Genomic DNA, 42,572 nt, shown 5'->3' with positions numbered 1-42,572 from the left:
TCAGCACGAATCGTTCCATCCGAAGCTTGAATCATGATCAAGCCCGATGTGGAATCCTGAATATCAACAGGTCTTAGAGCGTTTCAGCGTTTCACGGAAACGCCGGACTGCACCGGAGCGGTTTCACGCCTTTCCGGCACCGGCGCGGCCGCCGCGTGGTCGCGGCAGTCTGCCGCGAGCAGGCGATGCGCGGCATCGAGTATGGCCTCGACCGGCGTGTCGGCGACATTGGCCGAACGGCCTCGCCTTGGCGCCGTGACGACTTCGACCCTGCTCGAAAGCGGTCGCCAGCGCTCCATATTGGCGCCGTTGTTGACGATCACCGCCGGCGTCATGACCGTGGCCAGAAGATGCGCCAGTCCGCCCTCCATGCCGATATAGGCGACGGCCATCTCACCCAGCGCCAGCAGGAGATCGTCGAAGCCTGCGACGTCCGGCGCGAGTTCCGGGCCGGCCACCTGGAGGCGACTTTCCCTGGCGACGAGAGCCTGCGGCGTCGGTCCGCTGCCGGGCGTGGCCAGATACAGCACCCGGTAGCCGGCATCGATGAGATTGCCGGCGACGGCCACCACTTGATCTTCGTTCATGCACTTCCTGGCCTGGGCATTGCCGCCAAGCAGGACGAGCGGACGGTCGCAACCGTCCCGCAACCGGCGCGCCCGCGCGCGGGCGGCGTCCGGAACATCGAGCCTGTGATCAAAAGGCAGATGCCGGCCCGCCAGGCGCTCGATGAGCCGGTGATAGCGCCAGGCATTGTGTTCCGGCCGCAGCGTCAATCGCGTGCCCCAGCGCAGCGACAGAAGATGGCCGGCAAAATTCGCTTCGTGGCGGATGCCCCGGCCCGCGAGTTGCAGAGCCGTGAGCATCAGGCCCGGCACGCCGGTCCGCAGATCGACGACGATGGCCTTGCGGCCGCGCGGCGCGAATTCGGCGAGGATGGCGGAAAGCGGCGTCTTCGTCCTGAAGTCATCGACGAGATGCGCGACATGCTTGCGCAACGCCTGCGAGAGCGATGAACCGCGCATGGCGCCGTAGACGATATGGCTTTGGGGAAAGGCCGTTCTTGCCGCACGCAGGGCCGGAATCCGCAGCAGGCCGTCGCCAAGCGCGTCGTTGCGGGCATAGAAGATCAGCACGGGCGCGGACGAATCCATCGTGACGGCGAATTCCATTGATGTGTGATGCCGCAGAAGCTGGATCGCAAGAATTCTTGCAAGAAAAATCAGCACCCCCGGCTGAAATCTCGCAAGAACATGCCTGGTTTCTTGTATAAGGAAAGGCTTGGCTTTGTCATCCCGCCGGCGGGGACCGGGTTGGCGATGTCAGGCTCGACATGGCCCGGGGGGCCGGCTTCGAACAAGGCTATTTCGGCCAATGAGCCGGGGGCGGCTGGGGCAAGTCGTTCCACGCGATGGGGGTGGATATGCCAAAACTCGGGGCGGCCGTCGGTTTTCTGATGGCCCGGTCAAGCAGGGAGGTTGATCGCCTTGTTACGGCCGTCAAAATTCGCTGGCGGTCGAGGCCGAATGCGTGGGCCGCGCGGGCCAACAAGATATTCATAGCCGGGTGCGCGCAGCGGAACGACCCTGACGCAACGCATCATGAAAAGCTTCGAGGATACTTTCGTCTGGCCGCCCGAGGCGCGGCACACGAAATTCTATCTGCTGGACCGCCGGGAAAACAATCTGGTCGTCAAGCGCGATTCCCGGGCCTTCGCCCACCTGGCAAAATTGCCTGCCGACATCGGTCTCGTCTATTGCGTTCGACATCCTTTGGATGTGCTCACCAGCGTGCATCCGCAGACCATGGAGGAACGCCGATTTCACACCACGGCGGACCGCTGGGTGCTGGAATACGATGCGCTGCTGAGCCTGAGAAAGGCGCAGCCGGCGCGCGATATTCTCTACGCGCGCTACGAAGACACGATCGCCGACCCAGACGCCGTGCAACAACGGATCGCAGATCGATTCGGGCTCCGCCCGAGAGTGCCGGTGACCGGGGACGGGCAGGGCCCTATCCACGCACGCTCGCTGCGTAAGTGGGAGCGCAACGAAGACTATCGCGCCTATCTTCAAGGCCAGCTGTCACAGGCCGTTCTTGGACCCATGCATGCCTTCTGTCGCGAATTCGGCTACGACATGCCTGCCTGGACCGGCGCTACCGGGTAAAGCATTTCAGCGCTGCTGCAGCGCCAGGCGTATGCCGAGCGCGCAATAGATGCCGCCGACCGCCTTGCCCTGCCATTTCAGCACTGTCGGATTGCGGCGCAGGCCCAGGCATTGGCTTCCGTTTTAACGCACGCCGTTGTATCGAAACGACAAGGCCGAACGATGCCGGACCGGCCATCGCCAAGGCGCCTGCCGCGCGCGGCGGCGGCAGGATCAATCCTTGAAGGGGGCTGGCTTGGAAGAGCAAGCGACACGGGAGAGCCGGCGAAACCGGGCTGGAACGTGCAGGCTCCGCAACAGGCTGGCTGGTCGTCGGAATGGAACCGGCGACCGGAAGCAGCCCGCCGCATGATCGCGCAACCCGTTCTCACCGCAAGGCGGCATGGGCTTATCGTGACGCCGGGCATGTTGCCCGGCGGCGATGGGATGAACATCAACGGACCGTCGCTGATCGGCATGCCCGACTGGGCGCCGGGGCGGCTCGGCGCCTATTATCTCTATTTCGCCGACCACAATGGCTCCTATATCCGCCTCGCTCACGCGGATTCGATCGAGGGTCCGTGGCGCATCCATCCCGGCGGGGTGCTGTCGCTCGATCAATGCCCCTTCATCGAAGGCCACATCGCGTCTCCCGACGTTCACGTCGATCGGCGCCAGCGTCGCTTCATCATGTATTTTCATGGACCGGCAAAAGGCAGGGAAGGCCAGATGAGCTTTGCCGCGACATCCGGTGACGGCCTTCATTTCAATCCGCTTTCCGAGCCGCTCGGGCCTTCCTATGCCCGGTTCTTCCACCACGACCAATGGTGGTACGGTCTTCTCGGGACAGGGGCCGTCACCGTCTTCCGCTCCAGGACCGGCATCTCCGATTTCGAACGGGGCCCGGCCGTTCTTCACGGCATGAAGCATCTTCCCGTCCCACGGCATCTGGCGCTGCAGAAATCCGGTCGCTGGCTGCGGGTCTACTACACGCGCAGGGGCGACGCGCCGGAACGGATCCTTCACGGCACGATCGATCTCGCCGAGGACTGGCGAAACTGGACGGTGCGGGGCGAGACCGAACTGCTGCGGCCGAAGATGGATTTCGAAGGGGCGGGCTTGCCGGTCCGTCGCAGCCGGGAAGGCCCGGCCAAGCGCAAGGAGAACGCGTTGCGCGACCCCGCCATTTTCGAAGAGGACGGGCGAACCTGGCTGCTCTACGCCGTCGCCGGAGAGAGCGGCATCGCCTTGGCCGAGATCTCGTCGAGGGACGTCCCTGCCAAAGCAGTCCGGACGCCGGCGACCACTCTGCGGCGTGGCGCAAGACGGCTGTTCTGGCGCTTGCGCAAGGCTGCGCCCTGGCTGCCCTTGGCAATGACGTCTCGCAAAAGAATCTTCATTGCCGGCTGCGCCCGCAGCGGAACCACGCTCAGCCGTCGCTTGATGGGGTGCTTCGACGATATCTATGTCCATGCGGTCGAAGCGCCTTACCGCGCGCTGCTCGAACTGGATCGGCCCGAATTCAATCTGGTCGTCAAACGCACCTATGAGAGCCATAAGGACATCGAGCATCTGCCGGACTCGATCGGGTTGATCTATTGCGTGCGGCATCCTTTCGACGTGCTCACCAGCTCTCATCCGGAGACTGTGAACGAGCGGCGCTTTCATGTAACGACCGAGCGCTGGGAGGCGGAGTATGACGGATTGATGCGCCTTAGAAAGGCTCAGCCCGAAAGAGCCGTTTTCCATCTGCGCTATGAGGACTTGATCGCTGAACCCGATATTGTCCAGGGCAGGATCGCTCGGTCGTTCGGTCTTTCACCGGTCACGCTGTACAGCCGGGATGCGGACAATCCGATACGACCGACGTCGCTGAAAAAATGGGAGCGCAATGAAGAATTCCGGACCTATCTGCATGGACTGCCGGCGACGTTCCTCGCCCGCGTGGAAAGCTTCTGCCGCGAATTCGGCTACGACATGCCGGCCGACGCCTTGAACGCGGGAACGGCGCGGTGATGCCAGCACAGGCAGCGGGCCTGCGGGCCGAGGACCACAAGCGGCGCGTCCTGACGGATGTGTTCGGCTTCGACGATTTTCGCCCGGGGCAGGCGAGCGTGATCGAGGCGTTGCTCTCCGGACGGCATGTGCTGGCGGTCATGCCGACGGGCGCCGGCAAGTCGCTCTGCTATCAGGTTCCGGCGCTGGTCAAGGGCGGGCTCACCATCGTGGTGTCGCCGCTGGTGGCGCTGATGCAGGACCAGGTCGCCGCCTTGCGCCTTGCCGGGGTGGCCGCCGACACAATCAATTCCTCGCTCGACCGCGACGCCAATGTCGCCGCCTGGCGCCGTGTCGCGTCCGGGCAGACGCGGCTGCTCTATATGGCGCCGGAGCGGCTGATGACGGAGCGGATGCTCGAAGCCCTGTCCCGGCTCGATATCGGCCTGATCGCCATCGACGAGGCGCATTGCATCTCGCAGTGGGGCCCGGCCTTCCGGCGCGAATATGAGGACCTGTCGCGGCTGCGCGGGCTGTTTCCGCAAGTGCCCATCATCGCGCTGACGGCGACGGCGGACGAGGCTACCCGCGCCGACATCGAAGCGCGGCTGTTTGCCGGGCGGGCCGAGACCCTGGTGCTGGGCTTCGACCGGCCCAACGTCAGGCTGGCGATAGAGCCCAAGCAGGACAGCAAGCGCCAGCTGCTGCGCTTCATCGAGCGCCACCAGGGCAAGAGCGGCATCATCTATTGCCTGTCGCGCCGCAAGACGGAGGAAATGGCGGCCTTCCTGGACAAGAACGGCGTGCGCGCGCTCGTCTATCATGCCGGCATGAGCAAGGACGCGCGGGAGGCGAACCAGAACGCGTTCATGAGCCTCTCCGGCGTCGTCATGGTGGCGACCATCGCTTTCGGCATGGGCATCGACAAGCCCGATGTCGCCTATGTCTTCCACACCGACCTGCCCGGCAGCCTGGAGGCGTATTACCAGGAGATCGGCCGTGCCGGACGCGACGGCCGGTCGGCGGAAGCGCACATGCTCTACGGTGCCGGCGACATCCGCACGCGGCGGATGTTCATCGACGACGAGGATACCTCGCCCGAGCACAAAAGACGGGCGCATCGCCGGCTCGACACGCTGATCGGCTATTGCGAGACGGCGCAGTGCCGGCGCCAGGTGCTGCTCGGCTATTTCGGCGAGGAGGCGCAGGCCTGCGGCAATTGCGACAACTGCCTCGACCAGGCGCCGCGCGCCGATGGCGGGACGGAGGCGCGGATCATCCTCGCGGCTGTCGCGCAGAGCGGCGAGCGCTTCGGCGCCGCCCATGTCATCGACATCCTGCTCGGCCATGAGACCGAAAAGGTGTTGGCCAGGGGCCATCAGAAGCTCGCCAGCTTCAAGACCGGCATCGTGCACAGGAAGCCGGTCTGGCTGTCGCTCATCCGGCAACTCGTCGCCGGCGGCTTCCTGGTGCCGGATCCCGACGGCCATGGCGGCCTCGCCATCTCGGAAGCTGGCCGCGCGCTCGGACGTGGCGAGGTTGCGTTCGAGTATCGTGTCGAGGGCCGGGACCGTCTCGCGCGCGGCAGGAAGCGGGCCGCGCAGGGTTCCGCCATGGGCGGCGAGGGCGTGGACACTTCCTTGCTGGCCGCGCTCAAGACGTTGCGGCTGCGGCTCGCCAAGGAACGCCAGGTGCCGGCCTATGTGGTGTTTTCCGACCGCACCCTGATCGACATGGCCGAGCGCCGTCCGCGCGACATCGACGATTTCGCCGAGGTGAATGGCGTCGGTGCGGCCAAGCTCAAGGAGTTCGGGGAGGCGTTCTTGAGTGCGATCGCGGCGCACCCGTCAGAAAGCTGACAAGACGTATATCTCAGCCTACTGCCGCCGGAGTTTGCCGCTCAACCCACGCCTTGGACGGCCTGAACCATGGCATTTGCGGCTTCAACGGACTGGAGGCCAGCTTCGCGCACCAGCGTGCGCCAGGTGAAGAAGCTCAGCGCCACGCGCAGCATCGCTCGCTGGCTGCCGCCAAGGCCTTCGCCGAGCACTCCCTGGCAGGTCGCGAAATACGGGCCGATGCTCGTCTCGACAGCCTCCCGGGTTGGCGGGTGATGTTCGGCGTCGCGCAACACGCTGGCCAACACGCTTTCATTGCGCCCGTACCATTCGTAGATCGCCAGCAGCGCGATCCTCACCCTTTCGCCTGGTTCGGCCACAACTCGCCACGGCTCCGGGCTCGGCAGCGGATGCGTCTCCATGTGCGTGCTCGAGCAGGCCTGCAGCAGGCTGCGCTCGTCGGGGAAGTGGGCGTAGAGCGTGTGTCGCTGAACGCCGGCGCGCTCGGCGACCAAGCTGAAGGTCGTTGCTGCGGGACCAACGCTACCGTGCAGGTCGATCGCAGCTTCGACGATGCGCCGCCGGGTTTCCGCCTGCTGCTCGGCACGGCGTTTTAGGGTGTATTTGCGGGTCATGTATTTAAATGCACACGTATGTGCACCCATTGTTGACAGGGCTCTAATATTTCGCTACACACATATGTACTTCGATTTTGATCGAAGTCCAGCCCGGGATCAACCGGGAGAGGGAACGCAACCATTGTTTTGCAGGAGGTTCCATGGAAACGAAAATCGACGAAATCGCCGAGGGCATCTACCGCCTATCGACCTATGTATCGGACATCGCTCCGCCCGTCGGCTTCACCTTCAACCAGTTCCTGGTCATGGGCGATGAGCCGCTCATGTTCCACACCGGTCTGCGGAAGATGTTCGCGCTCAACCGCGACGCGCTTGCCCGCATCATCCCCCCGGAGCGTCTTCGCTGGATTGGATTTGGCCATTTCGAATCCGACGAATGCGGCGCCATGAACGAATGGCTCTCCGTTGCGCCGCAAGCAACGGCCGCGCACGGACAGACAGGCGTCTACGTGTCGCTCGACGATTTCGCGGATCGTGCGCCGCGGGTGCTGAAGGATGGCGAGGTGATCGACATCGGCGGCGGCAAGCGCGTGCGCTTCATCGATACACCGCACACGCCGCATGGTTGGGACGCCGGCGTCATGTACGAGGAATCGACCGGCACCCTGCTCTGCGGCGATCTGTTCACCCAACTCGGCAACGACCGCGCGCTGACCGACGGCGATGTTGTCGGCCCGGCGATCGCCGCCGAGGATCTGTTCAAATATTCGGCACTCAATCCCGGCATGGGCACGACCATCCGCGAGCTTGCCAAGCTCGCGCCACGCACTCTGGCGCTCATGCACGGCCCGTCATTTTCCGGCGACGGGGCTGCGGCCCTGCGGGCGCTTGCCGAGGACTACGACCGCCGTGTCTCGGCTCAGATGGCCGAAGCCATGCAGAGGCTGGCAGCATGAGCGCGCCCGTAGAGGGCACAAAGACGGACTGCCGGATCATCGGCGTTTGCGGCCGTCAGGGGCGCACCTGCCCGAACGCCGGCTCCCTATGCCGCATCCTGCTTCGGGCACAGGATGTCAGTCCTGCGAAGGGCGCCGCGCGAATGCGTAGCCTGAAATGAATGAGCGGCCTCCTTCGCCAAGGCTTCGGAGGCCATCTTCGCGAAGGATCGCCAATCAGCTGGCGAGGCAGCATTTCTTGAATTTCTTGCCGCTTCCACAAGGGCACGGATCGTTGCGCCCGACGTCACGCCAGGGGTTGGTGGCCGGTGTGACGCTGGTGAAGGCCAGGTCCAGCCGTGAGGCTTGCCCATCCTCGTCCTCGTCAAGATCGAATTCGTCGTCGCCGAACTCGAAATCGTCGTCGCCAAACTCTAAGCCGTCGTCATCGTCAAGGCCGCGGGTCCAATCCAGCGCCACAAGGACATCCTCGATATAACTCAGACTGGCGCGATCGAACCGGCCAATGTCGCCGGGTTGCTGCTCGGTTTCCCGCAGGTCGTTTTCGAAATCACTGCGTTCAAGCGCATCTTCCGGGATACGGCCCTCGTCCCAAGCGCTGTAGACAAGCGGAACAAGGTCTCGCAGGTCAAGCATCGCGATGGCTTGCAGCCAGCCGACCCACGCGTAATCCCAGTCGTCGGCAAGCCTCTCCCTGTAGAACCGTTCCACGAAATCCCTTGTCCGGTCGCGCTCGATGCGACCTTCCCAGGTCAAAAAGGTCACCGCGCCAAACGCCGCGTCGCGAATGAATTCGTCGGCGGAGCCGTCGGCAATGATGCCGAACAGCGCTTCGGCGTCGCCGTCGAATACGCCTACGATGATGCGCGACAAGGTTTCGGTTATGGCGTCGCCAAGCAGCCGGTCGGCTTCCTTCCCGGGGCGGCGCAGCAGACGCAGCAAAGGTTGGCATGCCTGGGTGTCACGGGCGCCGCCGAGGATATACACGCCCCTGAAGAGCAGCATCTCTTCATCGTCCGACAAAGGCTGTCCGTTGGCGGCGCGTTCAAGGACGGCGCGCAGCGCAGGCGCTGATTCTTCTATCCTGATCGTGCAGACCGCGATTGCGAGATTCGGCACCTCGCGTTCGGTCGCCACGGCATGGAGATAGCGGTCTATCGGATACAGCTCGAAGTCGCTGCTGTCGTCGGAAAGCAGCTTTTCCAAATCTTCTTTTTTCATCGCGTCCAGTCGCGTCGATGGAGCCCTGGCTAGGCGGCGTGCTATCGATTCCCCAGCCACACACTTGTGTCAATCATGAGAGCGACGATGAGCGAATACCAATACTACGAATTCCAGGCGGTCGATCGTTCCTTTAGCAATATGGATCGCCAGGGGCGTTTCCTCGAACGTTTGACGTTGCTGGGATAGATGGCGCTTCCCTGAGAAAGACGAACGGTCATCAACGCTCTGGGATCCGCAGGACGCACGCCTGCACCGTCGGATTCAGGCTGGGTCACTGGAGGGTGTCCTCCCGGACAGCTGCACAGGCGCGAGCGGGCTACCGGCGACGCCCCGAGGCGGGATAGCCTTCGGAAGCGTCGTCCGTTCCGATGCCGTCGATATCATCAACAGGCGATTGTGCCGCTCCATGCCCAGAGACGCCAGTCGCCCCCCCGATGGCCGGCAGTCTCACGACAAAACGCGGCTGAGGCAATGCGGATCGCTCGGCGGGCGATCGATGGCTGTGGCCGCCGAGCTGCCGTTCCGACGTCTCTGGCGAATAGCCCGGTGCCCGCGGGCCGCTGCTCAGCCCTCGCCGAGCTTGTTGGCGAGCTCCGCCTGGATCTTGCGCAACACGGCGGAGGCGGTCTCGAGCTCTTCGTCGCCGATCAGCGAGACCAGCTCGTGCCTGAGCTCGGCAAGCACCGCGTTGATGGTTTTCATCCGCGCCTCGCCTTCCTTGGTCAGCGACACGATCTTGGCCCGGCGGTCGCTTGGATCCTCCCGTCTCGCGACAAGGCCTTCCGCCACCAGAAGGTCGATAAGACGGACCAGCGAAGGACCTTCGAGGCCGGCCTGTTCGGCAACCGCGCCCTGGCGGGCTTCGCCGCCCAATTGCCACAGCGCCAGAAGGGGCATGGCCATGGCGTGGGACAGGCCGCAGCGATCCAGCCGCTCGTTGGCGGTGCGGCGCCAGAGGCGCGCCATGTTGGTTATGATCTGGCCGATCGTTTCACGGCTTCTGGACCGTTCATTTTCCATTGCTAATCGTTCGCATACAATCTATTAGGATGCAATCTATATCGGCGAGACAACACGATCGATCCGTTGTATCCGGACAGATCCGTTCTCACCAAGTCTCCGTTCTCAACACGGGGGACCGGCCTCGGCCCGTTCCCCCAAAGGTGTTTTCGATGTCCGTTGCCTTCGACGCAGTGCCAGCAGCTTCCCCCGCCAATCCCCGCTCCAGGGTGATCCTGGCGAGCCTCATAGGCACCACGATCGAGTTCTACGATTTCTATGTCTATGCCACGGCGGCGGTGCTCGTGTTCCCGCATCTGTTCTTCCCCGCCGGCAACGACACGACGGCGCTGCTCGCTTCCTTCGCGGTGTTCGGCGCGGCCATGATCGCGCGGCCGCTGGGCGCGATCTTCTTCGGCCATCTCGGCGACCGGCGCGGCCGCAAGATCACGCTGGTCGGCGCGCTGCTCACCGTGGGCCTGGCGACATTCCTGATCGGCCTGCTTCCGACCTATGCGAGCACTGGATGGCTGGCGCCGGCCCTTCTGGTGGTGCTGCGCCTCGCTCAGGGTTTTGCCCTCGGCGGAGAGTGGAGCGGCGCGGCGCTGGTCGCGACCGAGAACGCGCCGAAGGGCAAGCGCGCCGTCTACGGCACTTTTCCGCAATTGGGCGCGCCGATCGGCTTCATCATCGCCAACGGCCTGTTCCTGATCATCGCCGCCATGTTGCCCTCGGACGACCCCTCGCGGCCGTCCATGGCCTTCCTGTCCTGGGGCTGGCGCATCCCGTTCCTGTTTTCGCTGATTATGGTGGCCATCGGCCTCTGGGTGCGGCTGAATCTCGTCGAAAGCGCCGCCTTCGACAACACCGTGCGCGCCGGCAAGGTCAGGAAGATGCCGTTGGCCTCGGTCGTCAACACGCATTGGAAAGAGCTCGTCCTCGGCACGTTCTACATGCTCGCCACCTATGTGCTGTTCTACCTGATGACGACGTTTTCGCTGAGCTACGGCCGCTCCGCGCCCTCGGCCGCCGTGCCCGGCCTCGGCTATGGCTACACGACCTTCGTGCTGATGATGATCATCGGCGTGGTCTTCTTCGGCGTCTTCACCATGGTCTCGGGGCCCTGGGCCGATCGCTGGGGCCGGCGCCGCACGCTGATCTGGATCACCATCGCCATCGCGATCTTCGGGCTGTCATGGGTGCCGATGCTGCATGCCGGCACGGTCGGCGTCATGGCTTGGCTCATCATCGGCTTCAGCCTGATGGGCATGACCTTCGGCCCGATGGGAGCGCTGTTGCCTGAACTTTTCCCGGCCAATGTGCGCTACACCGGCTCGGGCATTTCCTACAACGTGTCGTCCATCCTCGGCGCCGCGGTCGCGCCTTTCATCGCCGTGGCGCTGTGGAGCACGGGCGGCGGGCCTCTCTGGGTCGGCGTCTATCTCTCGGCCATGGCGGTGCTCACGCTGGTCGCCCTGCTGATCGGGCGCGAGACCAAGGATGTTGACATCAACCGCTAGCCAACCGTGGCGCCCGCCAGTGAGGAGGCGGGTGCCAAGAGCCAAACCCATGACGCTTCCCTCCTGGCAGGACTGGCTGTTTTCGATCAAGGCGTTCCTCGCCTCGATGCTGGCGCTCTATATAGCGCTTTCGTTCGACCTGCCGCGGCCATACTGGGCTATGGCCGCCGTCTATGTGGTGGCCAATCCGCTTGCCGGCGCGACCTCGTCCAAAGGGCTCTACCGCGCGCTCGGCACGCTGATCGGCGCGGCCGGGGCCGTCCTGCTGTTGCCGACCTTCGTCAATTCGCCGCTCTTGATGAGCATAGCCGTGGCGCTGTGGACAGGGGTTCTGCTCTACATCTCGATGCTCGACCGCACGCCGCGCAGCTATGTCTTCATGCTCGCCGGCTATTCGCTGCCGCTGATCGCCCTGCCGGCCGTCGATGCGCCGCAGACGATCTTCGACATCGCCTCGGCGCGCAGCCAGGAGATCATCCTCGGCATCGTCTGCGCCAGCTTGGTGGCGCAGCTGGTATTCCCGATCGGGCTGTCTTCATTGATGTCGTCGCGTATCTCCACTTGGCTGGGCGACGCCGCCCAGTGGGCCGGTGAAATCCTGCGCGGCGAGGGCGCTGCGCGGCCGGCGCCTCCGGTCCGGCAGAAGCTGGCATCCGACATTTCCGGCTTCGACATCCTCATCAGCCAGCTTGGATACGATCACCAGACGCACGGGCTTACGCGGCAGGCGCGGCAATTGCGCGGGCGTCTCATGCTGCTGCTTCCGTTGCTCTCGTCGCTCGATGACCGGCTTCATGAACTGAGATCGCAGGACCGGGTGCTGCGCGACGATCTCATCGCCCTGCTCGACGACGTCGGGTCCTGGCTCCAGACTGTGGCCGATCCTGACCGCGCCGTCGCGTTGCGTTCGCGCATCGCCGATCTGCGCCCGCCCGCCTATGCCGTCGACTGGAGGAGCCTGATCCTAGACAGCGCGCTCGCCCGGCTGCGCGAGATCGTCGATGCCTGGCACGATTGCCTCGTCCTGAAGAAGCAGATCGCGACCGGCGAATCCAGCGGTGAAAAGCTTGCTTTCCGCCGGCGCCGGACCTTCTCGCGCACCCGCCATCACGATTATGGAATGCTGTTCTTCTATGCCGCTTCGGTGATCGTCGCCGTCCTGATTGCCTTCGCCCTGTGGATCTACTCGGGCTGGGCTGAAGGCTCTGGATTCGTTCTCATGGTCGCGGTCGCCTGCTCGTTCTTCGCGGCGACCGACCGGCCCGCGCCGCTTCTCCTGTCGATGTTCATCTGGTGCACGGCGAGCCTTGTGGTCACCGCGGCCTATCAGTTCGCCATCCTGCCCTCGATCCAAAGCTTTCCGTTGCTGGTTCTCGTGCTGGCGCCGCCGTTCCTTGTGCTCGGCACTATCATTCCAAGGCCTCAGCTCAACATGCTGGCGATGCTGCTCACCGTGAACACGGCGTCGTTCATCGCGCTCAGCGACAGGTTTTCCGCCGATTTCACCTCCTTCGCGGGCGGCGGGCTCGCCGCGCTCGCCGGCGTCGGTTTCGCGCTTGTGTGGACGCTGCTGGTCCGGCCTTTCGGCGGCGGGATCGCCGCCCGACGACTGGTGCCTGCCGGCTGGTCCGACCTTGCCCAGCTTGCCGCGGGCGAGCGCGCCGAGGACCAGCGCAGGCTGGCCGGGCGCATGCTCGATCGCCTCGGGCAACTCGTTCCCCGGCTCGCATCCATGGAAAACAAGGAGCTGTCGACGATCGACGGCTATGCCGAAATCAGGCTGGGGCTGAACATCGTGGAGCTGCAGCGGCTGCGCAACCGGCTCACCTCGGACGAAAGGACAGCGGTCGGCGAGGTTCTGTCCGCCATTGCCGTGCTGTTCAAGGAGCGGCTCCGGCTCGGCGAGCCTGTTGCGGCGTCACCGGGGCTGCGCGAGCGCATCGACGCCGCGCTCGCCCTCGTCGCGGGCCGTCAGGCCACGCCGGCGCGGCGATCCGTCGACGCGCTGGTCGGGCTGCGGCGCGCGCTGTTCCGAAACGCCGCGCCACCCGTTCATTCGACAGTGCCGGAGCCGATGCTCCTGGTAGCGGAGTAGGTTACATGCAGAACGATATCAGCATTGGCGGTGTCTACCTGCCGGGGCTTCTGGTCACGATGCTGGCGGCCTTCGTCGTGGCGCGGGTCGTCTGGCAGATCCTGTCATGGACAGGCCTCTATTCGCTCGTCTGGCACCGGGCGCTTTTCAACCTCGCGCTGTACATCCTCATCCTCGGGGCAATGTCCTCGCTCTCAAATCGGCTGTTCTCATGAAATACCGTCTTCTTCGACTGACCGGCAGGGTCCTCGTCACGGCCGCCGTCGTCGCCGTCGCCTGCGTCGCCGCCTGGAAGCTGTGGGACGACAACATGAATGCCCCATGGACGCGCGACGCGCATGTGCGCGCCGATGTCGTCGGCGTCACGCCCGATGTTTCAGGTCTCGTGGCCGAGGTGCTGGTCAAGGACAACCAGGCGGTCAGGAAGGGCGACGTGCTGTTCCAGGTCGACCGCCAGCGCTTTGCCGTCGCCCTTGCGCAGGCGCAGGCGGTGGTCGAGGGCCGACAGGCGACGCTCGACCAGGCGAGGAGAAACCTGGAACGTCTGAAACGCCTGACAGCCTCGGCGGTCAGCGTCCAGCAGATCGAGGAGGCGCAATCGAGCGTGGCCGAGGCGGAGTCGGAAAGCCTGCAGGCAAGTGCTGCGCGCGATCTGGCGCAGCTCAACCTCGACCGCGCGGAAGTCAGGGCGCCGGTCAACGGCATCATCACCAATCTCAGCCTTCGCCCTGGCGACTATGTCACGACGGGCGCGGCCACGATGGCGCTGGTCGACACCGACACGGTCCGCATCGACGGCTATTTCGAGGAGACGAAACTGCCGCGCATCGAGGTCGGCGCCAGTGCGTCGATCAGGCCGATGGGATGGAAGTCGTCGCTTTCGGGCCACGTCGGAAGCATAGCCGCCGGCATCGAGGACCGCGAGCGCACCTCAGGGACGCTGCTGGCGGACATCAACCCGACCTTCACCTGGGTGCGGCTGGCGCAGCGCGTTCCGGTGCATATCGTGCTCGACGGCGACGCCGCCACCAAGGCGAGGCTGGTCGTCGGAACCTCCGCGACAGTGACCATCGACCGGGCGGCCGCCGACTGAAAACCCGACGATCGGGTCACTCACCAAGCTGTGGCTGCGACCAGCTTACCGCCAATCGATCTGCTTGAGCCGGCTAACGCCAAAGGCACACCCGGACGTCATTTCCAACGTAGCAGGCGCCTTCGCGGTGAAGCTCTCCCCAATCTTTTCCGTCGCCGTGCGTGTCGCGAATATCCCCGTTCGCATAGCCCGCCCAAAGATCGCCGTCCTTGTAGACAACGGCCCAGTAATCCTTGGACATTTCACCGGCCCCGCTATGCGTGTCGGGATAGTCGATACCCGCAAAGACCTGATGAGGTCCCTGGATGTTGAAATCGCCGCCCTGCTCGATCTGATAGGAGCATCTTCCGGAGATGCGGGTCTGACCATGAACGACAAGCAGGCAGCGGCCCCATTTATAGCCACTTGGTAGACGATGCTGCGGTTGCGCATGCGACGGTGAGAGGGAAAACGCAATTGCAAGGGCAACCGCGATTGTTCGCGCGATCATCTTGTCCCCTGTTGTGAAACCGCGATCGGACATTCTTAGATTTCGCCCCGAGCGCATGTCGAATGGTCCTGTGCGCAATGACCCCCGAGATCATATTACTATCGATCAAGGTCGGATTTTTGTCACGTGAAGGCTGCGAAATTTCATTCGCGAGGCCGATGTAGCGCGGAGAGGAAATGTAGGCAGCTCCCGGGCCGCCCTCCTTCGCTAAAGCTTCTGAGGGCATCCTGCTTCGCGCGGAAGACTGCGCTGATCCCGCGAAGCTCGGAGAGCGATGCCCTTCCCGAGAGATGGGTGACAGTTCATTCCGGATAGATGGGTTACACTTTCGGCCCTTTGCGAGGAGAGCAAGGTGCCTTGGAAGGAGTGTAACGTCATGGAAGAGCGGCTGAAGTTCGTCGCCCGGCTGCTGGACGGCGAGAAGATGGCCGTGCTTTGCCGTGAGTTCGATATTTCGCGCAAGACCGGCTACAAGATCCTCACGCGCTACAACGACAGCGGCCTTGAAGGGCTGACGGATCGGTCGCGTCGGCCCTACCGCCATGCCAATCAGCTTCCGTTTCAAATCGAGAAGCTGATTGTGCGTCTGAAGCAGGACAAGCCGACATGGGGTGCGCCGAAGATACGCGAGCGGTTGGCCAGGCTGTACCCGGATGTGCACCGGCCCGCGATCTCGACGGTGCATGCGGTTCTGGACCGGCACGGCATGGTCGAGCATCGCAAGCGAAGGCGCAACAGGGCGACGGGGACACCGCTTTCAAACGGCTATCGCCCCAACGATCTTTGGTGTGCCGACTACAAGGGCGAGTTCATGCTCGCCGATCGGCGCTATTGCTATCCGCTGACGATCACCGACTTCGCCAGCCGGTATCTCATCGCCTGCGAGGCGCTGTCGACCACCAAGGAGGCCTATGCCTTCACCGTGTTCGAAAGCGTTTTCAAGGAGTTCGGCCTGCCCAGTGCGATCAGGACCGACAATGGCGTTCCCTTTGCCAGCCCCAATGCGCTGTTCAACCTCAGCAAGCTGTCGGTCTGGTGGCTACGCCTGGGCATCGACATCGAGCGCATCAAACCGGGCTGCCCGCAGCAGAACGGGCGCCATGAGCGGATGCACCTCACCCTGAAGAAGGAAACCACCAAACCGGCTGGCGCCAACTTTCTTCAGCAGCAGGCCAGATTCGATGACTTCATCGATGAGTTCAATTCAGAACGCCCGCATCAGGCGCTCGACATGGACTGTCCAGCCGAGCGCTATCAACCTTCAACGCGGCCCTATGCCGGCCTGCCAGATCTCGACTATCCGTTTCACGACAAGGCCGTCACCGTCACCACCTGCGGCCGCATCTGTTACAATCACAGGAAGATCAACCTCAGCCTCGTCTTTGCCGGCCAGACCGTCGGCATCAAACAGGTCGAGGACCATATCTGGCTGACCAGCTTCATGGACTATGATTTGGGATACTTCGATGATGAGACATGCAGGCTCGAACCACTCCAAAACCCCTTCGGGCCAAAAGTGTTACCCATGTCTCCGGTATAAACCGTAACCCATGTGTCCGGAACGGACCCGAAGCAGGATGGCGGAGAGGGAGGGATTCGAACCCCCGATACCCTTGCGAGTATGCCGCATTTCGAGTGCGGTGCATTCGACCACTCTGCCACCTCTCCGCGAGGTCATGGTCGGCCGTTGCCGGCGCGGCGCACTAGATAACGGCTGACTGCTGGAGTTACAAGGCCCTATTCGAGCGAATTCCAGCTTCCGCGAAAAGCGACGGCGGCGGGGCGGACCGATATTTGCCGGCAACGCCGCTCACGGCCTTCTCGGAACAAGGCCGCTTGCCTTGACTCTGGCGCAACCTTCGGTTAGGGACAGCCCGCATTCGGCGTGGAGGCTCTTCCGCGCCGCTTGTTTTTTGAACCCGCAGACTGACAAAAAGACGGCCGAACTGCCTGACGCGGTTCATCGAGGCCGACCGAACAGCGAAAGGCAAAAAATGTTCGCAGTCATCAAAACGGGCGGCAAGCAGTATCGCGTCGCCGCCAACGATCTCCTGAAGATCGAGAAACTCGAAGCCAAGGTCGGCGATATCGTCGAGATCGGCAATGTGCTCGCGCATGGCGAGGGCGAGAATGTCACGTTCGGCGCGCCGTTCGTCGATGGCGCTCTGGTCACGGCGGAAGTCGTCGAGCAGGGCAAGAACCGCACCGTCATTGCTTTCAAGAAGCGCCGCCGCCAGAATTCCCGCCGCAAGATCGGCCACCGCCAGCTTCTGACCACCGTCAGGATCGCCGAGATCCTGCTCGGCGGCGCCAAGCCGTCGAAGAAGGCCGCCGCCAAGGCAGAGGCAAAGGCCCCCGAAGCCAAGGCGGAAGTCGCCGCCGAGGCGAAGGCCGAAGCCGCTCCGAAGGAGCCGAAGGCCAAGAAGGAACCCAAGGCAGAGGCCGCTCCGAAGGAAGAGGCTAAGGCCGAGACCGCCGCCGCGCCGCTGTTCAAGGCGCCGAAGGGCGAGCCGGACGACCTCACCGTGATCAAGGGCATCGGCCCGGTCGCGGCGAAGGACCTCGCCGAGCAGGGCATCGTCACCTTCGCGCAGCTCGCCAAGCTCTCCGACAAGGATGTCGCCAAGATCGACGAGCACATGCCGTTCAGCGCCGACCAGATCAAGGACTGGCGCGAGCAGGCCAAGGAACTGGCGAAGAAGTAATTCTTCCGGCGACGATCGTCGCCGGTACGGGACTTGAAACGGAACGCGAACGCGTTCATAAGACCATTCAAGCGCCTCAGGGGCGCATCGGAGTTAGTCAAATGGCACACAAGAAAGCTGGCGGTTCGTCGCGCAATGGTCGCGATTCGCACTCCAAGCGTCTCGGCGTGAAGAAGTTCGGCGGCGAAGCCGTCGTCGCCGGCAACATCATCATCCGCCAACGCGGCACGACCTGGCATCCGGGCACCAATGTTGGCATGGGCACGGACCACACCCTTTTTGCGCTCGACGCCGGCGCAGTCACCTTCAACAAAAAAGCCAACGGCCGAACCTACGTATCGGTGAACCCGATTACCAAAGCAGCGGAGTAGCCGGTTCCGCACCATAACACCGGCGCCCATCTCGGGAACCGGTGTCTGGCCAGGCCAGGAAAAGGATCAGGAGAGATGGGCTTGCCCTCTCTCCTTTTTCATTTTTCTTTGCCCTGGAGGACTAAATGGTTGCCGAAGCGGAAGATACCGAAGACGAAAGTTACGCGATCGATTGCCCGGTGCTGGCCACCGAGCGGCTGGTCATGCGCGCCCCGCGCGAGAGCGATCTCGAGCAACTCGTCACGCTTGCCGACAACCGGCATGTCGCCGAAATGCTGGCCCGCATGCCGCATCCCTACGGCGAAGCCGAGGGCCGCACCTTCCTTGCCATGGCGGCGTCGCGCCGCGCCGGCATCGTCTATGCGCTCACCCTTGCCGGCACCGGCACCTTCGTCGGCTGCGCGGGCTTGAACACCACCGATCGCGGACTGGAGCTCGGCTACTGGATTGGCGAACCCTACTGGAAGCGCGGTTATGCGACGGAGGCCGCGCATGCGCTGGTCGACCTCGCGTTCCAGAACACTTCGATCCAGGTGCTGCATGCCTCGACCCGGGTGATCAATCCGGCCTCGCGCCGGGTCATCCACAAATGCGGCTTCCAGTATGCCGGCCAGGGCATGCTGAACTCGATCGTCGCCGGCCAGGTGCCGGTCGAGCGCTACCGGCTCGACAGGAAGACGTGGACCAGTCTGCGCAACTGGGTCCACTTCTAGGCATATTGAAATTCAGGTGAGGCCGGCCTGCAAATGCCGGCTTCCTGCGCTTCCGGTGCTCACGTACTTTAAGTACGCTCCGCTCCGGTTCTCGGTAGCCATCATTTTCGGCTCGGCCTGACCTGAATAGCAACACGCCTAGGCGTCGGCGCTCGAAGGCGACTCAGCCCAGTTCGGCCCAGAGCGGCAAATGATCGGAGCCGACGGCTTCCCGGACGGACCACAGGCGCTGCAGCGACTTGGCCAACGAGGCGCTGGTGAAGACATAGTCGATGCATTTGTGGCGGCTTTTGTCGCCAGGGCGGTCGGGGTCGACCCAGGTGACGAGGTCGGCGACGGCCAGGCGCTGGGCGACGTCGACGGCGAGATCGGCGGTCAGCGGCATGCCGAACTCATGGTCCGGCCGGCCGGCGAGTTCGATATATTCCGGCGAGCCCGGCAGCATGTTGAAGTCGCCCATGACGATGAAGGCTTCCGGATAGGGCAGGTCCGGCAGGCCGATCTCGGGAATGCCCGACAGGCCGCCGCCTTCCAGCGCATAGTTCAAGAGGCGCTGGCGCAGGAAACGGATCTGGCCCTGGCGCTCGACCGGGCTGCGGTGGTCGAGATGGGTGGAATAGAAACGGATGAAGCCGAGCGGCGTCTCGATCAGCGCCTCGAGCGCGCCGCGCTGGAAGTTCATGGTCTCGAGGCTGCGGCTGCGCGGCAAAAGGAGATTGCGCGACAGATGGATGGGCGTCTTCGACAGCACCATGTTGCCGAGCTGGAAGGACGTCGAGACGGCGCGGCCGTTCTCCAGGCGCGAGCCGATATTGACCTCGAAATTGCTGCCATAGGCGGCAAAATAATCGGGCAGCGCCTCGCCGATCTCGGCCACCATGTCGCGATCGCCGTTGCGCGGATTGTTGCGGGTCACCTCCTGCAGCGCGATCACGTCGGCACCGCGTACCGCATCGGCGATGCGGCCAAGGTCGTATTTGCCGTCGAGGCCGATGCCGAACTGGATGTTGTAGGTGACGACCTTCATTCGAGCATTTCCCCAACCCTGGCTCGCGAACAGTGCTACTGCGTCCTTTGCAAAAGAGCATCAGGCGCTTTAGTCGCAAAACAGCCTCGCCCTTCGTCCCGCCTTGGTTTAGAGCAATCCCGCAAGGCCACCAGCAGAAACTTGAAACGCAGATGAAATTCCTCGACCAGGCAAAGGTTTACATCCGCTCCGGCGATGGCGGCGCCGGATCGGTGTCGTTCCGGCGTGAAAAATTCATCGAGTTCGGCGGACCGGACGGTGGCGACGGCGGCCGCGGCGGCGATGTCTGGATGGAAGCGGTCGACGGGCTGAACACGCTGATCGACTATCGCTACCAGCAGCATTTCAAGGCCAAGACCGGCATGCACGGCATGGGCCGCAATATGACGGGCGCCAAGGGCGCCGACGTGACGCTGAAAGTGCCGGCGGGCACGCAGGTCTTTGCGGAGGACAATGAAACGCTGATCTGCGACCTGACGATCGTCGGCCAGCGCTTCCTGCTCGCCAAGGGCGGCAATGGCGGCTTCGGCAACCAGCATTTCAAGACCTCGACCAATCAGGCGCCACGGCGCGCCAATCCCGGCTTGCCCGGAGAGGAGCTGAGCATCTGGCTGCGGCTCAAGCTGATTGCCGACGCCGGCCTGGTGGGCATGCCCAATGCCGGCAAATCGACCTTCCTTGCCGCCGTCACCGCCGCCAAGCCGAAGATCGCCGACTATCCATTCACCACGCTCTATCCCGGCCTCGGCGTCGCCCGCATCGACGGCCGCGAATTCGTGCTGGCGGATATTCCCGGGTTGATCGAGGGCGCGCATGAAGGGGTCGGCATCGGCGACCGTTTCCTCGGCCATGTCGAGCGCACGCGCGTATTGCTTCACCTGGTCTCGGCGCAGGAGGAAAATCCCGGCAAGGCCTACAAGACCGTGCGTGCGGAGCTCGATGCCTATGGCCATGGGCTGACCGACAAGGTCGAGATCGTCGCGCTCAGCCAGATCGATATCCTCGACGCGGATCAGCGCAAGAAGAAGGCCGCCTCGCTGAAGCGCGCCGCCGGCCGCGCGCCGCTGCTTGTCTCGGCCGTCACCGGCGAAGGCGTCGAGGCGGTGCTGCGCGCGCTGATGGCGGTGGTCGCGGAAGCGCGCGATGCCGTTCCGGCTCCTGTCGACACGCGCTGGCGATAAGACCCATGAAATCGCTGAAATCATACCGGCGCATCACCGTGAAAATCGGGTCGGCGCTGCTCGTCGACCGCGCGACCGGCCTGAAGCGCGACTGGCTGACCTCGCTTGCCGACGACATTGCGGCGCTTGCCAATACCGGCGCGGAAGTGCTTGTCGTATCCTCAGGAGCCATTGCGCTTGGCCGCACCATTCTCGGCCTCGGCAAACGCGCGTTGAAGCTCGAGGAGAGTCAGGCCGCCGCCGCGGTCGGCCAGATCGCGCTTGCCGGCGCCTGGTCGGACGCGCTCGGCAAGGACGGGCTGAAGTCGGGCCAGATCCTCTTGACGCTTGGCGACACTGAAGAACGCCGCCGCTACCTCAACGCGCGCGCGACGATCTCGACCCTGCTCAAGATGAAGGCGGTGCCGGTCATCAACGAGAACGACACGGTGGCGACGTCGGAAATCCGCTACGGCGACAACGACCGGCTGGCGGCCCGAGTGGCGACGATGATGGGCGCCGATCTCTTGGTGCTGCTTTCCGATATCGACGGGCTCTACACGGCGCCGCCGGCTAAGGATCCGCAAGCAAAATTCATCCCCGTGGTCGACCGCATCACGCCGGACATCGAGGCGATGGCGGGCGTGGCCGCATCCGAGCTATCGCGCGGCGGCATGCGCACGAAACTCGACGCCGGCAAGATCGCCAACGCCGCCGGCACCGCCATGATCATCACTTCGGGCACCAGGCTGTCGCCGCTGATGGCGATCGAGCGCGGCGAGCGCGCGACCTTCTTCAAGCCGAGCGCCAATCCGGTGAAGGGTTACAAGACCTGGATCGCCGGGCAGCTCGAGCCGGCAGGCCGGCTCACGGTCGATGCGGGCGCCATCGGCGCGCTCAAATCGGGTAAGTCGCTGCTGCCGGCGGGCGTTAAACTGGTCAGCGGCAATTTCTCGCGCGGCGACACGGTGGCGATCCTGTCGCCCGAGGGCCGCGAGATCGCGCGCGGCCTTGTTGCCTATGATGCCGCCGATGCCGTAAGGATCGCGGGCTTGAAGACGGCCGAGATCGAAAACGTGCTCGGCTACGAGGCGCGCTCGGCGATGATCCATCGCGACGATCTTGTGGTAAGCCTTGCCGGCGACCAAGTATTGGCCGACGACTAGAGCATCGGCCGACGACCAAGCGGAGGGATGAACCATGCTGAAGCTGCATGAAAAATCCGGCGAAGACACCGTGGCGCTGATGGCCGATATCGGCCGCCGCGCCCGCGCCGCCGTGCGACCGTTGGCCATCGCTTCCACCAAGGCCAAGAATGCCGCGCTCGTCGCCATGGCCGATGCCATCCTGCGCAACGAGCAGGTGATCCTCGACGCCAACGCCATCGACATGTCGAATGGCGAGCAGGCCGGGCTGTCGGGCTCCTTCATGGACCGCCTGAAGCTCACCCCCTCGCGCATCGAGGCGATGGCCGACGGCATAAGCGAGATCGCCGCGCTCAAGGATCCGGTCGGCGACATCATCGCCGAATGGGATCGGCCGAATGGCCTTCACATCGAGCGCGTGCGCACGCCGCTCGGCGTCATCGGCGTCATTTACGAAAGCCGCCCCAACGTGACGGCGGACGCCGGCGCGCTTTGCCTCAAGGCGGGCAATCCGGTGATCCTGCGCGGCGGCTCGGATTCGAACAATTCGTCGTCGGCGATCCATGCCTGCATGGTCGAAGGGCTGAAGGCCGCCGGCCTGCCGCAGGATGCCATCCAGTTGGTGCCGACCACCGACCGCGCCGCCGTCGGCGAGATGCTCAAAGGCTTGAGCGGCAATCTCGACGTCATCATCCCACGCGGCGGCAAAAGCCTGGTCGGACGCGTGCAGAACGAGGCGCGGGTGCCGGTCTTCGCGCATCTGGAAGGCATCTGCCATCTTTATATCGACCGCTCGGCCAAGCTCGACATGGCGGTGAAGATCGCCGTCAACGCCAAGATGCGGCGCACCGGCGTCTGCGGCGCCGCCGAGACCTTGCTGGTCGACCGCGCGGTGGCCTCCACGCATCTGGTGCCGATCCTCGAAGCGCTGCGCGCCGCCGGCTGCGAAATCCACGCCGATGCCGAGGTAATGAAAGCCTTTGCCGACGCCAGCCCGGCGACCGATGCGGACTGGGTGACGGAATATCTCGACGCCATCATCGCGGTGAAGCTGGTCGACGATGTCGCCGGCGGGATCGAGCATATCGAGACCTTCTCGTCGCACCACACCGAGGCGATCGTCGCCGAGGATGCGCAGGCGGTCGAGAAATTCTTCAACGAGATCGACTCGGCGATCCTTCTGCACAACGCCTCGACGCAGTTCGCCGATGGTGGCGAGTTCGGCATGGGCGCCGAGATCGGCATCGCCACCGGCAAGATGCACGCGCGCGGGCCGGTCGGCGTCGAGCAGCTCACCTCATTCAAATACCGCGTGCGCGGGTCTGGACAGGTGAGGCCTTGACGCTTGCCGCTAGAGCTTGAGCCTTTGCGCCAAGGCCCCCCCCTCTGGCCTGCCGGCCATCTCCCCCTCAAGTGGGGAGATTGGCAGCTTCGGCGCCGGCACTCGGCTTGCAACGCCGGCGATTGGCGAAAGCATAGGCAACATCTGATCTCCCCCCTTGAGGGGGAGATGGCCGGCAGGCCAGAGAGGGGGGCCTAGCACCATGCTTTCGTCCCTTCAGCCCATCGTCCCCGCCCGCTACCTCCGCATGCCGCACGCCGCCAAGGGGCTGACCGTCGGTCTGTTCGGCGGTTCGTTCAACCCGCCGCATGCCGGTCACGCGCTGGTCGCCGAGATCGCGCTGAGAAGGCTCGCGCTCGACCAGCTGTGGTGGATGGTGACGCCCGGCAATCCGCTGAAGAGCGCGCGGGAACTGGCGCCGCTCGCCGAGCGCATCGAGCTGTCCGAAAAGATCGCCAGGAACCCGAGGATCAAGGTCACCGCCTTCGAGGCGGCGCAGCACGTGCGCTACACCGCCGACACGCTTGCGCTGGTCAAGGCGCGCAACCCGGGCGTCGATTTCGTCTGGATCATGGGCGCGGATAGCTTGCGCGACTTCCACCGCTGGCAGCGCTGGCGCGAGATCGTGCTGACTTTCCCGATCGCGGTCATCGATCGCCCGGGCGCCACGCTCTCCTTCCTGTCGTCGGTGGTCGCCAAGACCTTCGACTATGCCCGCGTCGACGAGGGCGACGCGCCGCTGCTTGCCCGCATGCCGGCGCCGGCCTGGACTTTCATCCACGGCCCGCGCTCCTTGCTGTCCTCCACCGCGATCCGCAAGGCGGCAAGGGGGTAAGCGCCCTCCTTCTCGCGCAGGGGGAGAAGGTAAGTCCGGCCATGTCGCTTTTGCGGCGGCTTTTTGCCTGTTCGTAGGCCAAGCTTGCGTGGACATGCTGAAGCAGAATCAATCCGCGAACGATCCCAGCCGCGCCGCGCGATCGGCGCCACTGATCGCCATTGCCAGCGTCATCGTGTCGATGGCGCTGATCGCGATCGGCAACGGGCTGATGTTCGCCTATATCCCGGTGCGGCTCGGCGCCGACGCTTTCGACCCGACCTGGGCAGGGCTGATCGTCACCGGGCTTTCGGCCGGCGGGCTTGCCGGCTGCATCCTGACCGGGCCGCTCGTCAAGCGAGTGGGCCACGCCCGCGCCTTCATGGTGCTTTCGGCGCTGATCGCGCTTTCCAATGCCGCGATCGGCGCCGGGCCGATCCCGTTGCTCTGGATCGCGGCCCGGGCGCTCTACGGCTTCGCCATTTGCGGGCTGTTCATCGTCGCCCAGAGCTGGCTGAACGACGCCTTGCCGAATTCGATCCGCGGCCGGATCATGGCGGTGTTCTACGTCGCCTATATTGGCGGATTGGGCGTTGGCTATGCGACGCTCGCCGCGATCGACATCCATACAGCCGCCGCCGCGCTGATCGGCATCACCTTCACCGCGCTTTCCATCCTGCCGGTCGGCATGACGCGGCTTGCCCAGCCGCCGGCGCCGCAGGCCGCGTCGGTGGCGCTTCGCCGCGCCTGGCGGATCTCGCCGGTCGGCGTCGCCGGCATGCTGGCGGTCGGCGGCCTGTCGATGATCGTTTCCGGTTTTGCGCCGATCCATGCCACCGCCAAGGGCTACAGCCAGGCCGACGTGGCGCTGCTGTTGTCGGCGATGCCGGTCGGCACGCTGATCCTGCAGATCCCGCTCGGCTGGATTTCCGACCGCACCGACCGTCGCTACGTGCTGGCGGGCGCGGCGGCGCTCGCGACCGTCGCCAGCGTGCTCGCCATTGTCTTCGACGGCGGCGCGCTGATGGCGCTGGTGGTGATCTATCTCATCTGGGATGGGGCGTCGGAATCGATCTACGCGCTCTCCAGCGCGCATGCCGCCGATCGCGCCGGCAAAGACGAGCTTCTGGCGCTGTCGAGCTCGATGCTGTTTGCCTGGTCGCTGGCCGGCTTCATCGTGCCGGGCATCGTGACGGCGCTTTCCGCCGTCTTCGGCACCGCGACCTTCATCTATGTCGGCATCGTCATCGCATCGGCCTTCTGCCTGTTCGTGCTGTGGCGCGTGATGGCCGGCCGGCCGACGCCCGCGGCCACAAGCGGCAGTTTCGCGCCGATGTCGGCGCAGACGCCCTTGCCGGTGGAGCTTGCCTTCGCGCCGGACGAACAGCAGCGACACGTCAAAGATTGACAAGCTGCGCATCTTCGCGACTTTTTGGCCCAAATTCGAGCAAGATCAGAGATGTCGAAGAGCTATAATCCCGCAGCGGTGTGGAAGCCTTTTGGCGCGTTCTCCATGGTGAAAATCCATGAGGGCGGGCAACTCGTTCACCTAAAAGGCCAAGTTTCGCTTGACCGTGAAGGGCAGATTGTCGGGAAGGGCGATATGCGGGCTCAGGTCCGGCAAACCCTCGAAAACATCAAGGCCGTGCTCGCGGCCATCGGTGGGGAGATGGCCGATATCGTATCGCTGGCCCAGTATACGACCGATATAGAGCGGTTCATGGCGTCGGGAGACATCCGCAAGGAGTTCTTTTCAGAGTCCTATCCCGTAACGACAACCGTCGAGATCGTGCGACTTTATCATCCGGACTTGCAGATCGAAATCACGGCAATAGCCGAGATACCTCGAAATCGGTTCAGAATGCCGGCAGATTGAAAATCGCTGTTGCGAGGCTACTGCTTGCGCGCCTCCGGCGCTGGCATTTCCGGCGGCGGCAGCGGGATCGAGATGCCTTCGCTGTCGAAAGCCTGCTTGGCGCGCTTGGTCATGTCGGTCTGGGTCGAGAAATAGTCGGCGGCCGACGTCCAGTAGCGCAAGGTGAGCGAAACGGTGGTGTCGCCGAGATTTGCCACGAAGGCGATCGGCGCCGGTTCGCGCCGGATGCGCTTTTCGGCGCCGGCGATGGCAAGCAGCGTCTTTTGCGCGCGGTCGATGTCGTTCCAGGAGCCGATGCTCAAGCTCACGTCGGTGCGGCGCACCCCGTTGCGGGTGAAATTGCGCACCGGCTGGTTCCACAGCGTCGAGTTGGGCGCCAGCACATAGACGCCGTCGACGGAGCGCAGCTTGGTGGCGAAGAGGCCGATCTCCTCGATGGTGCCGGCAATCGAGCCGACCTCGACATATTCGCCGATGCGGAAGGGCCGGAGCGCCAGAAGCATGATGCCGGCGGCGATGTTCTGCAGCGTGCCTTGCAGAGCCAGCCCGATGGCCAGGCCGATTGCGCCTATTGCCGCGATGATGGAGGCGGTCTGCACCCCGAACTGGCCGAGCACCATGATGGTGACCAGGATCAGGATGGCGTAGCGGACGATCTTGGAGAAGAAATGACGCAAGGTCGCGTCGAAGCCGTGGATATGGCCGAGGCCGGCGGAGATCGAGCGCTCGGCGACACCAGCGACGAAATAGCCGACAACGAGCAGGATTATGGCGCCGATGGCCGAGAAGGAATAGGAAACGATCAGCGTGCTCAGCTGCGCAAGCCCGGCCTGGATGGTGATGAGGGCGCTTTGCGGGTCGGTTGGCATGGATGAAGTCCCCATTGGTCAGTGAGCCGATAACCTGTGCAAAGCGCAAAGGGTTCCGTTTTTTCGGGACGACGGAGCCTGCCAAGCAGAGCCGCGTTGGCGCGGGCAGGGCGCGCCCGTCTTGAAACTGCAATGGAACTCTGCCTATCTATGTGGTGTCACCTTTTGCATGGTGATTTGGTTGTTCTTGTTGGGAAAGGAAACACACTGAGAACAGCACTGCGGAAGAAGGCTGACATCATGCCTTCGCCGGCAGGGATCAGCGGAAACGACGCCGCGTCCCTCGCCATCGACACAGTCCTTGCCAGTCTGGAAGACTCCAAGGCCGAAAACATCGTCTCAATCGACATCCAGGGAAAATCGAGCCTCGGCGACTACATGGTCATCGCCTCGGGCCGATCGCACCGTCATGTCTCGGCTGTCGCCGATCACCTCCTCAAGGCGCTGAAGGATGCCGGCCTTGGCACGGCGCGCGTCGAGGGGCTGGCCGGCGCCGACTGGGTCCTGATCGATTCGGGCGACATCATCGTCCATGTCTTCCGCCCCGAAGTCCGCGAATTCTACAATCTGGAAAAGATGTGGCAGGCGCCGGATCTCGAGGAAGAGACCTTGCACTGAGCCTTGATCCGTGTGCCGTGAACCGTCACGGTACGCGTTAGGACAAGCTCGCCGGGGCGAGGATGAAGATCACCGTTCATGCCGTGGGCCGGATGAAGACCGGCCCCGAGAGAGAACTCGCCGACCGCTATTTCGAGCGCTTTTCAAAGAGCGGGCCCGCGGTCGGGCTGGAATTTGCCGGCATTGTCGAGGTTCCCGAGAGCCGCGGACAGAGCGCCGACGAGCGCCGCCGCGAGGAAGCCCAGAGGCTGCAGGCCCAGTTGCAGCCGGGCACTGTTCTCATCCTGCTCGACGAACGCGGCAAGTCGCTCTCCTCGGAGGACCTGGCCGCCCGCATCGGCCAGTTGCGCGACGGCGGCCGCAAGGCGCTCGTCGTGGCCATCGGCGGCGCCGACGGCCATGACAGATCCTTGCGCGAGCAGGCGGACCTGGTGCTGTCGTTCGGCGCGCTGACCTGGCCGCACCAGCTGGTGCGCGTGATGCTGGGCGAGCAGCTCTACCGGATCGCCACGATCCTTTCCGGTCATCCGTATCATCGATCGTGAATAATGGCATCGGCCGAAAAGCTGGGGATTGCCGGCCTGCGCCGCGATTTCCGCCTCAATCGCGCGGCAACCGGGTTATTGGGCGCTTCCAACATGGTTGATGGTTCGTTAACGAAGCGGCGGATACAGTCGAGGCCTGATGTCTGAAGGCTGGAATTCCAGAACGCGCGCTTGGCGCAGCCGCTGCGGTTTGACCCTTGTCGCCGCCGTGGTCACGTTCGGGCCGGTCCGGGCGGCCGAAAATTCGATCGACCTTGCGCCCGATCCGGATCAGAGCCGGGCCGAATACGAGCAGGTTTCCAAGGAGATCACCTTGTCGTCGGAGCGGCTGGGCAAGCTCGCCGCCGACATCGCCTCGGTGCGGAAGGACTATGCCTCGATCACCGCGGCGCTCATCCAGTCGGCGATGACGGAGCAGAAGCTCGGCCAGGATATCGAGGATATCGGCGCCAAGCTCGAAGGGCTGAAGGCCGAGCAAGGAAAACTGCGCGCCTCGCTCATGGCGCGGCGCGACGTGCTGGCCGAGGTGTTGGGCGCCCTTCAGCGCATGGGGCTCAATCCGCCGCCGGCGATCCTGGTCAAGCCCGAAGATGCGCTGTCGTCGGTACGCAGCGCCATCCTGCTCGGCGCCGTGGTGCCGGAATTGCGCCAGCAGACCGACAGGCTGATGGCCGACCTCAAGGAGCAGACCCGCGTCACGGCCTCGATCGAGGCAGAACGGGCGAGACTCACCACCGCCGTCACCGACCAGACGGCCGAGAAGAAGCGGCTCACCATGCTGCTCGAAGCCAAGAAGAAGCTGCAGGCCGATACCCAAACGGCGATGGCGGCCGAACAGCAGCATTCGCAGCAGCTGGCGGCGAAGGCGAGCAGCCTCAAGGACCTGATCGCCTCGCTCGAAGCCGACAAGGCGCGCAAGGGGCAGGACCAGGTCAAGGCGGGCGAGCGGAAATCGACGGACAATGACACCACGGCCTCGACCACCGAGCTCGCCGCGCTGCCGGTACCGGAGGCCAATCGCCTCACCGGATCGGCGCCGTTCTCGGCATTGCAAGGCCAGATCGCGCTGCCTGTCATCGGCAAGATCAAACTGCGTTTCGGCGCCGACGACGGCAATGGCGAGGCGATGCAGGGCGACATGGTTGCGACACAATCGGGAGCCATCGTCACCGCGCCGGCGGATGGAAACGTGCTTTATGCGGGGCCGTTTCGCTCCTATGGTCAACTCTTGATCCTCAATGCGGGCGACGGTTATCATGTCGTCCTGGCGGGGATGAGCAGAATCAGCGTCGCGACCGGACAGTCGGTGCTCGCAGGAGAGCCGATCGGCGCGATGGGAGAGGCCCGGGTGGCAAGCACCTCGGCCTCGCGAAATGGAAATGCGGCGCTGGAACTCTATGTCGAGTTCCGCAAGGATGGAAAACCCGTCGATCCGGCCCCATGGTGGGCGGACCGATTTTCTGGAAGGACGTGAAATGATGCGGAAACTGTCGCTTCTGTTTGCCGGCGCGCTGATGGGCGCATCGGCAATGAGCCTGGTCTACGGCGCACCGGGTTCGGCGGCGAACGCTGCGGGTTCGGAAACCTACAAGCAGCTGGCCATCTTCGGCGACATCTTCGAGCGCGTGCGCGCCAATTACGTGACGCCGCCGGACGACAAGTCGCTCGTCGAGAACGCCATCAACGGCATGCTGGCCTCGCTCGACCCGCACTCCTCCTACATGAACGCCGAGCAGGCGCAGGACATGCGCGTGCAGACCAAGGGTGAGTTCGGCGGCCTCGGCATCGAGGTCACCATGGAGAACGACCTCGTCAAGGTCATCACGCCGATCGACGACACGCCGGCCGCCAAGGCGGGTGTGCTGTCGGGCGACTACATCGCCAAGATCGACGGCGAAGAGGTGCGCGGCCTCACGCTCAACGACGCGGTCGAGAAGATGCGCGGACCGGTCAACACGCCGATCAAGCTCACCATCCTGCGCCAGGGCGCCGACAAGCCGATCGAAATCACGGTGGTGCGCGACGTCATCAAGGTCAAGGCGGTGAAGTACCGGGTCGAGAACGACATCGGCTACATGAAGATCACCTCCTTCACCGAGAAGACCTATGACGATCTCGAGAACGCCATCGAGAACATCAAGAAGCAGGTGCCGAACGACAAGCTGAAGGGCTATGTGCTCGACCTGCGCCTCAATCCGGGCGGTCTGCTCGACCAGGCGGTCAGCGTGTCGGATGCCTTCCTCAAGCGCGGCGAGATCGTGTCGACCCGCGGCCGCGATCCGAAGGACGTCACCCGCTTCGACGCCAAGCCGAAGCAGGTCGACGACATCAACGGCAAGCCGATGATCGTGCTGGTCAATGGCGGCTCGGCGAGCGCCTCGGAAATCGTCGCCGGCGCGCTGCAGGACCTGCGCCGCGTCACGGTGGTCGGCACCCAGTCCTTCGGCAAGGGCTCGGTGCAGACCATCATCCCGCTCGGCGAGAATGGCGCGCTGCGGCTCACCACGGCGCTCTATTACACGCCGTCGGGCAAGTCGATCCAGGGCAAGGGCATCACGCCCGACATCAAGGTCGACCAGCCGCTGCCGCCGGATCTGCAGGGCCGCGACCTGACCCGCGGCGAATCCGATCTCAAGGGCCACATCAAGGGCGCCGACGAGAGCTCCACCGGTTCGGGCTCGGCTGCCTATGTGCCGCCGGATCCGAAGGACGACCTGCAGCTGATCTATGCCGAGCAGCTTCTGCGCGGCGAAAAGACCGATCCGTCGTTCCCACCGAACCCGGACAAGGCCGTGCTGAACCAGTAATGCGGTCCGGCTCTGGCCGGTTACGCGAAGCAATGCAATGCTGCCGGGGCCGCGAGGTTCCGGCAGTTTGATTCGGGGACCGCGGTTGGGGCGCCACGCGTCTGGGGTATCGCGCCAGCGATTGCGAAGTTTACGCGAGATGTCACGAAAAAGTGACCCTGGCGGGCTTCCGGGGAAATACGACTTGGCTGAGATCGGCAAGGACATCGAACGCCCGCTCGGACAGACGCTCCGGCCTCAGCGCAAGGCCTCGCGCGGCATCGGCTCCGGCACGCTCGTCGCTGTGCTGGCCGTGCTTGGCGTGATCGGCGTTTCCGGCGCTATAGCGCTGCGTGAAAAGCCGTTCCGCAAGCCGGAAGAAGTGGCTGTTTCGACGCCGAAGGTCACCGCTGCGCCTGCCCCTGCGGCGGCAGCGGCGCCCGCGCCGGCTCCGGTAGCCGCGACGACGCCACAAGCCAGCACGCCGATGAAGAGCGGCGGCCCGCAGATCATCCATGTCCAGACCGAGGAGGGCGACGGGCCGCCGAAGGCGGCGATCGTGATTCGCGATCCGTCGACGCTCGGCCAGAACCTCAAGGTCGCCCATATCCCGGACAGGGCGCTGATCGAGGCCAGCGACACCGGTCCGCTGCCGATGCGCTCCGCCGACGGCAGGCGGCCTTTCGACGTCTATGCGCGGCCTTGGTCGGGCGCGCGCGGGGCACGGGTGGCGATCGTCATCGGCGGACTCGCCGTCTCGCAGACCGGCACGCAAGCCGCGATCGCCAAGCTGCCGGCAGAAGTGACGCTGGCTTTCGCGCCGCAAGGCAACAGCATCGGCCGCTGGATGCAGGCGGCAAAGCAGAGCGGGCATGAGATCGTCATGCAGGTGCCGCTCGAGCCGTTCGACTATCCGAACGTCAATCCCGGCCGCAACACGCTGACGGTGTCGGCCAGCCCGGACGAGAACCTGAAGAGCCTGCACTGGGCGCTGTCGCGCACGACCAACTATACCGGGGTCATGAACTATATGGGCGCGCGCTTCTCGACCGACGCCTCGGCGATGGAACCGTTCATGGCCGAGCTCGGCAAGCGGGGGCTCGCCTATATCGACGACGGATCGTCCGCCCGCAGCGTTGCGCCTGACCTTGCGCTCAAGGACGGCGTGCCGTTCGTCGCCGGCGACATGGCGATCGATGCCGTGCAGGACCGCGGCGAAATCCTCAAGAAGCTGGACAGCCTGGAAGCCACGGCGCGGGCCAAGGGCTCCGCCGTCGGCATCGGTTCGGCCTTCGATATCACCGTCGACACGGTGACGTCCTGGATTGCCGAAGCGAAGAAGCGCGGCATCGAGATCGTGCCGATCTCGGCGGTGGCGATCGATCCGCAAAAAGGCTAACCCTACCCGCCTCGCCGAAGTCAATTCTCAAAGACGGCTGGAACGCTGACCCATGGCCAAGAAGATCGATCCTGAAACGCTGCCTTACCGTCCGTGCGTCGGACTGATGATCCTCAACGGAGCAGGCCTGGTCTGGGTCGGGCACCGCATCGCCGAACCGGACAGCGAGTTCGCCGGCACGACGCAACTCTGGCAGATGCCGCAAGGCGGCATCGACAAGGGCGAAGAGCCGATCGAGGCCGCGGGCCGCGAGCTCTATGAGGAAACCGGCATGCGCAGCGTGTCGCTGCTGGCCGAGGCGCCGCGCTGGATCAATTACGACCTGCCGGAGCATCTGGTCGGCGTCGCCTTCAAGGGCCGCTATCGCGGCCAGACGCAGAAATGGTTCGCCTATCGCTTCGAGGGCGACGAAAGCGAGATCGAGATCAATCCGCCGCCCGGCGGCCACACCGCCGAATTCGACGAATGGGCCTGGCGGCCGATGCGGGATCTGCCGGAGCTGATCGTGCCGTTCAAGCGCAAGGTCTACGAGCAGGTCGTCGCAGCATTCCAGCATCTCGTCCGCTGAGCGGTCATCCGCCCCGGTTGTCGCGCCGGCGCTGCGGCCGTATTGATTGCCGATGCAATGAGCGGGGGTCGCCATGAACGACGACACCGGACGCGGGTTTCCGGCACATGATGCAAGCAGCGGTTCGACGGTGAGCGAGGCGGCCGCCGGCGCGATCCTGACGATCGACCTCGGGGCCATCCGGGAAAACTACCGCCGGCTAAAGGTGCGACTCGACGGCGTTCGCTGCGCCGGCGTGCTCAAGGCCGACGGCTACGGGCTTGGCGCCGCGCAAGTGGCATCGGCGCTGGCGAAGGAGGGCTGCGACATCTTTTTCGTCGCGCTGCTCGGCGAGGGTATCGCGCTGCGCAAGGCGATCGGGCCCGGGCCCGACATCTTCGTGCTGAACGGGCTGCCTCCGGGTTCTGCACCGGAAGCCGCGGCGGCTCGGCTTTGGCCGGTCATCAACAGCGCCATGCAACTGAAGGCCTGGCGCGAGATCGCGCGAGGCATGGGCCAAAGCCTTGCCGCCGCGATCCAGGTCGACAGCGGCATGGCCCGGCTCGGCATGGCGCCGGCGGAAATCGAGGCGGTCGTGGGCGAGGCCGGCGCTTTCGACGGCGTCGACATCCGTTTCGTGATGAGCCATCTCGCCCGCGCCGACGAGCCGCAACAGGCGGCGAACGAGAAGCAGCGACGCGAATTCGAATTGCTGCGCAAGATGCTGCCCGCGGCGCCCGCCTCCCTGGCCAACTCGTCCGGCATCTTTCTCGGACCGGCCTACCACTACGACCTTGCCCGTCCGGGAGCCGCGCTCTACGGCGTCAACCCCACACCCAACGCACCCAACCCGATGCTGCCGGTGATAGGGCTGCAAGCCAAGGTGGCGCAGACGCGGCAGGTCGGCGCGGGCGCGGGCATCGGCTATGGCCACACCCATCAAGCCGAGGGGCCGCTCAGGCTGGCGACCATTTCGCTGGGCTATGGCGACGGCTGGCACCGGCGCGCCGCTTCGGCCGCCTGGTTCGAGGGCGTGCGGTTGCCGTTCATCGGGCGCGTGTCGATGGACTCGATCGTCCTCGACATTTCGGCGCTTCCGGCCGGCCGGCTCAGGGAAGGTGAGCTCGTCGAGCTCATCGGTCCCTCGCAAAGCGTCGACGACGCGGCCGGCCACGCCGGCACCATCGGCTACGAGATATTGACCAGCCTGGGTGCACGCTTTTACCGCCGTTACATTGGTTCCTGAAGCGGGGGCTTGCTTGACAAGCCGGGACTTCTCGGCAAGGTTCTGCGCATGAGCAATCTCGCTTATACCAAAACCTGCTTCAGGGTTTGCCCCATCGCGGGAGCGTAGCCCCGGCGTGGCCGCCAATGCCGGCGGCCGCGTGAACAGGGGCGTTTGAATTCCAGACAATTTCATCGAGCCGGTGGCCTTTGCGGTCCGGCTTTGTTCGCCGCCCTCGACGTGGCGGCTTGCGCGCATTCGCTTCGCCGATGCGCCAGCATATGAGGTATGCCATGCCCACAGCAACGCAATCGCGTTCCACCATCCTTGTCAGCGCGGCGGATCACGAGCGGCTGAGCAGTCTCGCCAGGGCCTTTCTCAACCGTACGCCCGATATGGCCGAGGACCTGCTTGCCGAGATGGACCGCGCCCGGGTCGCCACCGAGGCGGCAATGCCCGCCGACGTGGTGCGGATGGGCTCGACGGTGACACTTCAGGATCCGGAAGGAAGCCTTCAGACGGTGACGCTGGTCTATCCGGCGGAGGCCGACATCGCCGAAAGACGCATATCGGTGCTGACGCCGCTTGGAACGGCGCTGATCGGCGCGCGCGCCGGCCGCAGGGTCTCCTGGCGCAGCCGCGACAGTCGGGTACTATCGGCTACGATCGACGCCGTCGAACAGACGCGGAGGACGGCATGACCAGGACCGTCTACCGCCTGACGGCCAAGGACTTCGCGGTGATCGAGGCGATGCTGATGCGCCGCCGCGCGTCTGCCGATCCGATCGCGCCGATGCTCGAACGCAAGCTCGCCGAAAGCCGCGTCATTGCGACGGGAACCGTCGAGCCCGACCTTGCCACGCTCAACAGCCGGGTGACTTTCCGTGTCGGCGGCGGTCCATCGCAAACGCGGACGCTGGTGCAGGCCGAAGCATCAGCTCCCGTCGGCTCCAGCCTGCCGGTCGCCACGTGGCGCGGCCTTTGCCTGCTTGGCATGAAAGCGGGCCAATCGGCGCTGGCCGAGCGGCCCGACGGCCCTGCCGAGGAGGTCCTTCTCGAGGATGTGGCCTATCAGCCGGAGGCCGCGCGGCGAGCGGCGCGGGATCGCGCCGCCGAGCGACCTCACCACGGCCTCAGGCTGGTCCACAGCGCATCCGCCGGTGACTGGCCCCTTGGCGGGCGCGGCAAAATCCGGCAGACAGAAGGGGACGATCCGGGCCCTTCCGCGGCATGATCGGCTTTGAGGGAGCATAGAATGAAAGTCATCGTGCTGGGCGGCGGCGTGATCGGGGTCACCACTGCCTTCTTCCTCGCCGAGGCCGGTCATGAAGTGACCGTCTACGATCGCCAGCCGGGGCCGGCGCTCGAAACCAGCTTCGCCAATGCCGGCGAAGTATCGCCGGGCTATGCCTCGCCCTGGGCCGGGCCCGGCATCCCGGTCAAAGCCGTCAAATGGCTGTTGATGAAATACGGACCGCTTGTCGTGCGGCCGGCCTTCGACCCGAATATGTGGACGTGGCTCCTCAAGATGCTGCGCAACTGCACGGCCGAGCGCTACGCGCTCAACAAGTCGCGCATGGTGCCGCTTGCCGAATACAGCCGCGACACGCTGAAGGCGCTGCGCGAGGCGACGGGCATCACTTACGACGAACGGAGCAAAGGCACGCTGCAGCTCTTCCGCAAGCAGAAGCAGCTCGACGGCACCGGCGGCGACGTCGAGGTGCTCAAGAAATATGATGTGCCTTACGAGATCCTCGACCGCGACGGCTGTGTCGCGGCCGAGCCGGCCCTTGCGGCGGTGCGCGAGAAGTTCGTCGGGGGCCTCAGGCTTCCGGGCGACGAGACCGGCGACTGCAAGATGTTCACCGACAAGCTCGCGGAACTCTGCGTAGCGCGCGGCGTGACCTTCGAATACGGCTCGACCATCCGGCGCATCGTCAGGAACCGCAATCGCCTCACCAATGTGCTGACCGATCGCGGATGGAGATCCGCGGACGCCTTCGTGATGGCGATGGGCAGCTATTCGGCGCAGTTCATGCGCTCGCTGGGGCGCCCAATTCCGGTCTATCCGGTCAAGGGCTATTCGATCACCGTGCCGATCAGCAATGCCGAGGCAGCACCGGTGTCGACCGTCATGGACGAGACCTACAAGGTGGCGATCACCAGGCTCGGCGACCGCATCCGCGTCGGCGGCACGGCGGAGATTTCGGGCTATGATCTTCGCCTGCAGGAATCGCGCCGCCGCACGCTCGAACACTCGGTCGGCGATCTCTTTCCCGGCGGTGGCGACCTCAAGGCGGCGAGCTTCTGGTGCGGCTTGCGACCGATGACGCCGGACGGACCGCCCTTGATCGGGCAAAGCGAGGTCGCCAACCTCTATCTCAACACCGGGCACGGCACGCTCGGCTGGACCATGGCCTGCGGCTCGGCCAAGGTGCTTGCCGACATCATGTCGAACCGGGTGCCTGAGATCAACGCGCGCGACCTCAGCCCGGAGCGGTATCTGAAGCCCATCTAAGGCGCGCCGATATTCAGATGATGCCGGCCCTGTCGAGTGGTGGTGTTCAAAACGCTTCCCTGACCCAGGTGTCGCTGAACAGCAGCCGGTAGGCCCAGCCGATGGTGACATTGGTGGCGACCGGGCGCGAATGGGCGAGGTAGTCTTCATAGACCGGCTTCATGCGGCGGTAGAAAGCCGGATCGAGCACGACCATGCCGTTTTCCGAGTCATGGAAGAAGCTGCGGTTGTTGAGGTTGACCGAGGAGATGGCGACCAGCCTTTCGTCGATCATCATGATCTTGGAATGCAGCACGACATCCGACGCCTTGAACTCGCGGATGTCGATGCGGTCGCCATATTTCTCGACGAACAGCTTGTTGAGCGCGGTGAGGAATCGCCCGCCGATGTCGCCCTTGAGGTCGATACGGCCGACGACGTCGATCTTCACGCCCCTGGCCAGCGCCCGGTCGAAGGCCCGGGCGATATCCGGCGTCAGGTTGAGATAGGGATTGACGATCTCGATGCGATGCTCGGCGGTGTCGATTAGTTCGACGAAATAGGCCTCCAGCGCGTGCCCGTCCTCGTAGGGAACGGAAATGAAATGCCGCGCCACGCCGCGCGGGCTTCCACCGGGAACCGGAATGGAAAACGGCCGCGACAGGTTGGTGTCGGCGTCGCGCAGCCAGATTGTCGACAGATGCGCGGCCAGCGTCTCGACGGTCGCCGGGTCGGCGATCTCGATGTCGAAGTCGCTCCAGTTGGAATAGTAATTCAGCGAGAAGCCGTCGGTCTTGCCGTATTGCTCCAGGTCCGGATAGCGGGTCAGGTCGACGGGCTTGTGGAACAGGAAGCCGTCATGGATGTTGCGCCCGCCGATGATGACGCGCGAGCGACCGGGCTCTTCGGCCAGCGTCGCCAGCATCTTGATATGGTGAACCTTGTGCAGCTGCGAGATCTGCTCGTCGAACGGCGCGCCGTGGTCCGCCTGCCAGCGATATTCCTGTAATTGGACGTTGGGGAACTCAGCCGCCAGCCGGTGCAGCAGCGCGTCGTCCTTCTCACGCTCCAGCACGTCGGTCACCAGGATGCGCACCTTGGTTCCAAGTGCTGCGTGATGGCGGATCAGCCGCTCCATGATGCGGCCGGAGAAATCCGCCTTGAACTCCAGCGACGACAGATAGATCAGCCGGAGTTTCGGCGCGCTTGAGAAATCGAGCGGCAGTTCGGGGTCGGCCTTGTCGATGGCGCTGTCGGGCAGCGTCCGGCCGAGCAGGGCCTCGACCTTGGCGTTGAAGCCGTCGCGCGATTTGCGCAGCAGCATCGGCGACCCCAGCGCCAGCGCGCAGGTCTGCGACAGCCAGCGGCTGGCATAAAAGACGCGGTCGAGTTCCTCCATCCCCGCCGGGTCGGGCACCGGGCAGCGGTCGTAGCGGCTGTCGAGCCCCGCGATCCAGGGATCGGCGGTCTCCTCGCGCAGCAAGGTCAGCGGCGCGCCGGCCGGCGCCAGGGTGGAGCCGACGCGTAGATCGCAGCGGGTCAGCGCCTGGTCCGGAAACAGGCTGACGGAGGTTTCGGCGACGGGCAGGCTTAGATGGAATGGAGAGGCCGCTGCGACGGTGATGGATCGCCCCGACGCGCGGATCGCGAGCGGGCCGTTGCAGGTGCCGCCGATGTCGACTTGCAGGTGCCCCGCCTGGCGCAGCACGATCTCGACCGAGCGCGCCTGCAGGCCAGAGAAGCTGAAGGTCTTGGGCGCCGAGGGCCGCGCGGCGGCATCGAGATAGAGCGTCTGGCGCGACATGCGCCAACGGCCGGTGAACCGGCCTTCGCCCGGCTTGCCTCGCGTCGGCGCCAACTCGGTGTCGTCGAGCGGTTTGGCGAGCCGTTGCAGCGTCGGATAGGTCGTGTGGAAGCCACTGTTTTGGACATCTCGCCAGTCGCGGCCGAAACGGCCGGTGCCATTGGCGCGGTCGAGCGCATCGAGGCGGCTTTGGGCGAGCAGCGCCTGGAACTGCTTGTCATAGGCGCTGTTGCCGTCGCCTGCGAAGTAGTGGGCTCCGGCTATCTCGGCGCCGCTGCTGTCCGCCGAGACCGGCAGGCGGCCGCAGGCGCCGTCGCCCGGAAAGAAGGCGCAGGCCGAATGCCCAGGCATGCCGGCGCAACTGGCAAGCGCTGCCAGCGCCAGTCCAAGCAACGCCCTGGTTATGGCCGACCCGAGCCTCATCCAGTCGCCCCATTCATGGCCTTGAGCTGGGCCGGATCGCGCGGCGGCAGGAAGCCTTGCGGAAAGATCCTGCAGACCGGAAACGCGAAGGTGGCGATCAGCAATTCTGCCTCGTTTCGCATTTTGCGCGGCGCCGTCCGGTCGTCGCGGATATTCCTCGCGGAGGCGACGAGCGCGCCGTCGCAGTCGCAATGATTGTGCCGGGCAATGTAGCAGGCGTCGTGGACCTGGCAGGCGGCGTCGAGACGGTCGACCGGCTTTGCCGACAGATCGCCGGTGCGCGTGCCCGGGCCGCAATAATTGCCGATGACGAAAGGCGAGGGGCGCGCCATGACGTAGCGGATCGGCTTCGGCAGCTCCGCTTCCGGAACGTTGGTCCAGGGGTTGGCGCAGTCCGACAGAAAGATCAGCGGCAAAATGGCAAGTACGGCTCGCATTTCTCCGCCGGCGTTCCGAAGATTGTCCCCCTTGCGCCCGGTCATGACATGGCCAGGCGCGCTGGTGCCACAGTCGCTGAATTTGTGGCGGAGGCAAGGCGGCAACGACCAACTGGCTGTGATAGGATCGGCCGCGGCGAGGGGACTTTGGGATGCGTGTTTTTCTTGTTGCGGCGGCGGCCTCATATCTGACCTGCACCCCGGTGGCGTTTGCCGCGGACAAGACCGTTCACGACAAGGAGCACGGCTTTTCGCTGACCTATCCCGAGGAATGGACGAGCGAAACCACCTTTGGCAATACCATGCGGCTCAAGGTCAAATCCGGCGAAGAAGGCCTAACCTGCAGGGTGTCGCAAAATCTCTACGACCCGACCGCCCTGGACAATCCGCCCGATCCCAGGGCATTCATCGAGAAGGACTGGTCGGCGGAAAACTGGCAGACCATGATCGGCGTCGCTTATCAGTCGGCCGGCTTCAGCCAGGACCGGCTGGCGCATTTTCCGGACGGCTATCCGGTGCGGGTCGCCGACATGGATTTCCACTACGCCGACGACAATGTCAGCTTCTATGGCCATTCCCGCATCGCGCTGACGCTGCGCAGCTCGCATTACGGCTTCGTCGATTGCGGGGTCACGGGCGACAGCGCCGACGAGGCTGCGCGCAAATGGGCGCCGCTTGCGGACGAAGCTGGGAAAGTGGTGAGTTCGTTCGTGCTCGACGCGGATTAGACAAAAAGACCGCGCTCGCGTTCCACCACTTTGGTGATGAAATTGGCGACGAGCTGGACGCGGCGCAGCGGCCTCACCGATTCATGATAGACCAGCCAGTAGGCGCGGCGGATGGGCGCGACGATGTCGACGGACACAAGCTCCGGCATCGAACGGGCGACGAAAGTGTGCAGGATGCCGATGCCGGCGCCGGAGCGCACCGCCTCGGCCTGGCCGAGCGCCGAGGAGATGGCGAAGCTGGTGCGCCATTCGGGGCTGAACTCGGCGGCATAGTCGAGCGACGGGCTGACGATGAGGTCCGGCACATAGCCGATCAGCGTGTGCCGGCCGAGTTCGGCCGGCACTTTCGGCAGGCCGTTGGCCTCGGCATAGGCGCGGGAGGCGAAGAGGCCCAGCGTATAGTCGACCAGCTTGCCCGCCACCAGCCGGCCTTCGGTCGGCCGCTCGACGGTGATCGCGATATCGGCCTCGCGCCTGGACAGCGAGAAGGAGCGCGGCACCGGCACCAGCTGGATGGTGAGCTCACGATGCAGCGCGGTCAGTTCGCCCAGCCGCTTGGCCAGGAAGGCGACGCCAAATCCATCGGGCGCGCCGATGCGCACGGTTCCCGAAACATCGTCGCCCTCGCCGGCAATCGTCGAGCGCGCGGCGATCATGTCGCCTTCCATGCGCTCGGCTATGTCGAGGAAGCGCTCGCCGGCCGGCGTCAGCTCGCTGCCGGTGGTCAGGCGGCGGAAGAGTTTTGTGCGAAGCGCCTCTTCAAGCGCGGCGATGCGGCGCGAGACGGTGGCGTGGTTGAGCTCAAGGCGTTTCGCCGCACCGAGGATCTGGCCGGCGCGGGCGACTGCAAGGAAGATGCGGACGTCATCCCAGTTCATAGGAAATCCCCGACGACAGCGCACCTGTCATTTGCGACAATTAATGCACACTCCATTGTCGTTGTCTATTTTCCGCACAACGGTTGCGTTTTGGCTCGCGTTGCCATCGCCGCCGCAAAGGCGGACAATGCATCATCACCAAACAAGGGAGAGAAGGCATGATCGAATACGGTCATTTCATCGGCGGCAAGCGTGTCGCCGGCACCAGCGGCCGCAAGCAGGATGTGATGCAGCCGATGGACGGCACCGTGCGCGGCACGGTGGCGCTTGCCTCGCAGGCGGAACTGCGCGCCGCGGTCGAGAACGCCAAGGCGGCGCAGCCGAAATGGGCCGCCACCAACCCGCAGCGCCGCGTGCGCGTGCTGATGAAATTCCTCGAGCTGGTCGCCCGCGACTATGACGAATTGGCCGACATACTGGCGCGCGAGCACGGCAAGACGATCGCCGACGCGCGCGGCGATATCCAGCGCGGCCTCGAAGTGGTGGAGGTCTGCATCGGCGCCCCGCACATGATGAAGGGCGAGTTCACCGACGGCGCCGGTCCCGGCATCGACGTCTATTCGATGCGCCAGCCGCTCGGCGTCGTCGCCGGCATCACGCCGTTCAACTTCCCGGCCATGATCCCGCTGTGGAAGATCGCGCCGGCCATCGCCTGCGGCAACGCCTTCATCCTGAAGCCGTCGGAGCGCGATCCGGGCGTGCCGATCCGTATCGCCGAACTGTTCATCGAGGCCGGCCTGCCGGCCGGCATCCTCAACGTCGTCAACGGCGACAAGGAAGTGGTCGACGCCATCCTCGACGATCCGGACATCAAGGCGATCGGCTTTGTCGGCTCGACACCGATCGCGCACTACATCTATTCGCGCGGCACCGCGGCCGGCAAGCGCGTGCAGTGCTTCGGCGGCGCCAAGAACCACATGATCATCATGCCCGACGCCGACATGGACCAGACGGTCGATGCGCTGATCGGCGCCGGCTACGGCTCGGCCGGCGAGCGCTGCATGGCGATCTCGGTGGCGGTGCCTGTCGGCAACGACACCGCCAACCGGCTGATGGAGAAGCTGGTGCCGCGCGTGGAAAGCCTGAAGGTCGGTCCGTCGACCGATTCGGCGGCCGATTTTGGCCCGCTGGTGACGGCACAGGCGCTGGAGCGCGTGAAGGGCTATGTCGATATCGGCGTCAAGGAGGGCGCCAAGCTCGTCGTCGACGGCCGCGGCTTCAAGATGCAGGGCTATGAGAACGGATACTATATGGGCGGCTGCCTGTTCGACAACGTGACGGCCGACATGCGCATCTACAAGGAAGAAATCTTCGGGCCGGTGCTGTCGGTGGTGCGCGCGCCGCGCTACGAGGATGCCATCAAGCTCGCCAACGACCACGAGATGGGCAACGGCGTCGCCATCTTCACCCGCGACGGCGATGCCGCGCGCGACTTCGCCAGCCGCGTTCAGGTTGGCATGGTCGGCGTCAACGTGCCGATCCCGGTTCCGATCGCCTATTACACCTTCGGCGGCTGGAAGGCATCGTCCTTCGGCGACCTCAACCAGCACGGTCCGGACGCGTTCCGCTTCTACACCAAGACCAAGACGGTCACGTCGCGCTGGCCGTCCGGGATCAAGGACGGTGCGGAATTCGTCATTCCGACGATGAACTAAGGCCTGTTGATATTCATCTGGAGCTTATGATGGCGGCGGCGAGATGGACGAAGGCGGAGAAGCTCTGGTCGGT

General features: G+C 64.6%; 41 protein-coding genes, 1 tRNA gene and 1 pseudogene. 31 read left to right on the top strand and 12 right to left on the bottom strand.

Translation table 11 applies throughout. The annotated features are described in order from the left end of the window. Positions 1–83: 83 nt before the first annotated feature. The gene (locus tag FJ424_RS30265) at positions 84–1,172 is read right to left on the bottom strand and encodes a glycosyltransferase family 9 protein (RefSeq protein WP_140659889.1); all 1,089 of its coding nucleotides are present in this window, start codon (positions 1,170–1,172) and stop codon (positions 84–86) included. Between the two features lie 429 nt (positions 1,173–1,601). Between FJ424_RS30265 and FJ424_RS30260 the strand changes: the two genes are divergently transcribed. After that, entirely contained in the window at positions 1,602–2,168 is a 567-nt protein-coding gene (locus FJ424_RS30260; protein WP_246677392.1) for a sulfotransferase, read from the top strand. Positions 2,169–2,174: 6 nt separating this feature from the next. Here the strand turns inward: FJ424_RS30260 and FJ424_RS34185 are convergent. Beyond that, a pseudogene (locus FJ424_RS34185) lies at positions 2,175–2,276 on the bottom strand (LysE family translocator); the annotation flags it as partial. A 240-nt stretch (positions 2,277–2,516) separates the two neighbouring features. On the opposite strand from FJ424_RS34185, the gene FJ424_RS34180 reads away from it, so the two are divergent. Both FJ424_RS34180 and recQ read left to right on the top strand, forming a co-directional pair. After that, complete coding sequence (locus FJ424_RS34180; protein ID WP_246677391.1) at positions 2,517–4,163, top strand: sulfotransferase; 1,647 nt, start codon at positions 2,517–2,519, stop codon at positions 4,161–4,163. Beyond that, positions 4,163–6,001, top strand: a complete 1,839-nt coding sequence (gene recQ / locus FJ424_RS30245; RefSeq protein WP_140659890.1) for a DNA helicase RecQ — start codon at positions 4,163–4,165, stop codon at positions 5,999–6,001. Before FJ424_RS34180 ends, recQ begins: the two co-directional genes overlap by 1 nt. Before the next feature lie 41 nt (positions 6,002–6,042). Here recQ and FJ424_RS30240 read toward each other — a convergent pair whose 3' ends face one another. After that, positions 6,043–6,615, bottom strand: coding sequence for a TetR/AcrR family transcriptional regulator (locus FJ424_RS30240; protein ID WP_140659891.1), 573 nt, complete (start codon positions 6,613–6,615; stop codon positions 6,043–6,045). 143 nt (positions 6,616–6,758) lie between these two features. On the opposite strand from FJ424_RS30240, the gene FJ424_RS30235 reads away from it, so the two are divergent. Beyond that, complete coding sequence (locus FJ424_RS30235; RefSeq protein ID WP_140659892.1) at positions 6,759–7,514, top strand: MBL fold metallo-hydrolase; 756 nt, start codon at positions 6,759–6,761, stop codon at positions 7,512–7,514. A gap of 216 nt (positions 7,515–7,730) precedes the next feature. Here the strand turns inward: FJ424_RS30235 and FJ424_RS34175 are convergent, their stop codons facing one another. Beyond that, positions 7,731–8,735 carry a DUF1186 domain-containing protein gene (locus FJ424_RS34175; protein ID WP_181182267.1) on the bottom strand — a complete coding sequence of 335 codons (1,005 nt, stop codon included), beginning with the start codon at positions 8,733–8,735 and terminating at the stop codon, positions 7,731–7,733. Between the two features lie 567 nt (positions 8,736–9,302). Beyond that, on the bottom strand, positions 9,303–9,758 hold the full coding sequence (locus FJ424_RS30225) for a MarR family transcriptional regulator (protein WP_140659893.1): 456 nt from the start codon (positions 9,756–9,758) through the stop codon (positions 9,303–9,305). Between the two features lie 152 nt (positions 9,759–9,910). Here FJ424_RS30225 and FJ424_RS30220 point away from each other — a divergent pair, with 152 nt between their 5' ends. Genes FJ424_RS30220 through FJ424_RS30205 form a run of 4 tightly spaced genes read left to right on the top strand, consistent with a single transcriptional unit; the run spans position 9,911 to position 14,445 of the window. After that, on the top strand, positions 9,911–11,257 hold the full coding sequence (locus FJ424_RS30220; RefSeq protein ID WP_140659894.1) for an MFS transporter: 1,347 nt from the start codon (positions 9,911–9,913) through the stop codon (positions 11,255–11,257). 49 nt (positions 11,258–11,306) lie between these two features. Continuing rightward, positions 11,307–13,352, top strand: a complete 2,046-nt coding sequence (locus tag FJ424_RS30215; RefSeq protein ID WP_140659895.1) for an FUSC family protein — start codon at positions 11,307–11,309, stop codon at positions 13,350–13,352. Positions 13,353–13,357: 5 nt separating this feature from the next. Further along, positions 13,358–13,567: a DUF1656 domain-containing protein gene (locus tag FJ424_RS30210; protein WP_140659896.1), complete on the top strand. Its 210-nt coding sequence runs from the start codon at positions 13,358–13,360 to the stop codon at positions 13,565–13,567. Next, positions 13,564–14,445, top strand: coding sequence for an HlyD family secretion protein (locus FJ424_RS30205; protein WP_140659897.1), 882 nt, complete (start codon positions 13,564–13,566; stop codon positions 14,443–14,445). The genes FJ424_RS30210 and FJ424_RS30205 overlap by 4 nt, the downstream gene beginning before the upstream one ends. Before the next feature lie 73 nt (positions 14,446–14,518). Here the strand turns inward: FJ424_RS30205 and FJ424_RS30200 are convergent, their stop codons facing one another. Further along, complete coding sequence (locus FJ424_RS30200; RefSeq protein WP_140659898.1) at positions 14,519–14,968, bottom strand: hypothetical protein; 450 nt, start codon at positions 14,966–14,968, stop codon at positions 14,519–14,521. 343 nt (positions 14,969–15,311) lie between these two features. Here FJ424_RS30200 and FJ424_RS30195 point away from each other — a divergent pair, with 343 nt between their 5' ends. Then, complete coding sequence (locus FJ424_RS30195; protein WP_140786391.1) at positions 15,312–16,475, top strand: IS481 family transposase; 1,164 nt, start codon at positions 15,312–15,314, stop codon at positions 16,473–16,475. A 38-nt stretch (positions 16,476–16,513) separates the two neighbouring features. On the opposite strand, the gene FJ424_RS30190 is transcribed toward FJ424_RS30195, so the two are convergent. Next, positions 16,514–16,603 (bottom strand) — tRNA-Ser (locus tag FJ424_RS30190). Between the two features lie 326 nt (positions 16,604–16,929). Here FJ424_RS30190 and FJ424_RS30185 point away from each other — a divergent pair. From FJ424_RS30185 to FJ424_RS30175, 3 genes are all read left to right on the top strand, one after another. Further along, positions 16,930–17,640: a 50S ribosomal protein L21 gene (locus FJ424_RS30185; RefSeq protein ID WP_140659739.1), complete on the top strand. Its 711-nt coding sequence runs from the start codon at positions 16,930–16,932 to the stop codon at positions 17,638–17,640. Positions 17,641–17,741: 101 nt separating this feature from the next. Beyond that, positions 17,742–18,011: a 50S ribosomal protein L27 gene (gene rpmA, locus FJ424_RS30180; protein ID WP_140646513.1), complete on the top strand. Its 270-nt coding sequence runs from the start codon at positions 17,742–17,744 to the stop codon at positions 18,009–18,011. Between the two features lie 125 nt (positions 18,012–18,136). Further along, positions 18,137–18,724, top strand: a complete 588-nt coding sequence (locus FJ424_RS30175) for a GNAT family protein (RefSeq protein ID WP_140646514.1) — start codon at positions 18,137–18,139, stop codon at positions 18,722–18,724. A gap of 163 nt (positions 18,725–18,887) precedes the next feature. On the opposite strand, the gene FJ424_RS30170 is transcribed toward FJ424_RS30175, so the two are convergent. Continuing rightward, positions 18,888–19,751, bottom strand: a complete 864-nt coding sequence (locus FJ424_RS30170) for an endonuclease/exonuclease/phosphatase family protein (protein ID WP_140659738.1) — start codon at positions 19,749–19,751, stop codon at positions 18,888–18,890. Between the two features lie 152 nt (positions 19,752–19,903). On the opposite strand from FJ424_RS30170, the gene obgE reads away from it, so the two are divergent. From obgE to FJ424_RS30135, 6 genes are all read left to right on the top strand, one after another. Further along, a complete protein-coding gene (obgE, locus tag FJ424_RS30165; RefSeq protein WP_140659737.1) occupies positions 19,904–20,932 on the top strand; it encodes a GTPase ObgE in 1,029 nt (342 codons plus the stop codon). 5 nt (positions 20,933–20,937) lie between these two features. Further along, positions 20,938–22,077, top strand: coding sequence for a glutamate 5-kinase (proB, locus tag FJ424_RS30160; RefSeq protein WP_140659736.1), 1,140 nt, complete (start codon positions 20,938–20,940; stop codon positions 22,075–22,077). Between the two features lie 34 nt (positions 22,078–22,111). Then, positions 22,112–23,398: a glutamate-5-semialdehyde dehydrogenase gene (locus FJ424_RS30155; protein WP_140659735.1), complete on the top strand. Its 1,287-nt coding sequence runs from the start codon at positions 22,112–22,114 to the stop codon at positions 23,396–23,398. 247 nt (positions 23,399–23,645) lie between these two features. Then, entirely contained in the window at positions 23,646–24,233 is a 588-nt protein-coding gene (locus FJ424_RS30145) for a nicotinate-nucleotide adenylyltransferase (protein ID WP_140659741.1), read from the top strand. 94 nt (positions 24,234–24,327) lie between these two features. Continuing rightward, complete coding sequence (locus FJ424_RS30140) at positions 24,328–25,620, top strand: MFS transporter (RefSeq protein WP_140659740.1); 1,293 nt, start codon at positions 24,328–24,330, stop codon at positions 25,618–25,620. Positions 25,621–25,671: 51 nt separating this feature from the next. Further along, complete coding sequence (locus FJ424_RS30135; RefSeq protein ID WP_140646521.1) at positions 25,672–26,088, top strand: RidA family protein; 417 nt, start codon at positions 25,672–25,674, stop codon at positions 26,086–26,088. Positions 26,089–26,105: 17 nt separating this feature from the next. Here the strand turns inward: FJ424_RS30135 and FJ424_RS30130 are convergent, their stop codons facing one another. Continuing rightward, positions 26,106–26,957: a mechanosensitive ion channel domain-containing protein gene (locus FJ424_RS30130; protein WP_140659733.1), complete on the bottom strand. Its 852-nt coding sequence runs from the start codon at positions 26,955–26,957 to the stop codon at positions 26,106–26,108. 240 nt (positions 26,958–27,197) lie between these two features. Between FJ424_RS30130 and rsfS the strand changes: the two genes are divergently transcribed. From rsfS to FJ424_RS30080, 11 genes are all read left to right on the top strand, one after another. After that, a complete protein-coding gene (gene rsfS, locus FJ424_RS30125; protein ID WP_140646523.1) occupies positions 27,198–27,575 on the top strand; it encodes a ribosome silencing factor in 378 nt (125 codons plus the stop codon). Positions 27,576–27,637: 62 nt separating this feature from the next. Further along, positions 27,638–28,120 carry a 23S rRNA (pseudouridine(1915)-N(3))-methyltransferase RlmH gene (gene rlmH / locus FJ424_RS30120; RefSeq protein ID WP_140659732.1) on the top strand — a complete coding sequence of 161 codons (483 nt, stop codon included), beginning with the start codon at positions 27,638–27,640 and terminating at the stop codon, positions 28,118–28,120. A 3-nt stretch (positions 28,121–28,123) separates the two neighbouring features. Continuing rightward, positions 28,124–28,267, top strand: a complete 144-nt coding sequence (locus FJ424_RS33745) for a hypothetical protein (protein ID WP_181182253.1) — start codon at positions 28,124–28,126, stop codon at positions 28,265–28,267. Beyond that, the gene (locus tag FJ424_RS30115) at positions 28,260–29,594 is read left to right on the top strand and encodes a murein hydrolase activator EnvC (protein WP_140659731.1); all 1,335 of its coding nucleotides are present in this window, start codon (positions 28,260–28,262) and stop codon (positions 29,592–29,594) included. The genes FJ424_RS33745 and FJ424_RS30115 overlap by 8 nt, the downstream gene beginning before the upstream one ends. A 1-nt stretch (position 29,595) precedes the next feature. Then, positions 29,596–30,927 carry a S41 family peptidase gene (locus FJ424_RS30110; protein WP_181166921.1) on the top strand — a complete coding sequence of 444 codons (1,332 nt, stop codon included), beginning with the start codon at positions 29,596–29,598 and terminating at the stop codon, positions 30,925–30,927. Positions 30,928–31,111: 184 nt separating this feature from the next. Continuing rightward, complete coding sequence (locus FJ424_RS30105) at positions 31,112–32,305, top strand: divergent polysaccharide deacetylase family protein (RefSeq protein ID WP_140659730.1); 1,194 nt, start codon at positions 31,112–31,114, stop codon at positions 32,303–32,305. A gap of 52 nt (positions 32,306–32,357) precedes the next feature. Further along, the gene (locus FJ424_RS30100) at positions 32,358–32,873 is read left to right on the top strand and encodes an RNA pyrophosphohydrolase (RefSeq protein WP_140659729.1); all 516 of its coding nucleotides are present in this window, start codon (positions 32,358–32,360) and stop codon (positions 32,871–32,873) included. Positions 32,874–32,946: 73 nt separating this feature from the next. Continuing rightward, positions 32,947–34,098 carry an alanine racemase gene (alr, locus tag FJ424_RS30095; RefSeq protein WP_140659728.1) on the top strand — a complete coding sequence of 384 codons (1,152 nt, stop codon included), beginning with the start codon at positions 32,947–32,949 and terminating at the stop codon, positions 34,096–34,098. A 272-nt stretch (positions 34,099–34,370) separates the two neighbouring features. Next, positions 34,371–34,778: a nucleoside diphosphate kinase regulator gene (gene rnk / locus FJ424_RS30090; RefSeq protein ID WP_246674343.1), complete on the top strand. Its 408-nt coding sequence runs from the start codon at positions 34,371–34,373 to the stop codon at positions 34,776–34,778. Further along, complete coding sequence (locus FJ424_RS30085) at positions 34,775–35,311, top strand: nucleoside-diphosphate kinase (RefSeq protein WP_140659726.1); 537 nt, start codon at positions 34,775–34,777, stop codon at positions 35,309–35,311. The genes rnk and FJ424_RS30085 overlap by 4 nt, the downstream gene beginning before the upstream one ends. A 21-nt stretch (positions 35,312–35,332) precedes the next feature. Beyond that, on the top strand, positions 35,333–36,595 hold the full coding sequence (locus FJ424_RS30080; RefSeq protein ID WP_140659725.1) for a D-amino acid dehydrogenase: 1,263 nt from the start codon (positions 35,333–35,335) through the stop codon (positions 36,593–36,595). Between the two features lie 46 nt (positions 36,596–36,641). Here FJ424_RS30080 and FJ424_RS30075 read toward each other — a convergent pair whose 3' ends face one another. Then, positions 36,642–38,801: a phosphatidylserine/phosphatidylglycerophosphate/cardiolipin synthase family protein gene (locus tag FJ424_RS30075; RefSeq protein ID WP_140659724.1), complete on the bottom strand. Its 2,160-nt coding sequence runs from the start codon at positions 38,799–38,801 to the stop codon at positions 36,642–36,644. Continuing rightward, entirely contained in the window at positions 38,798–39,238 is a 441-nt protein-coding gene (locus tag FJ424_RS30070) for a hypothetical protein (RefSeq protein WP_140659723.1), read from the bottom strand. The genes FJ424_RS30075 and FJ424_RS30070 overlap by 4 nt, the downstream gene beginning before the upstream one ends. 152 nt (positions 39,239–39,390) lie before the next feature. Between FJ424_RS30070 and FJ424_RS30065 the strand changes: the two genes are divergently transcribed. Then, positions 39,391–39,966 (top strand): hypothetical protein, encoded by a 576-nt coding sequence (locus FJ424_RS30065; protein WP_140659722.1) that lies wholly within the window; start codon positions 39,391–39,393, stop codon positions 39,964–39,966. Here the strand turns inward: FJ424_RS30065 and FJ424_RS30060 are convergent. Further along, positions 39,963–40,844, bottom strand: a complete 882-nt coding sequence (locus tag FJ424_RS30060; RefSeq protein ID WP_140659721.1) for a LysR family transcriptional regulator — start codon at positions 40,842–40,844, stop codon at positions 39,963–39,965. The genes FJ424_RS30065 and FJ424_RS30060 overlap by 4 nt on opposite strands. Positions 40,845–41,002: 158 nt before the next feature. Between FJ424_RS30060 and FJ424_RS30055 the strand changes: the two genes are divergently transcribed. Beyond that, the gene (locus FJ424_RS30055) at positions 41,003–42,499 is read left to right on the top strand and encodes a CoA-acylating methylmalonate-semialdehyde dehydrogenase (protein ID WP_140659720.1); all 1,497 of its coding nucleotides are present in this window, start codon (positions 41,003–41,005) and stop codon (positions 42,497–42,499) included. The last annotated feature ends 73 nt before the right edge of the window (positions 42,500–42,572 follow it).

This window comes from Mesorhizobium sp. B3-1-8 (assembly GCF_006439495.1).
Classification (GTDB): domain Bacteria; phylum Pseudomonadota; class Alphaproteobacteria; order Rhizobiales; family Rhizobiaceae; genus Mesorhizobium.
Note: the sequence above shows the minus strand (reverse complement) of the source record. Positions and strands in the feature narration are given on the sequence as shown.

Excerpts from the sequence above, each read along its gene's own strand:
- FJ424_RS30265 (WP_140659889.1), bottom strand. The coding sequence starts at position 1,172 with ATGGAATTCGCCGTCACGATGGATTCGTCCGCGCCCGTGCTGATCTTC.
- FJ424_RS30260 (WP_246677392.1), top strand. The coding sequence starts at position 1,602 with ATGAAAAGCTTCGAGGATACTTTCGTCTGGCCGCCCGAGGCGCGGCAC.
- FJ424_RS34180 (WP_246677391.1), top strand. The coding sequence starts at position 2,517 with ATGATCGCGCAACCCGTTCTCACCGCAAGGCGGCATGGGCTTATCGTG.
- recQ (WP_140659890.1), top strand. The coding sequence starts at position 4,163 with ATGCCAGCACAGGCAGCGGGCCTGCGGGCCGAGGACCACAAGCGGCGC.
- FJ424_RS30240 (WP_140659891.1), bottom strand. The coding sequence starts at position 6,615 with ATGACCCGCAAATACACCCTAAAACGCCGTGCCGAGCAGCAGGCGGAA.
- FJ424_RS30235 (WP_140659892.1), top strand. The coding sequence starts at position 6,759 with ATGGAAACGAAAATCGACGAAATCGCCGAGGGCATCTACCGCCTATCG.
- FJ424_RS34175 (WP_181182267.1), bottom strand. The coding sequence starts at position 8,735 with ATGAAAAAAGAAGATTTGGAAAAGCTGCTTTCCGACGACAGCAGCGAC.
- FJ424_RS30225 (WP_140659893.1), bottom strand. The coding sequence starts at position 9,758 with ATGGAAAATGAACGGTCCAGAAGCCGTGAAACGATCGGCCAGATCATA.
- FJ424_RS30220 (WP_140659894.1), top strand. The coding sequence starts at position 9,911 with ATGTCCGTTGCCTTCGACGCAGTGCCAGCAGCTTCCCCCGCCAATCCC.
- FJ424_RS30215 (WP_140659895.1), top strand. The coding sequence starts at position 11,307 with ATGACGCTTCCCTCCTGGCAGGACTGGCTGTTTTCGATCAAGGCGTTC.
- FJ424_RS30210 (WP_140659896.1), top strand. The coding sequence starts at position 13,358 with ATGCAGAACGATATCAGCATTGGCGGTGTCTACCTGCCGGGGCTTCTG.
- FJ424_RS30205 (WP_140659897.1), top strand. The coding sequence starts at position 13,564 with ATGAAATACCGTCTTCTTCGACTGACCGGCAGGGTCCTCGTCACGGCC.
- FJ424_RS30200 (WP_140659898.1), bottom strand. The coding sequence starts at position 14,968 with ATGTCCGATCGCGGTTTCACAACAGGGGACAAGATGATCGCGCGAACA.
- FJ424_RS30195 (WP_140786391.1), top strand. The coding sequence starts at position 15,312 with ATGGAAGAGCGGCTGAAGTTCGTCGCCCGGCTGCTGGACGGCGAGAAG.
- FJ424_RS30185 (WP_140659739.1), top strand. The coding sequence starts at position 16,930 with ATGTTCGCAGTCATCAAAACGGGCGGCAAGCAGTATCGCGTCGCCGCC.
- rpmA (WP_140646513.1), top strand. The coding sequence starts at position 17,742 with ATGGCACACAAGAAAGCTGGCGGTTCGTCGCGCAATGGTCGCGATTCG.
- FJ424_RS30175 (WP_140646514.1), top strand. The coding sequence starts at position 18,137 with ATGGTTGCCGAAGCGGAAGATACCGAAGACGAAAGTTACGCGATCGAT.
- FJ424_RS30170 (WP_140659738.1), bottom strand. The coding sequence starts at position 19,751 with ATGAAGGTCGTCACCTACAACATCCAGTTCGGCATCGGCCTCGACGGC.
- obgE (WP_140659737.1), top strand. The coding sequence starts at position 19,904 with ATGAAATTCCTCGACCAGGCAAAGGTTTACATCCGCTCCGGCGATGGC.
- proB (WP_140659736.1), top strand. The coding sequence starts at position 20,938 with ATGAAATCGCTGAAATCATACCGGCGCATCACCGTGAAAATCGGGTCG.
- FJ424_RS30155 (WP_140659735.1), top strand. The coding sequence starts at position 22,112 with ATGCTGAAGCTGCATGAAAAATCCGGCGAAGACACCGTGGCGCTGATG.
- FJ424_RS30145 (WP_140659741.1), top strand. The coding sequence starts at position 23,646 with ATGCCGCACGCCGCCAAGGGGCTGACCGTCGGTCTGTTCGGCGGTTCG.
- FJ424_RS30140 (WP_140659740.1), top strand. The coding sequence starts at position 24,328 with ATGCTGAAGCAGAATCAATCCGCGAACGATCCCAGCCGCGCCGCGCGA.
- FJ424_RS30135 (WP_140646521.1), top strand. The coding sequence starts at position 25,672 with ATGTCGAAGAGCTATAATCCCGCAGCGGTGTGGAAGCCTTTTGGCGCG.
- FJ424_RS30130 (WP_140659733.1), bottom strand. The coding sequence starts at position 26,957 with ATGCCAACCGACCCGCAAAGCGCCCTCATCACCATCCAGGCCGGGCTT.
- rsfS (WP_140646523.1), top strand. The coding sequence starts at position 27,198 with ATGCCTTCGCCGGCAGGGATCAGCGGAAACGACGCCGCGTCCCTCGCC.
- rlmH (WP_140659732.1), top strand. The coding sequence starts at position 27,638 with ATGAAGATCACCGTTCATGCCGTGGGCCGGATGAAGACCGGCCCCGAG.
- FJ424_RS33745 (WP_181182253.1), top strand. The coding sequence starts at position 28,124 with ATGGCATCGGCCGAAAAGCTGGGGATTGCCGGCCTGCGCCGCGATTTC.
- FJ424_RS30115 (WP_140659731.1), top strand. The coding sequence starts at position 28,260 with ATGTCTGAAGGCTGGAATTCCAGAACGCGCGCTTGGCGCAGCCGCTGC.
- FJ424_RS30110 (WP_181166921.1), top strand. The coding sequence starts at position 29,596 with ATGATGCGGAAACTGTCGCTTCTGTTTGCCGGCGCGCTGATGGGCGCA.
- FJ424_RS30100 (WP_140659729.1), top strand. The coding sequence starts at position 32,358 with ATGGCCAAGAAGATCGATCCTGAAACGCTGCCTTACCGTCCGTGCGTC.
- alr (WP_140659728.1), top strand. The coding sequence starts at position 32,947 with ATGAACGACGACACCGGACGCGGGTTTCCGGCACATGATGCAAGCAGC.
- rnk (WP_246674343.1), top strand. The coding sequence starts at position 34,371 with ATGCCCACAGCAACGCAATCGCGTTCCACCATCCTTGTCAGCGCGGCG.
- FJ424_RS30085 (WP_140659726.1), top strand. The coding sequence starts at position 34,775 with ATGACCAGGACCGTCTACCGCCTGACGGCCAAGGACTTCGCGGTGATC.
- FJ424_RS30080 (WP_140659725.1), top strand. The coding sequence starts at position 35,333 with ATGAAAGTCATCGTGCTGGGCGGCGGCGTGATCGGGGTCACCACTGCC.
- FJ424_RS30075 (WP_140659724.1), bottom strand. The coding sequence starts at position 38,801 with ATGAGGCTCGGGTCGGCCATAACCAGGGCGTTGCTTGGACTGGCGCTG.
- FJ424_RS30070 (WP_140659723.1), bottom strand. The coding sequence starts at position 39,238 with ATGCGAGCCGTACTTGCCATTTTGCCGCTGATCTTTCTGTCGGACTGC.
- FJ424_RS30065 (WP_140659722.1), top strand. The coding sequence starts at position 39,391 with ATGCGTGTTTTTCTTGTTGCGGCGGCGGCCTCATATCTGACCTGCACC.
- FJ424_RS30060 (WP_140659721.1), bottom strand. The coding sequence starts at position 40,844 with ATGAACTGGGATGACGTCCGCATCTTCCTTGCAGTCGCCCGCGCCGGC.
- FJ424_RS30055 (WP_140659720.1), top strand. The coding sequence starts at position 41,003 with ATGATCGAATACGGTCATTTCATCGGCGGCAAGCGTGTCGCCGGCACC.